The sequence below is a fragment of the Streptomyces sp. NPDC030814 genome, from assembly GCF_055572155.1.
Genome location: NZ_JBVIDX010000010.1, coordinates 232,516 through 289,668, shown reverse-complemented (window position 1 = coordinate 289,668; position 57,153 = coordinate 232,516). Strand labels below are relative to the sequence as shown.

The following is a 57,153-nucleotide window of genomic DNA, read 5'->3' as shown; positions in this document are numbered from 1 at the left end:
AGCTGACGCGCAGGCCACGGGCTCGCAGGGACGGGGCGGGCACCGGGCGAGGGGGAGGGGGTGCGGGTCGTGGGCGCGTGTCTTCGGCCGTGCGGGGCGTCCACCCGGGGCCGGTGTGCCCGGCCGCGGCCGCCGAGCCGTCGGGCCGGCCCACGCGGCCGGTCGGCTCAAGTGGTTCGGGGCCGTGGGGTGCCGGGCGGGCCGCCTCCGTGCGCGCTCTCACCGCTGTGGCCCCGCTGCCCGGTGCGGCGGTCCCCGGGCGCCGCTCGGCCGCCACCGTCCGGGCCCCGGCCCGCAGCCTGTCCCTGACGCGTGCCCCCAGCGCTGTCGGCGTGGGGCTCCGCTCCGGGCGCAGGCGGGCGAGGGCCTCGCGGGCCGCCTCGTACGGGCCGCCCGGGAAGCGGCCGATGAGGACGGCCAGCACGCCGACCACCGCCGCGGCGACGCCGCCCCGGGTGCCCGCGTCCAGCCCGACGAGCAGGGCGGCGGCCACGAGCGCGCCGAGGGCGCTGTCGGCGCCGAGGACGACGACCGCGGCGAACCAGAGGAGGCCTCGGACGGGGTCGTAGGCGGCGGGGTCGAAGGCGCGGACGCCCATGGCGAGCATGCCGCCGCCGAGTGCGGCCAGGGCGGCGCCCGTGACGAAGGCGGCCAGTTTGAGGGAGGGGACGGGGACGCCCGCCGCCGCGGCCCCGGCCTCGTCGTCCCGCATGGCGGCGAGGGCCCGGCCGGTGCGCCCCCGGCGCAGCGCGTGCGTGGCGAGGAGCGCGCAGGCCAGGAGGCCCAGCTCCAGGACGTAGTACGCGCGGTCGCCTTCGAGGCCCGCCGGGCGGTTCAGGGCCAGGCCGGACGTCGCGTACGGCTGGGCGAAGACGAAGCGGCTCACTCCGACACCGACCGCGAAGGTCGCCAGCGCCAGGGCCAGGCCGTGGCGGCCGATGGCGGGCCAGCCGGTGAGCAGGCCCAGCGGGGCCACCAGCAGGACGGCCACCAGCAGGGCGGCCGGCTCCGGCAGGGACGGCAGGAACGGGAAGCGGCCCGCCGCGAGCAACGCCGTGAACAGGGCGCCGAGGCCCGCGTACGCCGCCTGCCCGAGGGAGATCTGTCCGCCGCGGCCCGTCACCACGACGAGGGAGAGCAGGATCACGCCCAGTGCCGGGACCTGGACGGAGGTGTGCAGGTCACGGCCTGCGAAGCCGAGCGGGATCAGGAAGAGGAGCACCGCCACGATCCAGGCCCCGGCGGGGGTCCGGACCCGTGCGGTCGCCGGCCGCGGCAGGGCGTCGCGGGTACCGACGCCGGGCAGGACCAGGGCCGCGACCAGGAGGGCCACGACGAAGAGGTTGGCGCCCACCGCCTGGATCAGGGGCTCCGCCCGGCCCGACGGATGGAACCGGGTCAGCTGGCTCTGGGCGACGCCGATGCCCAGCGCCACCAGGACGGCCACCGGCAGGCTGCGCATCCGGGCGGCGACCGCCACGGCGAGCACCTCCATCACCAGCAGCGGCATGCCGTACGGGTCGAGGCGTACGTAGGGGGCGAGCAGGACGCCCGTCAGCCCTGCCGTGAACGAGCCGAAGGCCCAGCCCGCGGCGGCGACCCGGTCCGCGTCGATACCGGCCAGGACGGCCAGGGACCGGTCGTCCACCACCGCCCTCAGCTCCCGCCCGAAGCGCGTCCGGCGCCGCGAGGTCCGGGGGCGTCCCCGAGAGCGCAGTACCGCGCCCACCACCGCCGCGACCGCCACGGCCACCGCCAGCTGCCCCCACGGGTCCGCAGCCACCAGCGTCGGTGCGTCGGCCCGCGCCCCCTGCCCCCACAGCAGCACGGCCCCGCCGACGAGGAGCACGAACACGCCGATGGAGGCCACGAGGGTCTGCGCCGGGTCGCCGCCGAGCACCGCGAGCGGGCGGAAGACGAAACGCTCCAGGGCGAGACCGATCGCGGGGGCCACCACCAGGAGGGTCACCACGGCGGCCGGCCACAGGGGCCAGTGCCACTCGACGGTGAACTGGCGGAGCAGATACGCGCAGACCATGGCGATCGCCCCGTGCGCGAAGTTCAGCACACCGGTGGTCCGGTAGGTCACGACGAGACCGACGCCGGTCAGGGCGGCCGCGCTGCCGACCGACAGACCGGCCAGCGTGAGGTCGTACGTCAGCGACGCCATCAGGCCTCCGGGGGCACGGCCCGGTCTCCCCCGGGGGCCTCGCAGACGGGGCACGGCCGCAACCCGCCGTCGGACAGTGCCTCGGGGTCCACGGGCACCGCGTCCGCCTTGCCTGCGACCAACGGGCAGTCCGCACGGTGCCAGAGGGTGCCGCCGGGCACGCGGAGCAGTTCGTCGCTGGTGGCGAGGGGTGCGGCCGCCGCCCGCCCGGGCGCGTCGGCGTCGGCGGGTTCGGTGGCGACCAGGAGGCCGTACAACTCCTCGATCCGCGTCGCGGCGAGGGCGTTCCGGCCGTGGGCGAGCAGGACCGCGCCCGCGACGATCAGGGCGGCGCCGGGGACCGTGCAGGAGGCGAGGTAGGGCAGCTGACGTTCGGCGAAGCGCTCGCCGGAGACGCCGTACCAGCCGACGACACAGAGCACCGCGCCGCCGGCGAGCGCGGCCCAGCCGGCCCAGAGGACGGGGTGCGCGGTCGGTGGTCGGGGTGTCCGCATCCGGGGCTCCCACACGTCGTGTCTGACGGGTTCTCAGATCTGCCGATGGAGTTGCACTATGCCTTGTGCGAGCTGACCCTGAAAGAACCGGGCGCCTACCGCCCGGACCGACACCCGGTGGTGAGCCAGATGGTTCTCGGGAGCGACCTCAGGCGGGGGAACGTACGACGGGGCCGCGGCCTCCGAGTGAGGGGGAGGCCCACGGCGCTGGCAGCCGCGCTGGCCCTCTTCCTCGGGCCGGCCCTCGCGGCGTGCAGCGACGACAGCGGCGGGAGCGGCGAGGCGACACCGCCCACCCCCTCGGTGGAGAAGACCACGGGCGAGCCGGACGGCCCGAGCGCGAGCGGCCCCGCGGACGCGGCGGCGGCCGAGAAGGAGATCCGGCGGAACTGGGCGACGTTCTTCGACCCCACCAGCTCCAAGGCGGAACGGCAGGCCGTCCTGGAGAACGGCGAGCGGATGGGGCCGGTCCTGGACGCCTTCAGCGGCGACGAACGCGGACAGCAGGTCGAGGCGGAGGTCACCAAGGTCGAGTTCACCTCGGCGACCGACGCGGACGTGACGTACTCGCTCCTGATGAAGGGCGCCACGGTCCTGCCGGACTCCGCGGGCACGGCCGTCGAACAGGACGGCACCTGGAAGGTCTCCGTCAGGACACTGTGCGGGCTGGTGGGGCTGAGCGGTGCGTCGCCGGTCCCGGGCTGCTGAGACGGTCGCCGCGGCCCTGCTCCTGCTGCTGACCGCGGCCTGCGGCAGCCGCCTCCCGGAGAGCGACTTCGAGGACCGGCCCACCACGCCCCCGGCCACCGGGCGGGCCGGCGGCCCGATCCGCGTCGGCATCATCACCAGCGCCACCAGCCCCGTCGGCGGCGACGCCTTCACCGGGCCGCGGGACGGGGCGAAGGCCTGGTTCGACGCCCTGAACGCGCGCGGCGGCATCGACGGCCGCCGGGTCGAGGTGCGCGAGTGCGACGACGGCGGCAGCGGCGTCGGCAACAACGAGTGCGTCCACGAGCTCGTCGAGAAGGACCGGGTGGTCGCCCTGGTCGCCACCACCGCCCTCGACTACGCGGGCGCCCCGCGCGTCGCCCGCGCGCGCGTGCCCGACATCGGCGGCCAGCCCATCGGCCCGGCCTACGACACCTACCCGCACCTCTACGGCATCTACGGCAGCCTCGCACCCCGGAACGGGACCATCGGCTGGGACGGGAAGCAGTACGGCGGCACCGAGGTCTACCGCTACTTCACACGCGAACACGGCGCCCGTACCGCTGCCGTGGTGTCGTACAACCAGGCCGCATCGGCCGCGTACGCCCGGCTGATCGTCGACGGCCTGGAGGCCGAGGGGTACGAGGTCGTCACCGAGCAGGTCGACTTCGCGCTGCCCAACTTCCGTGCGGCCGCCGCCGACATCGAGGAGCGGGGCGTCGACCTGGTCTTCGACGCCATCGACAGCCATGGCAACGCCCGACTCTGCGCGGCGATGGACGACGTGGGTGCCGACGTGACGGCCAAGGTCACCAACGTGCAGAACTGGACCTCCACCATCGCCGAGGACTACGCCGACGCGCCGCGCTGCCGCAACGCCCTGTGGGCCACCGGCTCCAGCCGCAACTACGAGGACACCGGCCAGGCGGCCGTGCGGGAGTTCAGGGACGCCACCGAAGGGCTGAAGACGCACTCCCAGTGGCAGGTGGAGGGCTGGGCGGCCGCGATGTGGTTCACGGACGCGGCGCGCTCGTGCGCCGGCACCGAGGAGGGCGTCACGCGCGCGTGCGTCGACCGGTTCATGAACCGCGACGAGCCCTACACCGCCGACGGACTGCTTCTCCCCGTCCGCTTCGAGCGGCTCGCACAGCCGCCGAGCACCCGCAGGACCTGCCTGTCGGTCGCCCGCTGGCAGGACGCCCGGGGATGGGTGACTCAGGGGGACATGGACCAGAACTGCTTCCGGGTACCGCAGTTGCCCTACCGACCCTGATGGCATCCAGCCCCTAAGAGTTCCCTGATCCGGTTACCGATCGCGCAACCGTTCCATGACAAGTTGATGAGGAAGCCCAACCATCCCCAACGAAGCCGGGTCTAACGGTATGGCGGTGGACCAGCACTGCCAAACACTGTCTGACCAGGAAGAAAAGGGCTCCGGGGGACGCATGCACATCTCTTTCCTGATACACAACGCATACGGGATCGGGGGAACGATCCGCACGACGTACAACCTCGCGAACACCCTGGCCGAGCAACACGACGTCGAGATCGTCTCCGTCTTCCGCCACCGTGACGAACCGGTCTTCCGGCACGACCCGAGAGTCCGGCTGCGCGCCCTCGTCGACATCCGCGACGACGGCGCCGACAAGGGCCACGCCGATCTGGGGCGCCCCGCCAAGGTCTTCCCGCGCGCCGAGGGCCGCTACGAGCAGTACAGCGCCCTGACCGACCGCCGCATCGCCGAGCACCTCGGCTCGGCCGACGCCGACGTCGTCGTCGGCACCCGGCCGGGCCTGAACGTGCACGTGGCCCGTCAGACCCGCCGCGGCCCGGTCCGCGTCGGCCAGGAGCACCTCACCCTGGACAGCCACTCCCCGGCCCTGCGCGCCACCCTGCGCGGCGTCTACCCCCGGCTCGACGGGTTCACCACGACCACCGAGGCCGACGCGCGCGCGTACGGCACGAAGATGCGACTGCCCGGAGTCCGGCTGGAGGCCGTGCCCAACCCGGTGCCCGCGCCCGGCGTCGACCCGGCCGACGGCAGCGGCAAGTGGGTCGTCGCCGCCGGGCGGCTCGCGCCCGTCAAGCGCTACGACCTGCTGGTGAGGGCCTTCGACAAGGTGCGCGAGGAGCGGCCCGACTGGCGGCTGCGGATCTACGGCAGCGGCAGGCAGAAGGACGGACTCCGCTCCCTCATCGACCAGTTGGGCCTCTACAACCACGTCTATCTGATGGGCCCCGCCCACCCCATCGAGCCCGAGTGGGCCAAGGGCTCCATCGCCGCCGTCACCTCCAGCCTGGAGTCCTTCGGGATGACGATCGTGGAGGCCATGCGCTGCGGTCTGCCCGTGGTCTCCACCGACTGCCCGCACGGCCCCGGCGAGATCATCGAGGACGGTGTCGACGGCCGTCTGGTGAAGGTCGGCGACATCGATGCCATCGCCGACGGCCTTCTCGAACTCATCAACGACGACGCCAAGCGGCAGCAGATGGCGCACGCGGCACTCAAGGACTCCGAGCGCTTCGACCCGGCCCGGATCGCCGAACGCCACGAGGCGCTCTTCACCGGCCTGATGGCGCGTGGCGGGACCTCACGGGCGGCCCGGGTGCGCGGCTCACTGCACCGCACCCGTGGCGCGCTGCTCGGCGGTGCGTACGCCGTTCGCGATGCCGGACGGGCGGCTCTCAGGAAGGGGCGCGCCGCATGACGACGCCGGCCCGCCGCCCCACGAGCATCCGCGACGAGGAGGAGACCCCCGCGAACCCGCACACCGACTGCGTCGCCGACTTCGCGGGCGGCCTGACCTTCGACATCACCGACGAGGGCGGGCCCGACCCCGCCCAACTGCTCCTGCGGCGCCGGGGCGGCGAGGGGGAGGTGCGTCTGCCCCTCACCCCGGCCGGCGGCGATCGCCTCAGGGCGGCACTGCCCGGCAGCGTGGACCTGCCCGAGGGCCGCTGGGACGCCTACATACAGGTGACGGGCGCGAAACCGCGCCGGCTCGCCCCCGGCCTGAACGACCTGCGCTCCCTCCTCGACAGGGCCCCCACCACCACCGCCGAGCGGGTCGTGGTCCGCATCCCCTACGCCACCAAGAACGGCAACCTCTCCGTCCGCAGCTGGGAGCGCTCCCCGCACGCCGAGGCTGGCGCACTCCACATAGGCGACGGCGAGCTGACCGTGAACGCCAGGATCTACGGGACCGGGATCACCCCGGACGCGTACGTCGAAGTCGCCGACCGGCAAGGGACGTCACCGCCCGTCCGGGCCGAAGTCGCCCCGGCCGAAAGCGGCTTCGGGTGCACCGTGGCGTACGGCGCCCTGCGGCCGGGCATCTGGGACCTGTGGTTGCGCCCCGGGGGCGAGACCGGACCCCGGGTGCGGATCGCGCGACTGCTCGACGACGTCGTCGACAAGAAGCTGGTCTACGTGTACCCCACGGTCCGCGTCGAGTCCGAGCACGGCCCCGTGGAGGCCACCCCCTACTACACCGTCGACAACGATCTGTCGGTCACGGTCACCGCGGTGGACTGAGCGGCGCAGGGCCAGGAGGGGTCGAGGACAGTAGCTGTCCTCGACCCCTGGCACACTCGCCCCATGTTGGAGACATCGGCACGTCTGCTGCGGTTGCTCTCGCTCCTGCAGGCCCACCGCGAATGGTCCGGCTCGGAGCTGGCCGACCGCCTCGGGGTCACCCCCCGCACGGTCCGCCGGGACGTGGACCGGCTGCGCGAACTCGGCTACCCGGTCAACGCCAGCCCCGGCACCGGCGGCGGCTACCAGCTCGGCGCCGGCGCCCAACTGCCGCCGCTGCTGCTGGACGACGACGAGGCGGTCGCCGTCGCCGTCGGGCTGCGCACGGCCGCGGGCCAGGGCGTGGAGGGCATCGGCGAGTCCTCGGTCCGCGCCCTCGCCAAGCTCGAACAGGTGCTGCCGAGCCGGCTGCGCCGCCGGATCGGCGCCCTCAACGCCTTCACCGTGCCGCTGCTGCGCGGCCCCCAGCCCTCCGCCGTCGACCCGGCGGTCCTCACCGACCTCGCGAACGCCTGCCGGGACGCCGAGCGCCTGCGCTTCGAGTACCGCGACCACGGCGGCGCCACCACCCGCCGTACGGTCGAGCCGCATCGTCTCGTGTGCACCGAGCGCCGCTGGTACCTGGTCGCCTGGGACGTCGACCGCGCCGACTGGCGCACCTTCCGCGTCGACCGCGTCACGCCCAAGCCGCCGCACGGGCCCCGCTTCACCCCCCGCGAGGCCCCGGCCGCCGACCTCGCCGCGTACGTGTCCGAAGGGATCTCCCGGCGCGCCTACTCCGCCCACGCCGTCGTCCGGCTGCTCGCGCCCGCCGAGGAGGTCGCCGCACGGCTCTCGCCCGCCGCGGGCACCCTGGAGCCCTGCGACGACGACAGCTGTCTGCTGAGCACCGGGGCGGCGAATCTCGATGTGATGGCCATTCACGTGATGATGACCGGCATCGAGTTCGAGGTCGTGGAACCGGCGGAGCTGACCGAGACGATCAGGATCCTCCGCGACCGTCTGACGGCCGCTCTTGACCGAAGCGCGGATGCGGCGTCCGCTCCTGGCCCTTCCGGGTCTGGGGCGGCGTGATCGCGGCGAACCTCGGATGGTGCAGGTCGAACGCCGGGGCCTCGGAGCGGACCCGGGGCAGCGTCACGAAGTTGTGCCGAGGCGGCGGGCATGAGGTCGCCCACTCCAGTGACCGGCCGAAGCCCCACGGGTCGTCGACGTGGACCGGCACGCCGTACCGGGAGGTCTTCCAGACGTTGTAGAGGAACGGCAGTGTCGACAGGCCCAGCAGGAAGGCGCCGATGGTCGAGACCGTGTTGAGGGCGGTGAAGCCGTCGGCCGCCAGATAGTCCGCGTACCGGCGCGGCATGCCCTCCGCCCCCAGCCAGTGCTGCACCAGGAACGTGGTGTGGAACCCGACGAAGAGCGTCCAGAACTGGATCTTGCCGAGCCGCTCGTCCAGCATCTTGCCGGTGAACTTGGGCCACCAGAAGAACAGCCCGGCGAACGTCGCGAAGACGACCGTGCCGAACACCACGTAGTGGAAGTGCGCCACCACGAAGTAGGAGTCCGTGACATGGAAGTCCAGCGGCGGCGAGGCCAGGATCACCCCCGTCAGACCGCCGAAGAGGAACGACACCAGGAAGCCGGTCGCCCACAGCATCGGCGTCTCGAACGACAGTGAGCCCTTCAGCATCGTCCCCGTCCAGTTGAAGAACTTCACCCCCGTCGGCACGGCGATGAGGAAGCTCATGAACGAGAAGAACGGCAGCAGCACCGCGCCCGTGGCGAACATGTGGTGCGCCCACACCACCACCGACAGTCCGGTGATCGCCATCGTCGCGGCGACCAGGGTGAGATAGCCGAAGATCGGCTTCCGGCTGAAGACCGGGATGATCTCCGTGATGATCCCGAAGAACGGGAGCGCGATGATGTAGACCTCGGGATGCCCGAAGAACCAGAACAGGTGCTGCCACAGCAGCGCACCGCCGTTCGCCGAGTCGAAGATCTGCGCGCCGAACCGCCGGTCGGCCTCCAGACAGAGCAGCGCCGCCGCCAGCACCGGGAACGCCATCAGGATCAGGATCGACGTGAAGAGCGTGTTCCAGGTGAAGATCGGCATCCGGAACATCGTCATGCCGGGGGCGCGCATCCCGATGATCGTGGTCAGGAAGTTCACGGCGCCCAGGATGGTGCCGAACCCGGCAAGGGCCAGCCCCATGATCCACATGTCGGCCCCGATGCCCGGTGACCGCTCCAGACTGTTCAGCGGCGCGTAGGCGAACCAGCCGAACGCGGCGGGACCGGAGGGCACCAGCAGCGACGCCGTCACGATCAGCCCGCCGAAGAGGAACAGCCAGTACGACAGCATGTTCAGCCGGGGGAAGGCGACGTCGGGCGCGCCGATCTGCAGCGGCATGATCTCGTTGGCGAACCCCGCGAAGGTCGGGGTCGCGAAGAGCAGCAGCATGATCGTGCCGTGCAGCGTGAACAACTGGTTGAACTGGTAGTTGTCCACGATCTGCAGGCCCGGCCGGGCCAGCTCGGCCCGCATCACCAGGGCCATCAGACCGGCGGCCAGGAAGAACAGGAACGACGTGACCAGGTAGAGGTGGCCGATCTTCTTGTGGTCCGTGGTGGTCAGCCAGTCGACCACCAGCCGACCCGGCCGCTTGCCCTTCCGTACGGGTCGTGCCGACGCCGGTACGGTCTCGGTCCCCATCGCTCGCCCCTTCGCTGCCGCGTCCCGGGCCCGTGATGCACGCCATGATGCTCGCGCCCCGGGCGCTCCGACAGGGGGCGTACGGGGGAAGTGTGCGGGAACCGTGTATTTCCCATGAGGTCCCCGCTTCCCGGAGCCGTCCGGGAATCGGTGGGAAAAGGCCGGACATGCACCGGACACACGGCCCCGGACATGCTTTCCGACGGGCTATTCGAGATGGTGCCGAAGCGCTCGGGAATTGCGTCCGCCAGCGCGGGTAAGGCCGATGGAACCGCTCGTACGTGTGACGAAGTTGGGCCGAAACGCGTGTCGTGGTTCTGTGACAGAAGCGTGACTGCGGGAGGACAGCGCGCCCTTCGGCCGCCTAACGTGGCGGTCATGGCACCGATTCCGCACTCTCCCGAAGAGCCCCGGGACAACCCCGACGCCTACGTCGGACTGGAGGCGCCGAGCGCCGAGCGACGCGCTCTGGAACACGGCTGGTCCACCGTCAGAAAGCTGCCCCCGGGGGCGATCATCACCATGGAGTACCGCTTTGGCCGGCTCAATCTGGAGATCGAGGACGGCCGGGTGAAGCGCGCCTGGAAGGGCTGAGCCCGGTCGTGGCCGGAGGCAGGACGGGCGAAGGCCCGGCTCGTGGTGAGCCGGGCCTTCGCGGTGCGGGGCGTGGAGTGTGCGTACCGGCCCCGCTGTCTCGTGTCAGCCGCCCGCGACCGGCCGGGCCGGGGTGGTTCCCCGCGTCATACGGTCCCCGTGGGGTGGCCGGCGCTGGCCGATCGGGGTGACCGGCGTCCGCTCCGACCTGGTCAGGTGGGGTGAGGAGGGCAGGTGCAGCGGCACGATCGGGGCATGGGCGGCGCGGGCCGCGATCCCGGTGTCGTGGACGCTCGCGGGCTCCTCGCCGGGTGTCCGCAGCGTGCTCGTGCCCACGGGCGTCGGCGCCGGTACCGGTGCGGGAGCCGTCGTACGACGGTCGCGCCAGGTGTCCCGCAGCGAGAGGATCCAGGCCTCGGCGCGGGCGATCAGCGGCTCGAACCAGGGCAGCGCCAGCAGGATCAGCAGACCCGCGGCCCAGCCCAGCAGGACATCGCTGAGCCAGTGCGTGCCCAGGTAGACGGTGGTGAGGCCGACGCCGAGCGAGGTCACGGCGGACAGCGCGGACAGCCAGCGCCTGGCCCGCGGCGTCGACGCCAGATAGGCCAGGATGCCCCAGGTCACCACGGCGTTCGCGGTGTGGCCCGAAGGAAATATGTCGCCGCCCAGCCACATCTCGTTGGAGCCGATCTCGGTCGCGTAGTGCGGGCCGAGGCGGCCCATGCCGAGCTTGGCGGCGCCGACCGTGACGTTCAGCAGCAGCAGCGAGACGCCGAGCGCGAGCAGCGGCCGCAGGGTGTGCTGTCTCCAGGAGCGCCAGCCCAGCCAGGCCGCCACCATCACGGCGGTGGGGCCCCGCTGGCCCAGGACCACGTAGTAGTCGAGGAAGGCGTGGATCTCCGGCCACTGCTGGTAGGGCCGGAAGAACATGATCTGCCAGTCGAGCCGCACGAGCCACGAGGTGACGACCACGGCCCACACGATGGCCACGTAGAAGGCGAGGGTGGACGAGAACAGCACCACGCGGTGCCATGTCATCACCGGCACGTCGATGTGGGCCGGTCGTTCAGGCTCACGGTCCAGCCTGGAGAAGACCCGGTCCAGACGGGTCGGCTTTAGTTCGGTACGCACTCAATCGACGTTACAGCGAGTGAGCTCCGACGCGGCGTGAATCACCGGGTTTGTGATGACGCCGTGATGTGGGATTGCTCTCAGATTGATGCTTATTTCTGCTGAACGTTGAATGGATGGGCTGTTCAGCCTTCAATTCCATGGCCGAATGTGAAGCCGTCGTTTTGCGGCCCTTTTGAATTCGTTCACCGTGCGCTCGCGTCGTATTATCCGGCCGCTCCCCGCCGCACCGAGCCCGTCAGGGCGGACCGGAACCATTCAGCCAGAAGGCCCCGTAGACCGCCGACGCGGCCGCCACGCCCGCGAGTACCGCCGCCGACCTGGGTGTCCGCGCCCGGGCCAGGGCGAGGGCGAGTGGCAGGAGCAGCGGGAAGGCGGGCATCAACAGCCGCGGTTTCGAGCCGAAGTAACTCGACGCGCACAGGGCCAGTGCGGTCACGACCCCCGCGTAGACCAGCAGTGGCAGCGGCTGGCCCTGCCGGACGCAGATCACGTACAGCCAGACCGCCGCCGCCACCGCGGCGATCAGCCCGACCCCCGCCAGGGCAGAGGGGAACGACGTGAACTTTTCGGCGATGAACCGGGCGAAGGCGTAGCCCCCGTCGAACCCATTGCGCCAACCCGCCTGGACGTCGAGATACCCGAGCGGTCCCCTGCCGGTGTGCCGACCTACCCACAGAACGTAACCGGCGGCCCCCATGGGAGCGATGAGCATGCCGAGGGCGCGCGGCCACCGCTGAGCGCTCCCTGGCCCTTCCGTGCTCCTGCTCTCCACGAACGGGGGAGCGGGCTCCGGGGCGCCGGTGTGCGCGAGAGCGGTCGCCGGGTCGTGCCGCCGTTCCCGGACGTACGACGCGATCGCCCCCGCCCACACCGCCGCGGCCACCGCCAGCCCTACCGGCCGGGTGAGGCCCGCGAGGGAGGCCAGGACGCCCGCCACCACCCAGCGACCGGTCAGAACGGCGTACAGGGACCAGGCGGCCAGCGCCGTGAACAGCGCCTCCGTGTACGCCATCGACTGCACGATCCCCACCGGCAGCACCGCCCACAGCAGCACCGCGCACACCCCCGCCCGCCGACCGTGCACATGGTCGACCACGGCGAAGATCCCCCAGGCCGCGCCCAGCGAGGCCAGGGTGCCGACCGCCAGACCGGCGTGCGCGTACGACAGCGGCGTCATCGCAGACACCGCCCGCTCCAGCCACGGCAGCAGCGGGAAGAAGGCCAGGTTCGAGTGGACGTCGCCGTTCGGCAGGCGTACCTCGTAGCCGTAACCGAGCTCGGCCACCCTCGTGTACCAGAGCGCGTCCCAGCGGGCCGAGAGCAGCGTCAGCGCGCTCTTGTCGCGCCCCGCGCTCCACAGGGCGAGCACCAGGACCCCCAGAGAGCGCACGGCGGCGTACCCGAGGAGTGCGGGGGCAGCCCGCCGGAGGAGGGGCGGCGCCGGGCGCGTAGCAAGATCGGTCACGCGCTCGATTATCGGCGGAGCCCGGAACCGGCCGGGAGGCCCGGACGTGATGGTCGGTGATGGACCGTGACGGACGACCCACGGACGGGTGATGGAGGAGCCGTGGAGAACCCGTGGACGGCCGAAGGGGTGTCGTACGCCACACACCGCAGAGGCCCTCCATGAGACACCCACCACGCTTCACCGGCCGGAACTCGCGTACCCTGACGGCTCACTCGCCTTTCGTTGCGCGGGTCCGGGACGCCGCTCCCCGGGCCGTAGCCGCCGGGGAGTCCCCGCCCCGCGGTCCGCCGAACGCGAGAGCATCTGGGAGGTACGTACATGTCCGGGACGCCCACGGCCGCTGCGCGATGCCGTCGGGAGGCCGGGGCCGGTGCAAACCGATGGGTCGTCCTCGTCGTTCTCTGCGTCAGCCTGCTGCTCGTCGCGGTGGACGCCACCGTTCTGCACGTGGCGGTGCCCGCCGTCACCGAGGACATCAAGCCCGGCGCCATTGAACTGCTCTGGATCGTCGACGTCTACCCGCTCGTCTGCGCCTCGCTGCTGATCCTCTTCGGCACGCTCGGTGACCGCGTCGGCCGCAGACGGGTCCTCCTCCTCGGCTACGCCCTCTTCGGCGTCGCCTCCGCACTCGCCGCCTTCGCCGGCAACCCACAGGTCCTGATCGCGGCCCGCGCGCTGCTCGGCGTCGGCGGCGCGATGATCATGCCCGCGACGCTGTCGATCCTGCGCCAGGTGTTCCCCGACCGGCGGGAGCGGGCCCTCGCCATCGGCGTGTGGAGCGCCGTCGCCGCGGTCGGCGCTGCCGTCGGCCCGCTGCTCGGCGGGTTCCTGCTGGAGCACTTCTGGTGGGGCTCGGTCTTCCTGGTCAACATCCCGCTGATGCTGGTCAGCCTGCCCGTCGGGCGTCTGTTGCTGCCGGAGTCCACGGGCGACCGCGACGGGCCGTGGGACGTCGTGGGCGCGCTGATGGCCGCCGTCGGGCTCTTCGGCGTCGTCCTCGGCATCAAGCGGCTCGGCGGCGGGCACCCGCCGTTCGACCCGGGGACCGCCGTGGCGCTGCTGGTGGGCGGTGTGCTGCTGGCCGCGTTCGTGCGCAGGCAGCGGCGCCGGACGCATCCGCTGGTCGACCTGCGGATGTTCGCGCGGCCCGCGTTCAGCACGTCCGTCGGCTGCATCGTCCTTGCCATGCTCGCGCTGGTGGGCCTCGAACTGATCGCCGCGCAGTATCTGCAACTGGTCCTCGGGCTGTCCCCGTTGCAGACCGGGCTGCGGCTGCTGCCGCTGACCGTCGCCGCGATGGCGGCCGGGCTCGTCGGCTCCCATCTGCTGCACCGCTTCGGGCCGCGCCGCATGGTGTCCCTGGGCTTCTGCCTCACCGCCGTCGCGGTCGTGCTGCTCACGGCGATGGGCCGGCACGACAACGCGGCGCTGCTGCTCGCCGGGTTCGTCCTGCTGGGCTTCGGCCTGGAGACGACCCTCTTCGGCGCGTACGAGTCGATGCTGAGCGAGGCGCCCGCGTCGTCCGCCGGCGGGGCGGCCGCGATCGGTGAGACCTCCTACCAGCTGGGCGCGGGCATCGGCATCGCCCTTCTCGGCAGCGTGATGAACGCGGCGTACGCGCCCGGGTTGTCGTCGGTGGCGGGGGTGCCCTCGTCGGCGTCCGCCGCGGCGGGGCATTCACTGGGGGAGGCGTACGAGGTCGCCGGGCGGTTGGGCGGGCCTTCCGGGGAGGCGCTGCGGCATGCGGCCCGCGACTCGTTCGTGCACGGTCTGCATGTGACGTTGCTGGTGAGCGCGGGGCTGTTGATGCTGGGCGCGGTCATGGCGTTGCGTCTGCCGCGGGCGATGGAGTGCGGGGCGGAAATCCCTGGACCGAGAGAGGCCACGTCGGCGCCCGTGCGGGCGGAGTCGGTGCGCTGAGCCGTCGGCCTGCCCGCAGCCGGAGCATGTGGGTAATCTTAGCGTCGCTAGTTTTAGTGAGCCGGAGGTTGCTCCATGAGGTTCGATCCCGCTGATCCCCTCGGTATCGATGATCTGCTCGAGCCGGAAGATCTGGCCGTACGGGACACCGTGCGGAGCTGGGCCGCGGAGCGGGTGCTGCCGTACGTCGCCGACTGGTACGAGCGGGGTGAGCTGCCGGAGATCCGCGAGCTCGCCCGGGAGCTGGGGGCGATCGGGGCACTGGGCATGTCGCTCGACGGGTATGGGTGCGCCGGGGCGAGCGCCGTGCAGTACGGGCTGGCCTGTCTGGAGCTGGAGGCCGCGGACTCCGGGATCCGGTCGCTCGTCTCCGTGCAGGGCTCCCTCGCCATGTATGCCATCCATCGGTTCGGCAGCGCGGAGCAGAAGGAGACGTGGCTGCCGCGGATGGCGGCCGGCGAGGTCATCGGGTGCTTCGGTCTGACCGAGCCCGATCACGGGTCCGACCCGGCCTCCATGCGGTCGTACGCCAAGCGGGACGGCACGGACTGGGTCCTGAACGGGCGCAAGATGTGGATCACGAACGGGTCCGTCGCCGGCGTCGCCGTCGTGTGGGCGCAGACCGACGAGGGCGTCCGGGGGTTCGCCGTACCGACGGACGTCGCCGGGTTCTCGGCACCGGAGATCAAGCACAAGTGGTCCCTGCGGGCCTCCGTCACCAGTGAACTCGTTCTCGACGACGTCCGGTTGCCCGCGGATGCCGTACTGCCGGAGGTCAAGGGGCTCAAGGGGCCGCTCAGTTGTCTGTCCCACGCCCGCTACGGGATCGTGTGGGGCTCGATGGGGGCGGCGCGGGCCAGTTTCGAGGCCGCCCTCGACTACGCCAGGACACGCGAGCAGTTCGGGAAGCCGATCGGCGGCTTCCAGCTCACACAGGCCAAACTCGCCGACATGGCGGTCGAGTTGCACAAGGGGATTCTGCTCGCCCACCATCTCGGGCGGCGGATGGACGCGGGACGACTCCGTCCCGAGCAGATCAGTTTCGGCAAGCTGAACAACGTGCGCGAGGCGATCGAGATCTGCCGTACCGCCCGCACGATCCTCGGTGCGAACGGGATTTCGCTGGAGTACCCGGTGATGCGGCACGCGACGAACCTGGAGTCCGTGCTCACCTACGAGGGCACCGTCGAGATGCACCAGCTCGTGCTGGGCAAGGCGCTCACCGGACTCGACGCCTTCCGATGACGGGCACCGGAAGGCGGGGCGGTGAGCCGCCCTGCCTCAGCTCTGGTTGAAGAAGCCGTCGGCCGGACGACCGGCGGCCTCGCCGCTGACGATCTCCGTGTCGGCGGGGGTCAGCAGGAACACCCGGTTGGACACCCGCTCGATGGAGCCGCGCAGACCGAAGATCAGCCCGGCCGCGAAGTCGACGACACGCTTGGCGTCGGCGGGCTCCATGTTCGTGAGGTTCATGATGACCGGGACGCCGTCCCGGAAGAGCTCGCCGATGTGCCGGGCGTCGCGGAAGCTGTCCGGGGTGACCGTGCCGATCCGGCGGCCCTGCTCCTGGGCGGACTCGGATGCGACCTTCACCCGGGGGTCGGTGACCCATGCCTCGCCGGACCCGGACTCCCGCTCATCGGCGTAGTCGTCGTCGTAGTAACGCTCGTCATCGTTGTCGTCGACGAGGCCAAGCCAGGCACTCGCCTTGCGCACCGATCCCATGGACGCCTCCTCTCACAGCGGTCTTTTTCTCTTTCCGCATCCCTATCGTCGTCCATGATGCGGATGTCTCGCCAAGTGGATAGACGCCGCACGGGGGTTTCGTGACGGTACTGGTGCAGAACGAATTCGTCGAGAGTCCATGTGCCCCAAGGGCTTTGCGGTACACGTCTGCTGACGGAGAGTGAAATAATATTGTTCGCGGCGTTTGGGTGAGTGTCGGAGCGTCCGGGTGAACGATCGGCGGCTACGATGCGGCGCAGTTCAGGCACGAGCGCGTGGCCGTCGGGGCGCGCGACAGACGCGGGGGATGTCGTGTTCGGAATTGTGAGGCCCTGCAGCCACCGGCTCGGTGAGGGGCTGAAGACGCAGTGGATGGCACATCTGTGCGGGCTCTGTCTAGCGCTGCGCGGGGACCACGGGCAGTTCGCCCGGGTCGTGACGAACTACGACGGACTGCTGGTCTCCGTTCTGACGGAGGCTCAGGCCGAGCGGACCACCGACCGGCGGCGCACCGCCGGGCCCTGCCCGCTGCGCGGGATGCGTACCGCGTCCGTCGCGCAGGGTGAGGGTGCGCGGCTCGCCGCCGCCGTCTCGCTGGTGCTCGCCTCGGCGAAGGTGCGCGACCACGTGGCCGACGGTGACGGACTGCTCGCGCGGAGACCGGTCGCGTCGGCCGCGCGCCGGGTCGCGACGAGTTGGGGGCGCGCGGGCGCCCGTACGGGGTCCGACATCGGCTTCGACACGGCGGTGCTGGTCGACGCCGTGGACCGGCAACTCGGCATCGAGGCGCTCGCCGGGCCGGGCACACCGCTGCTGACGGTCACCGAGCCGACCGAGACGGCCACCGCCGCGGCCTTCGCGCACACCGCCGTGCTCGCCGGACGCCCGGACAACGTCGAGCCGCTCGCCGAGGCCGGCCGGCTCTTCGGGCGGCTCGCCCATCTGCTGGACGCGGTGGAGGACCGGGCCGCCGACGCCGCCTCGGGCGCGTGGAACCCGCTGACCGCGACCGGGACGTCCCTGCCCGAGGCGCGGCGGCTTGCCGAGGACGCCCTGCACGGCATCCGGCTCGCCCTGCGCGAGGTCGAGTTCGTCGACGGCAAGCTGGCCCATCTGCTGCTGGTGCACGAACTCCGGCGGTCCGTCGACCGGGCGTTCGGGACGGTGCCGGTGTGCGCGGCGCACCAGCACGGCGGGCCTCCGCAGTCCGGGAACCCGTACGGGGGCGGCGCCGGGAACCCGTACGGCGGGGCGGGCGGAAACCCCTACGGCGGCGCGGGCGGAAACCCGTACGGCGGTGGCGGCGGCTACGGCGGAAGCGGTGGCGGCGGCTACGGCGGGGTGCCGTCGCCGCAGCCGCCGAGGCGGCGGGGGTTCTGGGCCGGTTGCGGGATGTTCTGGTTGTTGTGCTGCACCTGCCAGTTGTGCTGTGCGAAGGAGTACGAAGGGCCGTGGTCCCGGAAGAAGCGGGAGGGGTGCTGCCGGGACTGCGATTGCTGCGACGCCTGCGACTGCTGCGACTGCTGACGGGGGACCGGGCCGCGGGTACTGCTCCGGCCGCGGGACGCGAGCGGGCCCCCTCCTGTTGTCGGGGCGCGTGGTGGGTCCCCTGCTCCGGCACCGCGGTCCGTTCCGCACTTCCGCACCTTCCGCACCGGCAGCACCCTCAGGGGGCACCTGCTCTCGCCCGGCCGGCCAACCGGTACGCGCGCAGGGCCGTGGCGGCCGTGTCCGAGGGGGCGTCATGAACGGGGAGTGGCGCGGACGGGCACACCGTTGACGAGGAGATGCCTCGAAGCCGGCCAACCCGCGGCGCCCGGGACCGAAGGCCGTACGGGAGCGGACTCCATCGGGTGGGCCGCCGCCGTACGCGCTCGCCGACTGCCTCAGCTGCCCGTTCCCGCCGCCGGAGAGCCTGCTCGCCGGTGGCGGGGAGGTCCGGGAGCGCACCTTGCGCCCCAGCGGTACCACGGCACCGTCCGGGATTCACACAGAATCCCCACATCTCTGCCGGTGAGATCAACTGTCGTGCTCACCAGGTCGGTTGGCGTTCGGTAGGCCGAAAGGCCCTCTTGCGGGGATCGGTGATGCGGCCGAATACTTCCCCGAGCGCCTTGTCAGGGGCACGGCATGTTCGAAATGCGAACACGTGTCCCTGATTCGCGCCTCACGGGCCCAAACCCCACGCAGGCCCCCGACTTCCCTTTAGGAGGGAACGAACAGTGAGGATCAAGCGCACCACTCCCCACAGCGGTATCGCGAGACGGACCCGGCTGATCGCCGTGACCACCGGACTCGTGGCTGCGGCCGCCGCCACTGTCCCCACCGCCAGTGCGGCAGACACCCGGACCTTCAGCGCCGCGGAGCTCCAGAGCGCCAGCGCGTCGGTTCTCAAGGCGGACATCCCCGGGACCGCCTGGGCGATCGACGAGAAGACCGACAAGCTCGTCGTCACCATCGACAGCACCGTCTCCCAGGCCGAGCTGCTGAAGATCAAGGAAGCGGCGGGCGACAAGGCCGGCGCTCTGACGATCAAGCGGACGCCGGGCAAGTTCAACAAGCTCATCAAGGGCGGCGACGCCATCTATGCGAGTAGCTGGCGCTGCTCCCTCGGGTTCAACGTCCGCAGCGGGAGCACCTACTACTTCCTGACCGCCGGTCACTGCACCGACGGCGCGGGCACCTGGTACTCCAACTCCGGCCGTACCACGGTCCTCGGTCCGACCACCGGGTCGAGCTTCCCGGTCAACGACTACGGCATCGTGCGCTACAGCAACACGTCCATCGCCAAGGACGGCACCGCGGGCAGCGTGGACATCACCAGCGCGGCCACCCCGAGCGTGGGCACCAACGTCATCCGTACCGGCTCCACCACCGGTACCCGTACCGGACGGGTGACCGCTCTCAACGCGACCGTCAACTACGGTGGCGGCGACATCGTCTACGGCATGATCCAGACCACGGTCTGTGCCGAGCCCGGCGACTCCGGCGGTCCGCTCTACGGCAGCAACGGCGTCGCGTACGGTCTCACCTCCGGCGGCAGCGGCAACTGCAGCTCCGGGGGCACGACCTTCTTCCAGCCGGTCACCGAGGCCCTGAGCGCCTACGGCGTCAGCGTCTACTAGGTCGACCGGATCGCTGGACGCCGACCGGCCGCCGTGCCGGTCCGGCGGGCCGACCCCGAGCGGGTGCTCTTCCCCCCGGCACCCGTGACCGGCCGTATCGCGGTCAGTAGTTCGAGCCCCCGCGCGTGATGACGTGCGGGGGCTCGCCCTGTTCCGGCGGCGGGGCTACCGTCGAGACAAGGTGCGCCGCGGCACGGACCGATGCGGTGCGGCGGATCGTGCGGAAGACGTGCACGACGGACCGTGCGGAAGACGTGCACGGCGGACGTGATGGGCGCGGTGCGGGTGGTGAAGCAGTACGAGCGGGGGTGGTGTTCCGGCTCGGCCGGCTCGGTCGACGGAGCGCGGGCCCGGGTTCGCGATGATCGTGCCGTTCGTCGACCGGCTGCGGAAGGTCAACACGCAGATCGTGACGATGCCGGCTCCCGCGCAGGAGGGCATCACACCGGACGACGTGACGGTACGGGTGGATGCGATCGTCCACTTCAAGGTGACCTCGGCGGCGGACGCGATCGTGCGGGTGGAGGACTACCGGTTCGCGGTCTCGCGGATGGCGCAGACCTCGCGCCGGTCCCTCATCGGCAAGAGCGGGCTGGGCGATCTGCTCCCCGACCGCGGGAAGCTCGACCAGGGGCTGGAGTTGATGATCGACAGCTCCGCGGTGGAGTGGGGCGCCGCCCTCGACCGGGTCGAGATCGATGGCGTCTCGCTGCCCGAGAGCATGAAGCGCTCGACGGCCACCCGGCAGGCGGAGGCCGGCCGTGTATGCCGGGCGCGGGTCATCAACGCCGTGGCCGAGCCCGATGCGTCGAAGAAGCCGGCCGAGGCCGCCGACGAGATGTCCGAGCAGCCTGCCGCGCTGCAACTGCGGCTGCTGTAGACCGTGGTGGCGGTGGCCGCGGAGAAGAACTCCACGCTCGTCCTGTCGTTCCCGGTGGAGCTGCTGCGGTTCCTGGAGAAGGCCCAGCACTCGGCTTCGGATGCCGTGCCGTCGGCTCCGCCGGCCCCGGACGCGGTGCGGGAATCGGTGCTCGAGCAACTTCCTTCGCCTGAGCCCCATTTGGATTCGGACCCCGCAGTGGTGACTTTCGGACAGGACTAGACCTCACTGGCTGCACAGGGGTTCGTTGTGTCCTGTGTTTGCAGTGCGAATTCGCATGGGGTGTTACCGGACGGTAATGGCATAGAGGGCGTGCATCCACGGTGTGTGCTCGTCCTGAAGTCGACCTTGTGCGTCCCCTGCGCGCCTCGGAATAGTTGGCGCCGCAGAGTTGGCATGGACGCGGCGTTTTTATTGTCCGTCGCCTCCATATCCGTATTCCTTACGGTCGAACGGGGTCCCCACAACCTCTTCGGCCGACCCCCCACAGGAGGACGTGAGTTGAAGCACCGACGCATACCCAGGCGCCGTCTCGTCGTGACAGGTGCGGGCATCGCTGCGCTGGTCGCCGCCGGAGTGACCTTCCAGACTGCGAACGCGAGCGAGACCGCGCCGACCGCCGGGCCGAAAGCGCTCTCCGTGCTGGCGGCCGGAAAGCTCGCCTCGACCCTCGGTGAGGATCTCGGCGCCGACGCGGCGGGAACGTATTACGACGCGAAGAGCAAGCTCCTCGTGGTGAACGTGCTCGACGAGGCCGCCGCCGAGACCGTCGAGGCGGCCGGCGCCAAGGCCCGGATCGTCGAGAACTCCCTCGCCGAACTGAAGAGCGCCCGTACGACCCTCAAGGACGACGCCACCATCCCCGGCACCTCCTGGGCCACCGATCCCACCACCAACAAGGTCGTCGTCACCGCGGACCGCACCGTCTCCAAGGCCGAGCTGGCGAGACTGACCGAGGTCGTGGACGGCCTCGGTGCCAAGGCGGAACTCAAGCGCACGAAGGGGGAGTTCAGGACCTTCGTCGCGGGCGGCGACGCCATCACCGGCGGCAGCGGGCGCTGCTCCCTCGGCTTCAACGTCGTCAAGGGCGGCGAGCCGTTCTTCCTGACGGCGGGTCACTGCACCGAGGGCATCTCCACCTGGTCGGCCGACGGCCGCGTCGTCGGCGAGAACGCGGACTCCAGCTTCCCGGACAACGACTACGGGCTGGTCAAGTACACCGCGGAGGTCGACCATCCCAGCGAGGTCAACCTCTACAACGGCTCGGCCCAGGCCATCAGCGGGGCCGCCGAGGCGACCGTCGGCATGAAGGTGACCCGCAGCGGTTCGACCACCCAGGTCCACAGCGGCACGGTCACCGGCCTCGACGCCACCGTGAACTACGGCAACGGCGACATCGTCAACGGCCTCATCCAGACCGACGTCTGCGCCGAGCCCGGCGACAGCGGTGGCTCCCTCTTCGCGGGTGACAAGGCCATCGGCCTCACCTCCGGTGGCAGTGGCGACTGCACCGCGGGCGGCGAAACGTTCTTCCAGCCGGTCACCGAGGCGTTGTCGGCGACGGGCACGCAGATCGGCTGACGGTCGAGAGTGTCGGAGGGCGGAGCGCCGCCGCGAGGCCGGGACCTGCGGTTCAGGCTTCGAAAGGCCGGCGTTCCGGTCTCCTCGGGGCCGCCATCACCACGGTGATGGCGGCCCCCGCCGTTGCCCAGGTGGCGAGCACCAGCAGGGCGGCGGTGATGTCGTTGCCCTCGAAGTACGCGATCGAGCGGGCCGCCCAGACCCCGGCGCCCGGCGGGAGCGCCGGACCGATCGCCGCCCAGAACGGGGGCAGCAGCGGCGCCGGCAGCGCGCCGCCCGCGCTCGGGTTGCCGGCGACCACCACCAGCAGGACGGCGACCCCGATACCGGCGATCCCGAAGACGCACTGGAGCGCCAGCGTGGCCGCGCCCACCGCGAAGACGGCCAGCGCCCCCAGTCCCCACAGCGCCGCCACGCTTCCGGGCAGCGCGCCCAGAACCGGTCCGGCGATGACCGCGCCGCCGAGTCCGCCGAGGATCGCGAACAGCGCCAGGGCGGCGAGCCGGATCACCCCGCGCCGAGGATTGGCGGGCCGTGCTCCCGCGCTCAGCGCCAGCGCCGACGCGCACAGATAGCCGCCCACGCACCAGCCCACGACCAGATAGAAGGACGTGAGCCCGTTGGCGTCCCCGAGATGGGCCGGGGCGACGTCCACCGTCCGCAGCGTGCGCCCCTGGGACCGCTCCAGCTCGCCGACGAGGGCGGTCAGCGCGTTGGCGAGGGAGCGGCCGCCGCCGGAGGCGACCAGCAGGGTGTCGGTGGTGCGGGCCGGGTCGACCAGCAGGGCGCCATCGATCTCCCGTTCGAGGATCAGTTCGCGCGCCGCCGCCTCTTCGGCCACCGTGCGGGGGGCCAGCGGCGTGCCCGGCAGCCGCTCCAGCCGGTTCACCGACTGCTCGGCGGCTGCCCGTGGCCCGACCACGCCGAACGGCGCGTCCCGGAGTTTCGGGTCGTGCAGCGCTCCCACGTACGAGGCGATGAAGAGCAGCGTGAGCGCGAGGACGCCGACGACGAGCAGGGCGGCACGTGGGGTGACCCCGTCCCTCAGTTCGTCGAGGAAGGACCGCGGGGAGGCGGGGGCCGGTTCGGGGGACTCGTGGTGGTTGCCGGCCGTCTGCGTCATGTCCTCACGGTCCGAGCCGTCGCGTGTTTGCGCAGGTGGGACGGGGCCGAACGGATGTCGTACAGAGGTTCGAAAAGTGGTCTATGGTGGAGGTGAGCGGGCTGTGAACTGATGTTCGATTGATCGAGGGCGCGGGAGGTGTGGTGCCGGGCTTCACGCATTTGCACACCGCCTCCGGGTTCTCCCTGCGGTACGGCGCCTCGCACCCGGAGCGGCTGGCTGAGCGCGCCTCCGAACGCGGCATGGATGCCCTCGCGCTCACTGACCGGGACACCCTCGCGGGCGCGGTCCGGTTCGCCAAGGCCTGTGCGGCGGCAGGCATCCGTCCGCTGTTCGGGGCGGAGCTGGCAGTGGGGGCACCCGCGCCCTCCGCGCGGCAGGCACGGAGGCGGGCTCCCGTCCGGGGCGGTGCCTTTGTCGATGAGTCGACTCCCCGGGTGACGTTCCTCGCCCGCGAGGGGGCCAAAGGGTGGGCCGAGCTGTGCAGAATCGTTTCGTCGGCGCATGGGGGGAGCGATGAGGACGGCGAACCGGGAGTGGCCGGTGGCCGGGGGGAGGGTCCGCCCCTGCTGCCCTGGGCGGAGTGTGCCGGTGAGGGCCTGACCGTGCTGCTCGGGCCCGCCTCCGATGTGGGTGGCGCGCTCGCGGCCGGGCGCCCCGACCGTGCCGCGAAGCTCCTCGGGCCCTGGCGGGAGCGGTTCGGCGATGCCCTGCGGCTGGAGGCGGTGTGGCACGGCCGTACGGGCACCGGCCCCGGCTCGCTGCGGCTGGCCGCCCGGACCGTGGGCTTCGCCGCCGAGCAGCGGATCCGCCCCGTGCTCAGCAACGCCGTCCGGTACGCCGACCCCGGCATGGGGCCCGTCGCCGATGTGCTGGACGCGGCCCGTCGGCTGGTCCCCGTCGACCCCCGGGGCGAGCTGGACTCCGGTGAGGCCTGGCTCAAGGACGCCGCTGCCATGCTGGCCGCCGCCGAACGGATCGTCGAGGCCGCGGGCTACCGCCGCGACACCGCGTACCGCCTGCTGGAGCAGACCCGCGCCACGGCCGCCGAGTGCCTGGTCGACCCGGAGGACGACCTCGGCCTCGGCACCGTCCACTTCCCGGAGCCGCACCTCGTCGGCGCCGGCCGTCGCACCGCCCAGCGCGTCCTCGCCTCGCGTGCGGCGGCGGGCATGCTGCGGCTCGGCTACGACGCCCGGCGCGACTACTGGGAGCGCATGCACCAGGAACTGGACGTCATCGCCCACCACGGCTTCGCCTCCTACTTCCTCACCGTCGCCCAAGTCGTCGACGACGTACGGAGGATGGGCATCCGGGTCGCCGCGCGGGGCTCCGGTGCGGGCTCCCTCGTCAACCATCTCCTCGGTATCGCGCACGCCGACCCCGTCGAGCACGGGCTGCTGATGGAGCGGTTCCTGTCCAAGCGCCGGGTCGTGCTGCCCGACATCGACATCGACGTGGAGTCCGCGCGCCGGCTGGAGGTCTACCGCGCGATCATCGGCCGCTTCGGCGCCGAGCGGGTCGCGACGGTGGCGATGCCGGAGACGTACCGGGTCCGCCACGCCGTCCGCGACGTGGGCGCGGCCCTGTCCATGGACCCCGCCGACATCGACCGGATCGCCAAGTCCTTCCCGCACATCCGGGCCCGTGACGCCCGCGCGGCGCTGGAGGAGCTGCCCGAGCTCAGGAAACTGGCGGGGGAGAAGGAGAAGTACGGCAGGCTGTGGGAGCTGGTCGAGTCCCTCGACGCCCTCCCGCGCGGGGTCGCCATGCACCCCTGCGGGGTCCTCCTCTCCGACTCCTCCCTCCTCGCCCGTACGCCGGTCATGCCGACCAGCGGCGAGGGGTTCCCCATGTCGCAGTTCGACAAGGACGACGTGGAGGACCTCGGGCTGCTCAAGCTCGATGTGCTGGGCGTGCGGATGCAGTCGGCGATGGCGCACGCGGTGGCCGAGGTGGAGCGGGCGACGGGGGAACGGGTCGACCTGGACGCGCTCGACTTCGAGCGCGGTGAGGGCGACCCGGCCACGTACCGGCTGATCCGGTCCACCGAGACGCTGGGCTGCTTCCAGATCGAGTCGCCCGGCCAGCGGGACCTGGTGGGGCGGCTCCAGCCGTCCACCTTCCACGATCTCGTGGTCGACATCTCCCTGTTCCGGCCCGGTCCGGTCGCCGCCGACATGGTGCGGCCGTTCATCGCGGCCCGGCACGGGCGGGCGCCGGTCCGCTATCCGCACGCCGATCTGGAGGGTCCGCTGCGGGAGACGTACGGCGTCGTCGTCTTCCACGAGCAGGTCATCGACATCGTGCACCTCATGACCGGCTGCGGCCGGGACGAGGCGGACCGGGTGCGGCGCGGACTCTCCGACCCCGACTCGCAGGGGCGGATCCGGGTGTGGTTCGCGCAGCACGCCGCCGCGAAGGGGTACGACGCCGAGACGATCGCCCGGACCTGGGAGATCGTCGAGGCCTTCGGGTCGTACGGCTTCTGCAAGGCGCACGCGGTGGCCTTCGCGGTGCCGACGTACCAGTCGGCGTGGCTGAAGACGCACCATCCGGCGGCGTTCTACGCGGGGTTGCTCACGCACGACCCCGGGATGTACCCGAAGCGGCTGCTGCTGGCGGACGCGCGGCGGCGGGGGGTACCGATCCTCCCGGTGGACGTGAACCGTTCGGCGGTCGCCCACCGTATCGAACTGGTGTCTGAATCAAGGGGGTCGGAGGGGCCGGAGGGGCTTTCCCCGGACGGGCCGGGGCCGACGGGACCCGGTTCGGCGAGGCCGGGCGAACCCGGGGTGTGGGGGCTGCGGTTGGCCCTGTCCGACGTGCACGGCATCAGCGAGGCCGAGGCGGCGCGGATCGCGGACGGACAGCCGTACGCCTCGCTGCTGGACTTCTGGGAGCGGGCCCGGCCGAGCCGCCCGCTCGCACAGCGGCTGGCCCAGGTGGGGGCGTTGGACGCCTTCGGCGCCAACCGGCGCGATCTGCAACTGCACCTCACCGAACTGCACCGGGGCGCCCGGGGCATGGGCGGCGGCGGGGGACAGCTCCCGCTGTCCGGGGGCCGCAGGACCGCCTCGGCCGGGCTGCCCGACCTCTCCTCGGCGGAGCGGCTCAGCGCCGAGCTGGGCGTGCTGTCGATGGACGTCTCCCGCAATCTGATGGACGACCACCGGACGTTCCTCGACGAGCTGGGCGTGGTGTCGGCACGGCGGCTGCGCGAGGCGCGCCACGGGGAGACGGTGCTGGTCGCGGGCGCCAAGGCGGCAACCCAGACGCCGCCCATCCGCTCCGGCAAGCGGGTCGTCTTCACCACCCTCGACGACGGCACCGGCCTGGTCGACCTCGCCTTCTTCGACGACTCCCACGACGCGTGCGCCCACACCGTCTTCCACTCCTGGCTGCTGCTGGTGCGCGGAGTGGTGCAGCGGCGCGGCCCGCGCAGCCTGAGCGTGGTGGGCTCGGCCGCCTGGAACCTCGCCGAGCTGGTGGAGCTGCGGCGCGAGGGCGGCCTCGACGCGGTCGCGCCGCGGCTGGCTGAGCCGGTGCCCACGAGCGGCGGCGACCCGACGCACGGCCGCCGCATCCAGCTGCCCACCGGCTACGAGATGCACCCGTGGGCCGATCTGCGGCCCGCGGGCGAAGAGCCCTCGAGAGTGCGGAAGTTGTGGCACCAGAGCCCAGGGAGTGCGGGATGACCATCCTCTGCGTACGTTTCCAGCTGCCGCCGAAGTACGAGGCAGCCCTGCCCGGGCTGCTCGGTCTGCTCGAGGACTTCACTCCCGTCGTTCAGGCGCTGCCGCCCGACGGCGCGCTGGCCGATCTGCGCGGCGCCGAACGGTACTTCGGCCGGGGGGCCGAGGAACTGGCCCAGCTGATCCGCGTCCGTGCCCTCGCGCTGTACGGGATCGACTGTGTGATCGGCGCCGGGCCCGGGCCGATGCTCGCCCGGATGGCTCTGGGGCAGGCCGAGCCCGGCGAACCGTGCGCGGTCCCCGAGGGCCTGGTCGTGGACTTCCTCGCCGAGCGGCCCGTCGCCGCGCTGCCCGGCGTCGGCACCGCGACCGCCCGCACGCTGTGCGACTACGGTCTCGACACCCTCGGCCGGGTCGCCGCCGCCCCTCTGTCCACGCTCCAGCGCCTGGTCGGCGCGCGAACCGGCCGCGAACTGCACGAGAAGGCGAACGGCATCGACCGGGGCCGGGTCGTCCCCAACGCGGTCGCCCGCTCCCTGGCCGCCGAACGCCCCTTCCCGCACGACGAGCTGGACCCGGACCGGCATCGCCGTGCCCTGCTCTCCGCCGCCGGGGAACTGGGCTCCCGGCTGCGCGCCCTGGACAAGGTGTGCCGCGCCCTCACCCTCACCGTCCGCTACGCCGACCGGTCCTCGACGACCCGCACCCGCACCCTCGCGGAGCCGACCGCCCACTCGCCCGAACTCACCCGCACCGCCTACGGCATGTACGGCGTCCTCGGCCTCCAGCGCGCCCGGGTCCGTGCGATCGCCCTGCGCGCCGAGGGGCTCACCCCCGCGGACGAGGCCTCCCACCAGCTCGCCTTCGACCCTGCCGACGACAAGCTCCGCCGTATCGAGGAGGTCGCGGACCGGGCGCGGGCGAAGTTCGGCCCGCACGCGGTCCTGCCGGGCACGCTGGCGGCGTGACATCCGCGGAGGCGGCGTCAGTTGGCCCACGGCGGCACGAGCCGTGTGCCGTCGGCCAGCTCGGCCTCCAGGCCCAGCGAGGTGGTGACCCAGGTGACGGCGGTCTCCGCCGTCGGGTTCTCGACGGTGAGGGTCGCCCCCGCGTTGATGATCAGTGTGTCGCCCGCGCCGACGCGCTCGGTGCGCCCGTCGAGCGTGATCAGCAGTTCGCCGCCGAGCAGATGGAGGATCTCCTCCTTGGTGACGGTGTGGGCGGGCGCCTTGGTGCCGGCGGGGATCTCCCCCCGCCAGGCAGCCAGTTCCCTGCTGCCGGTGCGGGGTGTGGCGTACGAGACGAAGCGGGCCCCGTGGATCTCGTGGGTGACGGCTTCGGACGAACGGACTACGGGCATACGGGCCTCCTGCGAAGATGGTCAAGCTGCTTGACTATATGCATCGATGGTCAAGCAGCTTGACCAATTCGTCAAGGGTGTTTCAATGCGGGCATGCAGAACTCCGAGGCACTCGGGCTGACAGCCGCCCTGCTCGCCGTGGCGGGCGACCTGACGCAGCGCATTCATGACGGGGTCGTCGCCCGCGGCTTCGAGGGGCGGCCCGCGTACGGCTTCGCGTTCACCCGGCTCGCCCCGGACGGCGCGACGGTCACCGAACTCGCCCGCCACCTCGGAGTGACCAAGCAGGCGGCCAGTCAGCTCGTCGAGGAGATGGCGCGCAAGGGGTACGTCGAGCGCCGGCCGCACCCCGGGGATGCCCGCGCCCGGCTGGTCGTGCTGACCGAGCGGGGGTGGGCCTGCACCCGGGCCGCGGAAGAGGCGGCGGCCGAGGCCGTGCGGGAGTGGAGTGACGCGCTCGGCGGGGAGGCGGAAGTGCGGGCACTGCGCGACCGGTTGGCGCGTATCGCCCCCTATGGACCCATCAGGCCTGCGTGGTGACGGTTTGTCGCCCTCATATCAGCATCCACAGGCATCGCTTGAAGTTTTTACTGACGCGTAACTTCCCAGTTTTACTACCCGACCGTAACTTGGCGGGATAAGAACAGCATCCTCGTGATCCGGATCACAGGGCGAACGCCGTCGCACGTCCCTTGAGCCGCAAGGAGATCACCCGATGCTGCCCTGGAAGCGCCTGATCAGACCGCTGGCCGCCCTGCTCCTCGCCGCCGCGGCGACCACCGTCCCCGCCACCTCCGCCACGGCCGCCGACACGGCCGCCGCACCCAGCCGTGGCTGGAACGACTACTCCTGCAAGCCCTCCAGCGCCCACCCCCGCCCCGTCGTCCTCGTCCACGGAACGTTCGGCAACTCCGTCGACAACTGGCTGGGCCTCGCCCCGTACCTGGTGAACCGCGGGTACTGCGTCTACTCCCTCGACTACGGGCAGCTCCCCGGCGTCCCCTTCTTCAACGGCCTCGGCCCGATCGACAAGTCGGCACAGCAACTCGACGCCTTCGTCGACCGGGTGCTCGACTCGACCGGCGCCGCCGAGGCCGACCTCGTCGGTCACTCGCAGGGCGGCATGATGCCCCGCTACTACCTCAAGTTCCTCGGAGGGGCGGCGGAGGTGAACGCCCTCATCGGCATAGCCCCCTCCAGCCACGGCACCACCCTGGGCGGCCTCACCCAACTCCTCGACCACTTCCCCGGCGCCGGCGACCTGCTGTCCACCGCCACCCCCGCCCTCGCCGACCAGGTCGTCGGCTCCCCGTTCCTGACCAAGCTCAACGCGGGCGGCGACACCGTCCCCGGCGTCACCTACACGGTCCTCGCCACCAAGTACGACGAGGTCGTCACGCCCTACCGGTCCCAGTTCCTCGACGGTCCGAACGTACGCAACATCGTGATCCAGGACCTGTGCGCGGCCGACCTCTCCGAGCACGTCGCGATCGGGCTCCTCGACCGCATCGCCTTCCACGAGGTCACCAACGCCCTCGACCCCACCCACGCCACGCCGACGACCTGTCTCTCGGTCATCGGCTGACACGTGCACCCACGCCGGGTCGCCCGCACCAGGGGTGACCCGGACGTATGTCACCGGGGCCTGTCCGACCTGAGCCGCCGGGCAGGCCCCGGAAGTCCGTCAGCCGCCCTGCCGGCCACCGCTCGCCGCACGGCGGCGGGCCGCGGCGAACAGCAGCGAGGACCCCACCGCCAGGACCGCAGCGCCACCGATCGCCACATACGGGGTCACGCCGTCCCCACCCGTCTCGGCGAGGTTCTCCCGGGCGCCCGCGGGCTCCGCATCCCCCCGGGCGGCACCACCGTGGACCGGCCCGTCGGCCGACTCGGCCGCCGCCGCGTCATCGGCGTCGCTCCCGGCGGGGGACTTCGCGGACCTGGTCGGCGTCGGGTCCGTCGTCGTGACCGCGTCGTCGTCACCGTGCCCGCCGTGCTCGACACTCGACCTGCCCGCGCCGTCCGCGATCTGCTCGTCGGAGGGCGCGCTCGGCGGCGCGGACGTCTCGCCCCCGGAGCCCGAGCCGGAGCCGCTGCCCGGGCCCGCGCCGCCGAAGGTGACGTCCGAACAGGAGTAGAACGCCTCCGGACTGTCCGAGCGCTGCCAGACCGTGTACAGCAGATGCCTGCCGGAGCGCTGCGGAAGGGTGCCGGAGAACGTGTAGAAGCCGCCCGACGCGGCCGGGTCGGTGGACGTCGCGACCGGGTGCGCGAGATCCAGGTCGTCCCAGGCGAGCGGCCGGGAGGGCGTGTAACCGGGCTTGGTGACGTACACCTTGAACGTCCCCTTGTGCGGCGCCGTCACCCGGTACCTGAACGTGTACGAGCCGCGGCGCACGCTCGTCGCCGGCCAGTCGGCGCGGGCCAGGTCGAGGCCTTTGAACGCCTCGTCCCCGCCGCTGCACAACTCGCCGTCCGGTACGCGCTCCTGATGGCGGCCCGCGACATCGCCGATCCGCACACCGTTCCAGTCGTACAGCGCCTGTGTGCCCCCGGCCGCCACCGCCGCCCGGCACGCCGCCGACCTCGGATTCTCCGGGCCCTCCGCGTAGCACTGCGCCACCCGGCTCACCGGATCGCCCAGCGAACCGTGCGCCGCGGCGGACCCGGCGGCGGACACGGCCAGGGCGAACGGGGCGGCGCCGACGACACCGGCGGTGACGAACGCGGCAGCGGCCTTGCGGCGGGCAGCGGGCATGGCGGTACTCCTCGAAGCGGTTCCGGGTTTCCGGGTTTCCGGGTTTCCGGGTTTCCGGGTTTTCCGGGGCGGGCCGGGTTTCCGGTCGATCAGCAAGCTAGCCCCAGGGGACCGCGACATCGCCTGCTGAAGGCGGGTGCGGGAGATCCTTATGGTCGCGTTAAGGATGGGCTAACCGGGGGCTCAGGAACACCGGCCGCCGAGCCGTCGATGATCCCGTTCTTACCCGGACACGGAACAATGTGATCGTCCACGACAGTTGATGACCGGTTGACGACTGTTCGGAGTGAGGAAGAGGAGCATCCATGACCGACGTACGGGGAACGACCGTGGACATCACCACCCAGGACGGCACCGCCGACGCCTACTTCGTCCGCCCCGACGACGACGCCCCGCACCCGGCGGTGCTGTTCTACATGGACGCGTTCGGACTGCGGCCGCACCTGAGGGCGATGGCCGACCGGCTGGCCGGGGCCGGCTACGCGGTCCTTCTGCCCAATGCCTTCCACCGCAGTGGACGCGCCCCGGTCTTCGACCTGCCCGACTTCATCGACCCCGGTGCGCGCCCGGAGCTGTGGGATCGGATCCTCCCGGTGATGCTGGCGCTGACACCGGACCTGGCGGTGCGGGACGCGGAGACCTACCTCGCGTGGCTGGCGGACAGTCCGCACACGACGGACGGGCCCGTCGGTATCACCGGCTACTGCATGGGCGCCGGCCTTGCCCTGCGCTCCGCGGGCGCCTTCCCTGAGCGGGTCGCGGCCGTGGCCGGGTTCCACGGGGGCCGACTGGCGACCGACGCCCCGGACAGCCCACACCTGACGGCGGACCGGATCACCGGCGAGGTGTACCTCGGACACGCCGACAACGACCCGTCCATGCCGCCGGAGCAGATCGAACTGCTCGACAAGACCCTCACCGAGGCGGGCGTCACCCACCGCACCGAGGTGTACACGGGCGCCCCCCACGGCTACACCCAGGCCGACACCGCCGCCTACGACGCCGAGGCGGCGGAACGTCACTGGACGGCTCTGCTCGACCTGCTCGGCCGTACCCTCTCGCGCCCCCGCTCATGACGGACGGGACGGTCGGCGAGGGCATCAGAAGGGCGGTGCTCGCGGACGTCGACGCCGTGCGGGCGGTCACGGACGCCGCGTTCAGCCCCTACATCGAACGCATCGGGGTCGTACCGCAGCCCATGGAGGCGGACCACGCGGCGAACGTGGCCGCGGGCCGCGTCTTCGTGACCGGCGCCCCCGTGACCGGCCTGGTGGTCGTCGAGGTACACGACGACCACCTGTTCCTCGACGTCATCGCCGTCCACCCCGACGCCCACGGACGGGGCGTCGGGCGACGGCTCCTGGACTTCGTGGACACGCACGCGCGTGCCCTCGGTCTGCCCGAGATCAGGCTCTACACGAACGCGATGATGTGGGAGAACCGGAAGATCTATCCGAAGTTCGGATACGAGGTCGTGGAGCGGCAGGTGGAGGGGCCCTACGACAGGATCCACTACCGCAAGCGGCTCGGCTGACGGGCCGGGGGCGGGGTCAGCCGTCCGGCCACCAGGTGCGCGCGATGTCCTTTCGCACTTCCCGGCGCTCGACGGGGCGCTCGTCGGCTTCTTCCCGCACCCGGCGGGAGTCGGACTTCCTCAGGGGCTTCTGCACGGTCGTACGGCGCATGGCTGCCTCCTTGCGTCTACCGTGTTCCGCGATTTCACGGAGGTAGACCTCTTCCGGGAGCGTTACTCATCGGTCGTGCTCTGTCAGTGGCGGCTGTCACCCTCTGGACTGTCAGTGGCAGGTGTCACTCTGGCGGCATGACCAACATCGACGACGGTGAAACCTCCCGGAGCCCCGAAACCACGAAGAACCCCGCGCCGAACGACCCGCCCCCGCCCGTCGACTGGGACGCGCAGGCGGCTGTTTTCGACGACGAACCGGATCACGGCCTGCGGGATCCTGTCGTACGGGAGGCCTGGGCGGCCCGGTTGCGGGACTGGCTGCCCCGCCCCTCCGTCGATGTTCTCGACCTCGGCTGCGGCACCGGCAGCCTGTCACTCCTCGCGGCCGAGCAGGGGCACCGGGTGACCGGTGTGGACTCCTCCCCGGCCATGGTCGCCCGTGCCCGCGCCAAACTCGCCGGGCGGCCCGCCGTGTTCCTCGCCGGCGACGCCGCGGCGCCGCCCCTGGGGGAGGAGCGTTTCGACGTCGTCCTCGTCCGGCACGTCCTGTGGGCCCTGCCCGACCCGGCCCGTGCCCTGCGCCGCTGGTGCGGGCTGCTGCGGCCCGGGGGACGCCTCGTGCTCGTCGAGGGGGTGTGGGGGACGGTCAGCCCGGTCGGCATACCCGCCGAGCGGCTGTACGGGCTCGTCGCCCCGCTCGTCTCCGACGCGGTGGTGGCCTGGCTGGGGGACGACTCGCTGCTGTGGGGGAAGCAGGTCGAGGACGAGCGGTACGCGGTGCTGGCGGACCTCTGACTCACCGGGCACAACAGCGTGGGCGGCCTCCCCCCCCCGGGGCCGCCGTCGCGTGTCCCGGTCAGCTCAGCAGGGCCGTGAAGTCGGCGCCATCGCCCTCCTTCGCGAGGAGTTCCAGCTCGTCCAGTGCGGCCAGGGCAGCCGCCGCGGCCTCCGGGTCGGTCGTCGAAAGCCCGCTCTGCGCGAACTCGTCCTCGTCCAGCCGCAGTACGGCCGTGCCGTCCGCGGAGCGCCACAGGTCCAGGTCGAGGTCCTCGACGACGAGTTCCCCGCCGGACCGTACGGCGGGACGGGTGATGTCGCAGTACCAGCCCTTCAGGGCGCCCCGCGCGTCGCGGACCTCCTTCACGGCGTACCACCGGTCGCGCCAGTAGTACTCGGTGAAGACGTCACCGGGCTCGAACCGCACGAAGCCGAAGTCCCGCACGCCACCGCTCGCCCAGTCGGCGCGGACGACGACCCGGACGCCGTCGTCGCTCAGCAGCCGCGCGGGATAACGGATCTTCGTACGGCCCGCCTTCAGCAGGACGACGTCCAACTCCTCGATCGGCTCAGCCGAGTTCCCGGACATAGCGCACCTCCGTCGCGCACACTTCATAACCGAACCACTTGTTGATCGCGATCATCGGCCCGTTGCCGGCGTCATTGCCGGTGAACGCCTCCCGGTAGCCGGCGGCACGGGCGCGGTGCAGGGAGTCGTTCTTGGCGAGCTTCGCCAGGCCCCGGCCGCGGAAGGCACGGGCCGTACCCGTCATGCCGGTGGCATAGCGGGTCCGGCCGTCCGTGCGGGCCGCGGTGAACGCGGCCGGTGTGCCGTCCACCACGACCACCGTGCTCAGCGCGTGGTCGAGCAGCGGGTGGCGGAAGGTCTCGTCGAGCCACTGCCCGTAGTCGTCCAACTCGGCGCCGACGTCGCCCGGTTCGTCCGCCGTGGTCTCCGCGTCCAGCTCGAACAGGGGGCGCGGGTCGCCGGCGAAGTCGGCGACCGTCCGCAGTTCGACGCCGTCCGGCGGTTCCTGGAGTGGTGGGAGGGTGCCGGTCGCGAGGTCCAGCCGCAGGAAGTGGGCGGACCTGCTGCCCGTGTAGCCGCGTCGCTCGGCGAACGCGCGGTTGCCCGGGGTGTCCAGCACCCATGCGAGCAGCCGCTTCGCCCCCACGGCCGCGAGCCGCTCCTCGGCGGCGCGCACCAGGAGGGCGCCCGCGCCCCGGCGTACCCGCTCAGGATGCACGTACACGTTGAGGTGGCCCTGGCCCGGTACGGGGCTGTCGTGGGCGAGGCCCAGCTGTACGGTCCCGATCACCTCGCCGTCCGCCTCGGCCACCAGATGCCCGCGGTGGGCCTCGGGGGCGGCGTGCGTGGCCTCGTGGAGGAGGGCCTCGGGGGTGCTGACCAGGAAGGGGAGGGCGCGTCCGCGTACGTCGGCGAAGGCCTCGGTGTCCGCGGGGTCCGCGGTGCGGAGGTCGCGCACGATCAGTGTCATGTGGTCGCACGCTACGTGGACCGGGTCGCCGGACGCCTTCGAATTTCCGGTGGACGTGCCAGGACGGTGGCCGGTGCGTACGGGACAATCGCCGCGTGACCTTGAACATTCGCATCGTGGAGGGGGGCGCGCCCTACGAGCAGGTGCGCGCCCAGATCTCGGAGCAGGCCCGGTCCGGGGCGCTGCCCGTGGGGTACCGGCTGCCGACCGTGCGGGGGCTCGCCGAGCAGCTCGGGCTCGCGGCCAACACCGTCGCCAAGGCCTATCGCGCGCTGGAGACGGACGGGGTGATCGAGACGCGGGGGCGCAACGGCACGTTCGTCGCCGCCGCGGGCTCGGCCGCGGAGAAGGAGGCGGCGACGGCGGCGGCGGGGTACGCGGAGCGGGCGCGACGCCTCGGCCTCGGCGAGGAGGAGGCCCTGGCAGCGGTACGGGACGCCCTGCGGGCGGTGTACGGGCAGTAGGGCGCCGGTCGGGTGACTCCGGCCGGCGGCCAGGTCGACGGGGGCCGGAGGGCGGTCAACGGGCAAGCCGCTCCGGGGTCCTCGTCACCGTCAGGCCTGTCCTGCGGGCCGCTCGGGCGAAGGTCATGGCGTCCACCACGGCTGCCGCGTGGGGGTCGTTGTTGAAGTAGGCGTGGACGTCGGCGCTGTCGGGCCAGGTCGCGGCGATGCGGTGGGCCCAGGTGGTGAGGGCCTGGCGCCCGTAGTGGGGCCAGGTGTGGGCGCGGCCGACGTGGAAGCGGACATAGCCCCAGTCGGTGGTGCGCCACAGCGGTGTCGCGGGGCGGGAGCGGACGTCGGCCCAGCACAGGGCGGCGGAGCGGGCCTCCAGGACCCGGCGTACCTCTTCGGTCCACCAGGACTCGTGGCGGGGCTCCACGGCGACCCGCGTGCCGGTGGGGAAGCGGGCCAGGCAGGCGTCGAGGAGGGGCGGGTCGGCGCGGAGGGTGGGGGGCAGCTGGAGGAGGATCGGGCCCAGCCGGTCGCCGAGGCCCTCGGCGCGGCTCATCAGGCGCTCCACGGGCTCCTCGGGGTCCTTGAGCCGTTTGATGTGGGTCAGGAAGCGGCTCGCCTTCACCGCGACGACGAAGCCCGGCGGGGTCCGGTCGTGCCAGGCCTCGAAGGTCTCGCGGGACGGCAGCCGGTAGAACGCGTTGTTGTTCTCCACCGTGGCGAAGTGCGCCGCGTACTCCTCCAGCCAGAGGCGGGTGGGGCAGCCCTCCGGGTAGAGGGCGCCCCGCCAGTCCTTGTACTGCCACCCCGACGTGCCGACGAACAGGGTCATACCTCCATCAAAACACCCGGGCGCCGGACCGACACCCAAAGCCCCGCGGCACCGGGCAGCCGGCGTGATCCAGACGGCAGACCCTAGAGGTACAGGCCCGCGTCCGCCCCGGCCCGTGGTTCGGGCAGGGACGTGGGCGAGGTGCCCCGGCGCAGGGCGTACAGCTCGGCCAGGGTGGCGCCGTCGCGGCCGACGCCTTCGTCCGTGCCGAGCCAGTTCACCGCCTCCTGGCGGGTCAGGGGGCCGACCTCGATCCGGGCGAGACAGCGGCCGGGGCGGACGACAGCGGGGTGCAGGCGCTCCAGGTCCTCGTTGGTGGTGACGCCGACCAGGACGTTGCGGCCCTGGCCGAGGAGGCCGTCGGTGAGGTTCAGCAGACGTGACAGCGCCTGGCCGGCCGTGTGCTTGGCCTCGCCGCGGATCAGTTCGTCGCAGTCCTCCAGCAGGAGCAGCCGCCAGCGGCCCTTGCCGGTGGCGTCCTCCTCGCCGATCGCGATGTCCATCAGATAGCCGACGTCGGAGAAGAGCCGCTCGGGGTCCAGGACGCAGTCGACCTGGCACCAGTCCCGCCAGGAGCGGGCCAGCGTCCGCAGGGCGGAGGTCTTGCCCGTGCCGGGCGGGCCGTGCAGCAGCAGGAGCCGGCCCGCGATGTCCTCGGGGGTCGTCTTCATCAGGCGGTCCATCGCGTCCGCCACCGGGGCGGTGTAGTTGGGCCGTACCTCTTCCCAGGTGCCCGCCGAGATCTGGCGCGTCGTACGGTGCGGGCCCCGGCGCGGCGAGACGTACCAGAAGCCCATCGTCACGTTGTCCGGCTGCGGTTCGGGCTCGTCGGCCGCGCCGTCCGTGGCCTGGCCCAGCACCTTCTCCGCGAGTTCGGCGGTGGTCGCCGTCACGGTGACGTCCGCGCCCCGGTTCCAGCGGGAGACCAGCAGCGTCCAGCCGTCTCCCTCGGCGAGGGTCGCGCTGCGGTCGTCGTCCCGCGCGACGCGCAGGACGCGGGCGCCCGGCGGCAGCAGGGTCGCGCCGGTCCGCACCCGGTCGATGTTCGCCGCGTGCGCGTACGGCTGCTCGCCCGTCGCGAAGCGGCCGAGGAACAGCGCGTCGACGACATCGGACGGGGAGTCGCTGTCGTCGACGTTGAGCCGGATCGGCAGAGCGTCGTGTGGGTTCGCAGACATGCCGCCATGATCCGTCACGGAGGGCTTCCCGTGCATCCGCTTTCCGTAGTGAGTCGGTGGTGTCCGTCCCGGCCCCGGTCCGCGAGTGCGCCGCGCGCCCGCCCCGTGCTCGCGCTCCGGCGGGCACGAGGTCGGCCCGTCCGCCGGGGAGTTCGGTGACGGAAGCTCCCCCACCGCCGCCACGCGCCGTTACTGTTGCCCATGATGCGACGGCATGGGTGGAATTCGGGGGACCGGCGGTGGCGGCTCACCGCGCTCCTCGGCGTGGGGGCGGCCGTTCTGGCCCTGATCGTGACCCTGGTCAGCACGCTTCCCGGCGAGGGCAGTACCGCCGGTACCTCCCCCGACGGCGACAAGGTGCACGGCACGCCCGCCGTCCCGCCGGACGACATCGGCCCCGAGGTCGGCTGGGGCTTCACCCACACCCAGTTCAGCGCGGACCAGGGCAGCGGGGCCGCCGTCGCACGGGTCGAGAAGCGCCTCGGCGAGCGGCCCCAGCCGCAGATCCAGCACATCATGGGCTGGGGCGCCGGCAACCCCGAACCGGTCGAGGGACGTTACGACTTCGAGGAGATGGACCGGCGCATCGACTTCGTCCGCGCCACCGGCGGCACGCCCGTCGTCACCCTGTGCTGCGCCCCCGACTGGATGAAGGGCGGCGAGTCCGGCGCGGACAACACGGACTGGAGCCAGTCCGCCCTGGAGACCGCCCCGGAGCCCGAGCACTTCCAGGACTACGCCGACCTCGCGGCGACCGTCGCCAGGCGCTACCCGGACGTACGGCACTTCATCGTCTGGAACGAGTTCAAGGGCTTCTGGAACAACAGCGAGGCCCGCTGGGACTACGAGGGCTACACCCGGCTGTACAACCTCGTCTACAGGGCTCTGAAAAAGGTCGACAAGGACATCATGGTCGGGGGGCCGTACCTCGTCATGGACAGCCTCGACCCGCGTCAGAAGCAGGACGCGTCGACAGCCCTGAAGGGTCCCTGGGGCGCCATGGACCAGCGGATCCTCGACGCCTTCGACTACTGGAACAAGAACAGGGCGGGCGCGGACTTCGTGGTCGTCGACGGGTCCAGCTACACCCAGGACGACGAGCTGCTGCCGGACGAGTTCGCGGCCACGGAGAAGTTCACGGCGGTGGGCGAGTGGGTGCGGGAGCGTGCCCCGGGCCTGCCGTTGTGGTGGGCCGAGTACTACGTGGAGCCCGCCGACGCGAACGACGACCGCCGCGGCTGGTCCGAGACCCGGCGGGTCGCCGTCCAGGCCGCCGGGCTGATCGGCATGGCGAAGGGCGGTGCGACCTCCGGGTTCTACTGGAATCCGGAGGAGCGGAGCGGGGAGTGCCCCGGATGCCTGTGGACGCCGACCGACACGGGCGACGGCGGCAGGGCGCTGCCCATGTACGACGTGTTGTCCCGGTTCGGTGCGGAGTTCCCGCCGGGCACGACGTACGAGACGGTGTCGGTGGCCGCGGATGACAGGCCGAACGTGCGGGTGCTGGCCGATGACGACGCCGTGCTCGTGGTGAACACCCTCGATCGGGGGATCAGCGCGAAGATCGACGGGCGGCGGTTCGAGATGGGGGCCTACGAGGTGAGGTGGCTCAAGAGGTGACCCCGCCCGACGTCCCTACGGGGAGCTTCCCATCGTCAGGAACCTCTGCACCAGGGATGCCAGCAGCAGCGCCAGCAGCGGCAGGCTGAACCAGAAGCTGCCCTGGAGCCGGCGGAGCTGGCGGACGCTCGGGCGGGTCGCGACGCGTACGACCTCGCGGGCGGTCAGCAGCACGATCAGGGCGACCGCCGCCAGACCGCCGACCACCGACCACGGGGTCCAGGTCACCTGCGGGCCGATCGGGCCCGGATCGGGCGCGGGGGCCTTACCGGACTTGCCGCGCAGGGCGAAGATCGTCGCGTCGTCGTTGGCGAAGACCTCCTTGAGTTCCCTGCGTTGGTCGAGGCCGCGGATGAGACGGGACTCCCAGTTCGCGGGGTAGCCGGAGTCCAGCCGGAGGGACGTGACCTGGCCGCGGTTGACGATGAGGTACGAGTTGGGGCCCGCGTCCTTGAGCGACTTGACCAGGCCCGACACCAGGACCGGGTCGACCGGTGCGAGCGTCGGCACGTACTCGACCTTCTCCATGTCCCGGGCGCCCCATGGCAGGGCGGGCGTCACGGAGTTGACCGGGTCGTCGCTGAGCCAGAGCAGCCGTACGGTGGGGTCGTCGTGGGCGTACACGTACTCCATGGCCGCGACCTCGCCGGTGCGGACGCGCTCGAAGGGTTCGTTGCCCCAGCGGGCCACCAGGAAGCCGCCGATGAGGACGAGGCCCGCCAGGAGGGCGGCCGGCGGGGCGAGGCTCCGCCGGTCCTTGCCGCGTTCCTCGCCGGTGGCCCCGGAGCGCGGGAACAGGGCGAGGGCGGCGAGCAGGGCGGCGCCCGGCAGGGCGAACATGAAGACCCGCAGGGCCATCTCGCCGCCGTACGACTGCATGCCGAAGCCGAGGAACGGCACGAAGGTCAGGACGAGCAGGGAGCGTTCGCGGTACCTGTTCGAGTGGCGGCGCCAGAAGCCGAAGCAGGCCAGGAGCATGACCAGGCCGGCGAGGGCCACGCGCGCGTACAGCACGAGTTTGTGCGTGGAGCTTCCCTCGCCGATACGGCCGGAGACCGAGGACGTGACGTTTCCGCCCACGCCGCCGACGCCGCCGAAGAGCTCGTCGAAGTGGCCCGACCAGTACGGCTCGGCGAGGAAGCCCACCCAGACGGCGACCAGGACGGCGAACAGGATGGGCAGGCCGCGCAGTTCGCAGCGGCCGATCAGGACGAGTACGGCGAGGACGCCCAGCATCACGAACGGGGTGAGCTGGTGGGCCGGGACGGTCGCCGCGTACAGCGCGATGAGGACCACCAGCAGGACCGCGCGCTGCCGGCGGTCGGTCGGTTCCACCTCGGCCTCGCCCGGCCGCACCCTGGCCCACAGCATGCGTGGGGCGCGGAACCAGACGAGGAGGATCGCCACGAAGGCCAGATAGAGGAGGTAGGTGAAGCCCTGGGGGGAGAAGTAGTCCTGGCCCACCCAGCCGCTCAGCACGAAGATCCACACGCCCGTCCACCTGGCGCGCCAGCCCGCGCGCACATGGCGGGCGAGGAGGAACATCGGGGCCAGGTACAGCAACTGCATGGTGGGGGGCCACCAGCGGATGATCTCCGTGAAGTCGCTGACCCCGCAGGCCTTCGCCACGAACGCGGCCGCCGCGAAGAAGCCCGGCCAGCTCCAGCGGGCGTCCAGGTCGGGGACCGCCGAGCCGGTGCGGTCGATGTGGTCGATGAAGCCGAGGTGCTGCCAGGCCGTCGCGAAACGGGGCTCGGCCTCGATCACGGCGGGCAGCGCGTGCAGGGACACCACCGTGGCCAGCAGGGTGACCAGCAGCAGACCCCGGTGCTCGCGGCGGAGCCACAGCAGCGAGGCGAACACGGTGGCCAGCAGCGCCGTCCCGGCCAGCGTCGGCAGGGGCAGCACGGAGATCAGGCCGAGCCCGTCCATGTCGTCCAGGGCGGAGTCGTCCAGCGTCGAAGCGGGCACCCAGTACAGCAGCAGTGCCGCGATCAGGAGGCAGCCGAGGACCACACCGGCGAGGGTGGGGCGCGGCAGCCGTTCCCGGAGGGGCTCGGACGGTGCCGGGGACAGGGCGGACGGCGACGCGGCCGCTTCCCGTACGGCGCCCTCGGTCTCCTCGAACGGGAGGAGCCCTCTGTCCACGGGCAGTCCGAGCACCGGTGGCCGGTTGAGGTTGAGCGGTCGGGTGGGCCGGTCCTGGGCCCAGGCAGGCCGGTGGTCCCTGCGGGCACGGGGGGTTCCGGTGGGCGGGGTTCCCGGGCCGGGGCGTACGTCGGGTCGGCGTTCCATGTGGTCGAAGTCGAGGTGGAGGCCGAGGGCGAGGGTGTCGGAGTCGGGCCGCCGGGACCGGGCGCCGTTCTGCCTCTTGGCGATGGACGCCACCCGGCCCAGGTCGGCGAGGTCGCCGTCCGGTGCCGCGTCCTCGGGGACCGCGGCGGGCGGCGCCGTCCGGACGATCCGGTGGAGCCTGGGCGCGGCGATCAGCACGATCACCGCGAGGCTGGATATCTCGGCGACGCCCGCGCCGGTCAGGCCCATGCGGGGGAGCAGCAGCAGCGTCAGTCCGAGGACCAGGGCGCACAGCAGGCCCTGGAGCCAGGCGAGTCCGGCGGTACGGCTCTGGGCGCGCAGCACCGCGAAGTACGTCTCCATCACGACCCGCAGCACGGCGCCGACCGCGAACCAGCGCAGCAGCCCGGTCGCCGCGTCCGCGTAGCCCTGGCCGAACACGGCGAGGATCCACGGCGCCCCGAGGAACAGCACCGCGCACACCGGCAGCATGATCCGGGCCATCCGCCGCAGCGCGGCCCGGGTGTTCGCGGCCAGCCGCGCCGGATCGTGCGCGCCCTCGACGGTCAGTGAGGCACCCATGTTGATGGCGAGGAGGTTGACCGTGCCGCCGATGGTGGTGGTGATGTAGAAGTACGCGTTGTCGGCGGCGCCGACCTGGGCGGCGACGATCACCGGCACCAGGTAGACCACCGCGAGGGAGAACAGCGAGCCGGTGTAGTCGCCGGCGAGGAAGCGGCCGATCTCCCGCAGCGACGGCGGGCGGGCCTGGCCCCCGGTCGACTTCACATGCCGGGGGACGAGCCGCCGGAACACCAGCCAGCCCAGCGGCAGCACGGACACCGCGATCGCCGCGACCCAGGACACGAACACGCCCATGGTCGGGATCGCCGCGGCGAACACCACCAGCAGCACCAGCTTCACCGCGGAGAACACGGTGTTGCCGACGGGCACCCACAGGGCGCTGCGCAGCCCGGTCAGCACCCCGTCCTGAAGGGTCAGCAGCGACCAGGCGACCACCGCGAGCACGAAGAACACGGCGTTCACCGGGTCGTGCAGGAAGCGGTACGAGGACCCCCACAGTCCGAGCGTCAGCAGGAAGGCCCCGGCCGCGAGCGCCACGACCACCGAACTGCCCGCGTACGTACGCAGGACCAGCCGTCCCGTGCCGGGTCCCGCGACCGGGATGAACCGGGCCAGGGCACCCGTCAGCGTCAGCGCGGTCAGCCCCGCCAGGAGCTTCATCGCGGCGATCGCCGCGGAGCCCTGGCCGACCGCCGCCTCGGTGTAGTAGCGGGCGGCGGCCAGCCAGAAGCCGAGGCCGAGTACGGCCGAGATACCGGTGTTCAGCATCAGGGCGTAGGCGTTGCGGAAGAGCTGGTTGTCACCCGCCGCCCCGGCGAGGCCGGGCAGCCGCAGCCGGCGGCCGGAGCCGGACCGCTGCCCGGTGGTCTCCGTCGTGCCGGTGGCGGCCTGCCCGGCCGTGGTGGTCGTCGTGTCAGACACGGGAACGGATGGCCTTTCCCACCTGTCGTGCTCTTCGGACCATGGCGTACCCCTTGGTGAGGGCGCGGTCGCGGGCGAAGCCGCGGGCGATGGCGCGGCCCTCGACCAGCCGTTCGAACTCCGCGGCCCCGGTGGAGCGCCGCACGGTGACCCGCCGCAGCGCGTACGGGCCCTGCCGGCGCCGGGCGAGCGCGTTGCCGACGGCGAGCGCCTGGGCGAAGCCCGTCTCCCGCACCGCGACCCGCACCCGGCGGCTGGAGTAGCCGTACGGGTAGGCGAACGAAACGGGCGGGGCGCCCAGTTCGTCGGCGACGATGCCCCGGCAGCGCCGCAGCTCGGACCGGAGCCGGTGCTCGTCCAGCATGTCGAGCTGGGGATGGGTGTGGCTGTGTCCGCCGATCTCCACGCCGTGGTCGGCGAGTTCGCGCACCTGGGCCCAGTCGAGCATGGTGTCGAGGGCGCCGCCGTCGGCGTACGGGCCCTTGATCCAGGCCGTGGAGACGAACAGGGAGGCCGGGTAGCCGTGCTCGGCGAGGACGGGCAGGGCATGGCGGTGCACGCCCTCGTAGCCGTCGTCGAAGGTGATCAGCACGGGCCGGGCGGGCAGCGGGCGACCTGAACGCCAACCGGCCGCCAGGGTGGCCGTGTCGACGGGGGTGAGACCCAGGGCCCCGATCACCGCCATCTGTTCCGCGAACGCCTCCGGGGTCACGGACAGCGCGCGGGTGGCGTCGTTGGGCGCGGTGGCGACCGCGTGGTACATCAGGACCGGTACGGCGTCCTCCGTCATGACGAATCCCCCTCGCCCCCTCTGCCGCCCGGGATCTCACCGACGGAGAACGTGACGTCGCCCCTGCGGGCCCGGACGTTCCCGACGACGTACCCACCGGCCGCCGCCGCGACTCCCGCGACGATGGCACCGGCACGGTACGCGCCTCCCTGGCGGCCGAGCAGCGCGTCGCGCAGTCCGCGGGCCACCCCGGCGGGCAGGACGCGCGTGGTGTAGCGGCGCTCCGACTCCAGGCCCTTTCCGGCGCCGACGCTCCGGGCGACCAGTGCCTTCGACAGGCCCTCGGCGTAGGTGCGGGTGCGGAAGTACCCGAAGCGCTCGCGCGCGTCGGGCACCCGGTGGTGGATCACCGCCCGGTCGTCCAGCAGCAGGACCGCGTCCGGCCTGGCGCGGGTGAGCCGGATGCACAGCTCCGTCTCCTCGCAGCCGAGGGGGCGTTTGTCCCCGTCGCGGCCGATCCCGGTGGCAAAGCCCCCGGCCGCGTCGAAGGCGCCGCGACGGAACGAGGCGTTGCCGCCGAGCACATTGCGCACCCGGGCGACACCGCCGGGCAGCCCCTTGTAGGCGCAGCCGACGACCCAGTCGAACTCCTCCGGGAACCAGGCCGGGCGGCGGCCGGAGGCCCAGACGGGCACCGTACGGCCGCCGACCGCCATGACGTGGGGGTCGGCGTAGCCCTCGACGAAGTAGCGCAGCCAGTCGCGCTCGGCGACGGCGTCGTCGTCGAGGAAGGCGATGATCTCGCCGTACGAGGCGGCGATGCCCGTGTTGCGGCCGGCGGACAGCCCGCGGGGGCCCGCGTTGGCGAGTGCCCGGACGTCGCCGGTCTCCTTGTACTCCCTGGTCAGACGCTCCAGCAGGGCCTCGTTGTGGTCCACCACCAGGAGCGTCTCCAGGGCCGGCCGGGACTGCGCGCGGACCGAGGCGACCGCCGCGAGGATGTCCTCCCAGCGGTCCTCGGTGTACGCACAGATCACGACCGAGACGGCCGGTCCGTTCAAGACGCCTCTCCTCGGCCCGGGACGAGCATCGTCGTGTGCGTACGGCGGCGCAGCACACGCCGGTTGGAACGCTCGCTGAGGATCACCCTCAGCACCCGCAGCCCGTCGCGAACGGCCCGCAGATTGCTCGCCCCGTGGATGCGCAGGTACTCGTGGCTCGGTATCTCCTGGACTTTCAGACCGGCCTTGACGACCCGGATGTTCATCAGGGTCTCGACCTCGAAACCGGTGCAGTCAAGGTCGATCTTGTCCAGGCAGTGCCGCCAGAACGCGTTGTAGCCGTAGCAGAGGTCGGTGTAGCGGGCGCCGAACTTGCGGTTGACGACGGTGCACAGCACCCAGTTGCCGAACTTGCGGATCAGCGTCATGTCGTCGGTGCCGCCGCCGTTGGCGAAGCGCGACCCCTTGGCGAAGTCCGCGCCCGAGACCAGGGCGGAGACGTATGACAGGATCTCGTGGCCGTCGGCCGAGCCGTCCGCGTCGACCATCACGATGATGTCGCCGGTGCACGCCTCGAACCCGGTGATCAGGGCGTCTCCCTTGCCCTTGCCCTGCTGCGGCACGACCTTGACGTCGGGCCACACGTCGCGGGCCACCTCGACGGTGTTGTCGGTGGAGTTGCCGTCGACGAGGACCACTTCGTGGATCCAGCCCGGCAGTGTCTTGAAGACGTACGGGAGGTTCTCCGCCTCGTTCATGGCGGGGATCACCACGCTCACCGGCGGTGCGATGGCCAGGTGGGTGGAGACCGGCCGGTACTTGCCGGGGGCGACCGCGAGGGTCGGATCCGGGTCGTCGGCCGTGTCGGTATCGGATATCCGCGGGCGCAGAACTGAGCTCATGAGTCTGGTCCCTCTCGTCCGGCGGACCGCCCGCCCCTGGGCGGTCCGGCTATGTGTCCGGTTCGAAAGGGGGGTTCTCACCCATGGCACGCGACATCGATCTCCGTATCGACCCCTTGGTGCATGACAGGGTGAGCTGGCAAAGCTGGCCGACTGTCGCGACTCGGCAGTCGGTCGCGCGGCACGACTCGGCGACCGGTGCGGTCACCGAGCACGGCACCCCCCTACCGCGCCCCGCGCCGGGACCGTCTCGCCCCTCGAGCCCTCCCCTTGGAGCGACCACCGACGGACCGATGCGGGTGGATGTACGACGGTATTGATGATTGAGCCCGTATGGCAAGACCTACTGCGAGGCCTCACATTTTTGTTGTTGTGTCCGTTACTTACAGTCCTGACCGGATTTTGCCCATCCGTTTCAACAGTCTGTCCGCTGATTCGAACAGCTCCGGACGGGCCAACACGGCGTTCCGCAGCGCCCGGACGGGGGCGCGACGGGCCCGGTGCCCGAGCGCCACGGGGTGGCGCCGGGTGACCCACCCCTCGGACACGGAGATCTCCCGTGTTTTCAGGGAGTCCTTGTACTGCTTCTGGCCCCGGCCGAGATCCAGGTACGCGATCCCGTCGGCGGCGGCCTCCTCCGCCATGTGCAGGTGCAGCAGCAGCCCAGGCGAGAACCTCGCGAACGCCGGGTCGTACGCCGGGAACCAGCAGGTCAGCACCCGTTCGGAGCGGAGCCCGAAATGGGCCGCGACCGGTTTGCCGTCCGCGTACAGCACGGACAGCTGGCCGGCGAAGGAGTCGGAGCGGGTGTGGAACAGCTGCTGGACGAGCCGGATGATCCACGGGTGCGCGAAGCGGTCGCTGCGACCGGTCCTGCGGTACTGGGCGGACTTCCAGGCCATCAGGGTGCGCAGAACCTCGGGGTCCCGCTCGTCGTGCACATAGCGGACCTCGCTCACCGCGCGGCCGAGCCTGCGCTCCTTGGCGAGCGTCGAGCGGAGGAACTTCGGTGAGCCGGCGCGCAGTCGGCCCAGATAGGCCTCGTAACCCTGTTCGAGATCCATGACCGGCGACGGGAAGGTCCCGGTGATGTGGTCCGCGAACGGTGTCTGGCCCTCCGCCAGGTGGTCGAACTCCCAGACGGCGAGCCCGCAGGACCGCAGCAGCGCCTCGGCGTCCCAGGTGAATCCGGGGCGGTGGACGACGCCCTGGCAGTCGGACAGGCCGAGGCCCACGGCCCGGCCCACTCCCACGGCGGTTCTCTGGAACGGGAAGAAGGCCGCCGGTTCCCCGCCCTCGCGCATCACCGCGATCCGCACTCCGCGCCGGCACCGGCCGACCGCGAGGGCGAACTCGGGGGACAAAAACGGGTTCGCCAGCTCGGGCGCGCCGTGGAGGTGTGCCTTCGACTGCAGGGCGGTCCAGGCCGCCCGGTCGGCGGCGCTCAGTTCGCCTGGGCGGTACACACTGATGTCCACGTCTCAGGTCCGTCTTCTCTCCGTACGGCCGCGCGCGCGCCGTACCAGGCTCAGCAGGAGAACGAGCGAGCTGATCACGGTCACGGCCGTGATCCCGCCGGGTACCGACCAGGAGTGGGTGGCGATCATGCCTTGCGCGACGAGGAGGTTCACCGCGACCGCGCCCGCGACGGACGCCGCGGTGCGGCCGAAAGGGTCCAGGCCGCGCAGCGCGGCCCCGATGGCGGCCCCGGGTGCGACGAGGAGGAAGAACAGCGTGAACGGGCCGCGCAGGACCGAGTCCGTGTCGGCGAACGCGAGCACCGCGCCCACCCCCGCCACGGCCGCGGCCACGCCCGCGAGCAGTGGCCCGCCACTACCGGACAGGGATGGCTTGGTACCCAAGGTCTGCATTGGCGACTTTGCCCCCCGAAGCGCCGGATGCCGGGCTTCAATGTCGCCCAGCGGGCGCGGGGCAGTCAAGATGCGGAACTCGACGGTACGCGTTCGCGTGAGGGGCGGGCAGGGAAACGACGGGCGAGGGCGTCGCCGGGGTCGGGGACGGGGTCGGGGTCGGGGTCGGGGACGAGGATTCCCCGGAGGCGGTGTGTGCCTCCGGGGAACTCGTGTGCGGGCGGCCCCCTCCGTGTCCGGGGATCACGGACGGGCCGCCCGGTGTCACGGGACGATCTGGAGCAGGCGGTTCGGGGAACCGGTGCCGGGGCTGGTGACCTTGCCGGTGACGGCACCGCCGGTCAGCGCCGTGGCGACCTGGGCCGGGGTGGCCGAGGTGTGGCCGGCCAGGTAGATCGCCGCCGCGCCCGCGACGTGCGGGGTGGCCATCGAGGTGCCCGAGATGGTGTTGGTGGCGGTGTCGCTGGTGTACCAGCCGGCCGTGATCGAGGAACCCGGCGCGAAGATGTCAAGGACCGAGCCGTAGTTGGAGTAGCTGGCCCTGGCGTCGGTGCTGGTGGTCGCGCCGACGGTGATCGCCTCGGTGACCCGGGCGGGGGAGTACGAGGAGGCGTTGGCGCTGCTGTTGCCGGCCGCGACGGCGTAGGTCACGCCGCTTGCTATGGAGTTGCGGACGGCTGTGTCGAGGGCGGTGGACGCGCCGCCGCCGAGCGACATGTTGGCGACCGAGGGGCCGCTGTGGTTCGCGGTCACCCAGTCGATGCCCGCGACGACGCCGGCCGTGGTGCCCGAGCCGGAGTTGTTCAGTACACGTACCGCCACGATCTTCGCCTGCTTGGCGATGCCGTAGGTGGAGCCCGCGATGGTGGTCGCGACATGGGTGCCGTGACCGTTGCCGTCCTGCGCCACGTCGTCGCCGTCGACGGCGTCGTAGCCGTTGACCGCCCGGCCGCTGATCTGGGAGTGGGAGATGCGGACGCCGGTGTCGATGACGTATGCCGTCACGCCGCCGCCCGCGGAGTCCGGGTAGGTGTACGTGCCGGAGAGCGGAAGGGACGCCTGGTCGGAGCGGTCCAGGCCCCAGGGGGCGTCGGACTGGGTGGCGTCGGCGGTGAAGACCTGGTTCGCCTCGACGGAGGCGACCGCAGGGTCGGCGGCAAGTCTCCTCGCCTCGGCCGCCGAGAGCTCGGCCGAGTAGCCGTTGAGCGCTGACCGGTAGATCCGCTTGACCGTGCCGCCGTACTCCTTGATCAGGCTCTTGCCCTCGCTGGAGGCGGCCTTGAGACCGGCGCTCTTCTTGAGCGTGACGATGTAGCTGTCCTTGACCGCGGTGGGGGAGTCGGCCGCGAGCACCTTGCCCTGGGCGGGGGCTGCCTGGGCGGGCAGTGCCGTGAGGCCGCCGAGCAGGGCGGCCGTCGCCAGCGTGGTGACGGCGGTGACGCGGATCCTCTTGCTACGCAGGTGTGCCATTACGAGGGAGTCCTCCTCATAGGCGGCGCACGCCAGGGTGGGGGGCGTGCGTCTGTGGGGGGTGTGTACGGGATCGCACTCACGACCGGGAGCGTCGCGTTCCGCTCACGGCTCCCAGCAGACTGGGGGATCCACGAGGGCAGCTCAAGGGAGTTGAGGGCTTGTCATGTTTCTGTCACACGCGCGTAATCGAACGGGAGTTGAACGAGGTGAGTACGTTCCGGTTGGGATCCAAAACTATTGACATGGACACTTCCGATCAACACGCGTAGTTGCTACGACGGTTGAGGCAGAGATCCTGCTAAAGGGAGGTTCCATGAGACGTTCCCGATTTGCGGTATTCACGACCTCACTCCTCCTCGCCGTCACCGCCACCCTGACCGGGACCGCGGCGGCGCAGGCGTCCGAACGGGCCGCGGCCACCGGCTATGTGGCCCTCGGCGACTCCTACTCCTCCGGTGTCGGCGCCGGGAGCTACATCTCCTCCAGCGGCGACTGCAAGCGCAGCACGAAGGCCTACCCGCACCTCTGGGCGGCCGCCCACACCCCCTCGTCCTTCCACTTCACGGCCTGCTCCGGCGCCCGAACGGGTGATGTTCTGGCCGGTCAACTCGGGCCGCTGGACGCGGGCACCGGCCTCGTGTCCCTCACCATCGGCGGCAACGACGCCGGTTTCGCCGATGTGATGACCACCTGCGTGCTCCAGTCCGACAGCTCCTGCGTCTCCCGGATCAACACGGCGAAGGCGTACGTCGACTCCACACTGCCCGGCCGGCTCGACAAGGTGTACTCGGCCATCAGGGCGAAGGCACCGGCCGCCCGTGTAGTGGTGCTCGGCTACCCCCGCTTCTACCAACTGGGCGGCACCTGCGCCGGGCTGTCCCAGACCAAGCGGTCCGCCATCAACAACGCGGCCGACTACCTGAACACCGCGATCGCCAAACGCGCCGCCGACCACGGCTTCACCTTCGGCGACGTCCGTCCCGCCTTCACCGGGCACGAACTGTGTTCCGGCAGCGCCTGGCTGCACAGTCTCAACCTGCTGAACATCGGCGACTCGTACCACCCGAAGGCCGCGGGGCAGTCGGGCGGGTATCTGCCGGTGCTCACCAGCGCGGCGTGAGACCGGCCACGGTTCTCACGAGCGCGTTCTGACCGAGCCCGTCTCCACGTCCGGGCCCGGCCGGCTCGCGTCCGGGCCTACGCCCGTGGCCCGACCACGCCGTTGTAGGCCCCGGCCTCGCCGTCGGAGCCGTCGGGGTTCTCAGAGTCCGAGGGGGTGCCGCCCGTGGTCGGGGGCTCCCCCTCGCACGTCACGGAGAACGCGACGGAGTTGGACGTCGTCTCGACCGGACCGCGCACCTCGACGCTGATCTCGTCCTCATAGGTGGTGTCCGGCGCGTGCGTCGTGACGGCGATGCGGTCCTGCTTGCTCTTCCCGCCGCCCGCGGCGAACGACAGCGTCTTCCACTCGGTGTCGGGCGCCTTGCTGCTCGCGGTCACCCAGCGGTACTCGACCTCCACGGGCACCTGGCCCACGGTGAACGTCGCCGTGAAGCGCGGCGCGTCCTGCTCGGACGGCGGACAGGTCCCCGAGTAGTGGGTGGCCTCGCCCGCGACCACCACCTTCACGGACTGGGCCGGCGGCTTGTCGGTCGTCGGATCGTCGTCCGGGGTGTCGGAGGGCCGGTCGCTGTCGTCGGAGGTGGGGTCGTCGCTCGGCTCCTCGGTCGTACCGCCGCCGCTCGTCCGCCCCCCGCTGCCGCCCGACGTGCCCGCCCCGTTGGTGGTGTTCCCGTCGGCGCCGCCGCCGTCCTTGTTGACCAGGGAGTACGTCAGGCCCGCGATGGCGAGGGCGATCGCGGTGATACCCGCGATGAGGAAGACCAGGGCACGCCGGTTGCGGTCCGGCTCACCGGCGGGCCCCGTCGAGGGCCCCGTCGCGGCGGCGGGGCCGGGATACGGCGGCGTCGGGGGCCCGACCCCGGTCGTGGCCCGCCGGGTCTGCCCGCTCGCCGCCGGGGACGTGGTCACCGTCGGGGCGTACGGGGCCGCACCGGCCGTGTCGGCGCCCCCGGAGGGGATGCCCCCGGCGCCGATGATCCGCAGGTCCCGCTCGGCCTGTCCGGCCGGGACCCGCTCCGCCGGGTCCTTGCGCAGCAGCCCCTCGATCACCGGGGCCAGCGGGCCCGCCCGGCGCGGCGGCGGCAGCTCCTCGTCGACGACCGCCCGCAGTGTGCTCAGCGGAGTGTTCTGCCGGAAAGGCGAGTTCCCCTCCACCGCGGCGTAGAGCAGCACGCCCAGCGACCAGAGGTCCGACTCCGGTCCGGGCGTACGGCCGAGCGCGCGCTCGGGGGCGAGGAACTCGGGCGAGCCGATCACCTCGCCGGTCATCGTCAGCGCGGAGCTGCCCTCCACCGTGGCGATGCCGAAGTCGGTGAGGACCACACGACCGTCGTTGGACATGAGCACGTTGGCCGGTTTCACGTCCCGGTGCAGAACCCCCGCCTCGTGCGCGGCGCGCAGCGCGGCCAGCACCTCGGCGCCGATCTGCGCGGTGCGCTGCGGGGACAGCGGGCCCTCGGCGTCCAGGAGGTCGGCGAGGGACAGGCCGCGCACCAGCTCCATCACGATCCAGGGGCGGCCGTCCTCCAGGGCCACGTCGTACACCGTGACCACATTGCGGTTGGCGACCCGCGCGGCCGCCCACGCCTCGCGCTCCAGGCGGGCGTACATCCGCTCGACGTCGGACGTCGGGATACCGGCCGGGGCCCGCACCTCCTTGACGGCGACCTCACGGTGCAGGACCTCGTCACGGGCCCGCCACACCGTCCCCATGCCGCCCTGCCCGAGCGGGGTCAACAGGCGGTACCGGCCCGCGATCACACGTTCACTGCCCGGTTCTTCGGACACGGACATCCCCCATCATTCGCATCCGCGCGACGTCTCCACTCCGTGCGATTTCTCCCCAAAAGTAGCTCAGAGGAACGCGGATGCCGCCCCCCTGAACACCAAACCAGCCCCCAGGGCGACGACCAGCAGCGCCGAGGCCAGCGGCACGGTGCGGCGGACCAGCGCCGCGGTGGGACCGCCGAGCCGGCCCTGGCCCTTGTCCAGCACCCGCGCCGCCCAGCCGCCCGCCTTCACCACGGCGTACCCGGCCGCGGTCAGCGTGAGCGCCAGACCGATGCCGTACGCCAGCACCAGCAGCAACCCGAACCACGCCTTGCCCATCGCCGCCGCGCCGACCAGCACGACCACCGCCGAGGGGCTCGGCACCATGCCGCCCGCGAAACCGAGCAGGATCGTGCCGCGCAGGGTGGGCGCGGTGGGGTGGGTGTGGGTGAAACCGCCGTGGGTGTGGGTCAGACCGCCGCCGAGCAGCGAGCGCTTGGGGGCGGGGGTGTGGTCGTGCTCGTGGCTGTGGCCGGAGTCGTGGGTGTGCCCGTGACTGTGCCCGTGGCCGTGGGCAGCGTCATGGCTGTGGCTGTGGGCGTGCGCCTCGGCCGGGGCCGTTGCCGGCTCGTGGGTGTGGGGCCGTGGCGGGGCGAGTGCGTGGGCATGTGCCTCGCCGTGAGCGTGCGCGTGCGCGTGGGCGAGTACGAGCTGCTTCTCGGGCTCGGGCTCGGGCTCGGGCTCGGGTTCGGGTTCGGGTTTGGACATGGCTTCGGGCTGGGGCGCGTGGTCGTGCGCATGCCCGTGCCCGTGCGCATGCCCGTGCCCGTGCCCGTGCGCATGCCCGTGGCTGTGGTCGTGCTCATGCTCGTGGCCGTGTTCGTGGTCATGATCATGCGTGTGGCTGTGACCGTGGCCGTGCCCCAGCGCGAGTTTGCGGTTCAGCCAGGCGCGGCGGGCCAGGGTCACACCCGCCGTCATCACGAAGAGGCCGCTCGCGATGCCGAGCCAGGTGATGACGGACGGGGCGGCGGCGGAGCCGGCGAGGACCAGCAGGCCGAGGGCGACCACGCCCAGGGTGTGGGTGATCGTCACCGACGCCGCCATGGGGAGGACGTCACGCATCCGGGCCCGGTCGCGGGCGGCGGCGGTGGCGGCCATGAGCGTCTTGCCGTGGCCCGGGGCGAGCGCGTGCATCGCGCCGAGGAACAGGGCGATGCCGAAGGCCAGCGCGCCGAAGCCGAGGGTGAGGTCATGGCTGGAGACCAGGTCGTCCAGGGCCCGGGTCCAGCGGTCCGCGCCGCGCGGGAGGATCGAGGCGCCCGGTGTGTCGCTCTCGCGCTCTGCCAGCGCGGGACCGCCGGGCCGCACCTGGAGGGCGGCGGCCGCGGTGTCCTCGGGGGACTGGAGCAGCTCCTGGGGGTAGTCGGTGAGCCGGTCCGACACCGACTCCTCCGGTACGTCCGACCCGGTCAGCGTCATCCGGTCGCCCTGCGCGGTGACCTCGCGCCAGCCGGGCCCGGAGTCCACGGCGGCGTGGAAGCGTACGTCGACGGCCCGGTCCGGCAGGGGGGCTGTCAGCCGGCACTCCACGCGGAGGGTCGTCAGCCCGGCCTGGCCCGGCCGCTCCTTTGCCCGGCTCGACGCGACGGACACCTCGACGGCCCGGCCGTCGACCGTCACCTCGGTGTCCGCGGCGGCCGTCGCGCATCGCTCGCGGGCCCATCCCGTCATGCCCCGGCGCTCGATGGCGGGCCCGGCCTGAGTGGCCGGGATCTCCGCCAGATCCTCCACGTGGAGGACCTTGAGCTGACCGGGGGCGGCGACCAGTCCGTCGTACCGGTTGACGGTGAAGTTGCCGAGCGGGTGCGCGCTCGCGGTCCCGCTGGGGACCAGCACGAGGGTGCAGGCGGCCGTCAGAACCGCCGCGCAGGAGGCGAACAGGCGCCGGGGGGACGTCACTTGGCCTCCAGAGCCTTCAGGGTCGTACGGGCTTCGGCGGCGCCGTGCGGTGCGAAGCCGGGGTTCAGATCCAGTGCCGCCTCGAGGGAGGCCTTCGCGGCCTTCTTCTCGCCGGCGGCGTACTCGACCATCCCCCGGTGGTACAGGAACGTCGCGTCCTTGTAGCCGGGCCCGGTGGCCCGCCGGGCGTACGGAAGGGCCTCCTCGTCGCGGCCGTTGACGTGCAGCGCCCAGGCGAGGGCGTCCGCCGTGTGGACCGTCTCGCGGCGCTTCCACTCGGCCTCGGCCGCGCGCAGGGCGGCCTTCTCGTCGCCGTGGTCGGCGGCGGCGAGCGCGGTGTCGAGGTCGGCGTTGACGCCGTTGGCGCGGGCGATCGCGGTGTAGGCGTTCACCAGCGCGTACTGCTCGCGGGCCGCCGACTTGTCGCCTTTCGCGTCGTACAGCTCGCCGAGGAGAACCAGCGGGCCCGGCAACGGGTAGGCGGACACGACCTGTTCGAGCCCGCGGACGGCTTCGGCGGTGTCGCCGCTCGCGGCTTGGGCGCGGGCGCGGCCCTCCAGCGCCGGGAGGTAGGTGTCGTCGGCGCCGAGGGCGCGCGCGTAAAGGTCGAGCGCCGTCTTGAGATCGCCCTGCTTCCAGGCCAGTTGGCCGAGCTGGGTGGCCACGTAGGCGATGTCGCCCCGGGTCACCGCCGAGTCGAGCGCCTGCCGCAGCACACGGCGGGCGGTCTTCACGTCGCCGCGCAGCTCGTACACATAGGCGTAGCGGGTGAACACGGGGATGCCGGGGCGGCGGGTGTCGGCGAGCTGTGCCGCCTTCAACGCCTCCTTGTAGCGGCCGAGTTCGACGAGGGCGTCGATCCGGCTGCACAACGCCCGTTCGCTGTAGGGGTTCTCCTTGAGCGCCCGGTCCGCGTAGCGCAGCGCGTCCTCGAACTCGTGCCGGGCGGCGGCGAGTGCGGCGAGGCCGGCGAGCGCCGGGTCGTTGTCCGGCCGCAGCTTCAGCGAACGCTTCAGGGCCTTCTCCGCCTGCGGGTAGCGGGAGGGGTCGCCCTTCGTGCGGGCCTGTTCCACGTAGGCGAGGCCGAGCGTCGACCAGGACCCGAAGTCCCGTGGCTGCTCCTTGAGATGGGACTGCAATGCCTTGACGGAGGTGTCGAGGTCCCCGCTCGCGAGCTGTGCCGCCGGGAGCCCCGGGGAGGAGGAGAGAGCAACCGTGCGGTCGTCGTCACGGGCGCCGAGCGCGATCGCGAACCCGGTGAACGCGACGGCCAGCGCGGTGGCACACGCGGTGAGGCGCACCAGCTGCCGCCGGACGGGCTCGGCGGCCCGTTCCGGCAGCGGAACGGGCGCGTCGTCGGAGCCGGCACGGGGCGCCTCGTCGGCCTCGGCAACGGGTTCCTCGTCGGCCTCGGCAACGGGCGCGTCGTCGGACCCGGTGACGGCCTCGGGCGCGTCCTCGGCCTCGGCGGCGGCCTCGGCGGCCTCGGCGGCCTCGCGCCCGTCGGTCTCGGGAGCCCCCTCGTCGGGGCGCGGACGTCCGTCCTGCGACGCGCTGTAGTTCGTACGCGGGGACATGCCCTCTCCTCAAAATCCTTGCCGAGAACCGGTGGTGACGTCGGTGAGGCGCGGCCCGCACCGTGGGGGATGGATACGAGCGGACCGCGCCGGTCGGTGGGCCGGGCCCCGCGGGGCCCGGCCGGGGTGGGCCCAGGGTCTTTCGTCTGGATCATGCCGACTTCGGGAGGGGGTGCCTCGACCCGCGGCCCAGGCGTGATCCAGACGACAGGTCCTAGTAGTAGGCCCGGTCGTTCCGGCGGCGCCACCACAGCAGGCCCGAGCCGATGAGCAGCACACCGGCCGCGCCGGCACCGGCGGAGGCCGCGATCAGCGAGGTGTCGTCCATGCCGGTCTCGACGCCACCGCCCAGCGCGCTGCGCACGTTGTTCGTGGTGTTGCCCTTGACCGTCTTGCCACGCGAACCGGCCGTCGGCAGACCGACGTACGGGAAGGACTTGCCGAACTTCTTGTCGTTCTTGTCGACCGCGTCGCCCAGGTCGTTCTTGGCGCCGACCAGTTCGCCCTCGACCACCTGGAGCGCGATGTCGATCACGTCGTCGGTGAGCCGGCGCCCGTTCGGGAAGCCCTGGTTGTCACCGTCGAGGACACCGAGCCGCTTCGGCTTCGCGGTGGGCTTGATGGAGGTGTTGAGGCGCAGCTGCTCCGACGGGGTCACGTGCGGCGGCTGGTTGAGGCCCTCGACACCCTTCAGGAAGACGTCGACGAGGTCGTTGCGCGGCGTCTTCGGGGCGGGGATCTTGTAGATCGCCTCGATCAGCTTCGGCAGCTCGGGCTCGGTGACGTTCTTCAGGAACTGCGCGTCCTCCGTGGGCGAGGACGCGTTGAACCTGTCCTTGTCCTTCAGCGGGTTGACGACCTCGTTCACCAGCGGCATGCCGAGGCGCGACACCTGGTGGAAGCGGCCGTTGGCACCCTTGCGCTGGGTCGTCGACCAGATGCCGACGATCGGCTGGTCCTTGGAGTAGGCGAGCGCCTCGCTCGGCACCTGGAGCGCGATCGAGTTGACGTTGTAGCCCTTGAGGGTGTCCCGCCCGACCTCGGAGAGGTCACCGCCGTACAGCAGGTCGAAGACCCGCAGGTCCAGGAAGAACGGGTCGTCGGCCTGGCCGGCGAACGTCGTCACACCGCTCGCGGTCTTGTAGACGGCGTCGTCGCGCAGCTTCCTGAAGTTCGGCATCGACGCCTTGCCGACGTTGGAGGGCGCCACCCACACGTCGTCGGCGAGCTTCGTCCGGGACACCGGGCGGCGGTCCCGCAGCTTGATCAGCTCGATGTCGTACGTCTGCGTGATGTTGAGGTCCGGGTCGTCCAGGCTCTCCACGACACCCGTGTTGTACAGGAACGTCCTGTCGTTCTTCGTCTTGGTGTCGAACGTGTAGCGGAAGATCAGGTCTTCCTTCGCGTCGCCGTCCTGGTCGACGCGGATGTCGTACTGGGCGTCCTCGGAGAACGGGAAGAAGTTCGGTCCGCCCGCCGGCTCCTCGAAGGGGATCCAGTTCGCGACGATGGTCGTCGTGTCCGGCCTGTCCGGGCTGACGAACGCGTACACGTCGGTGTTGTCGAACTGCGGCTCCCCCGAGATCAGGGGGGCCTCGCGGTGGCTGGAGGCGGAGGCCGTCCCCGGCTCCAGCACGGTGACGCCGGCGGCTGCGAGCCCTCCGGCGGCCAGCGAAGCACAGATGAGGGCCGCGATGCTCCGCCGCCCCGCGCCGCTCTTGGAAGTAGGTGTCGTCATGCCGTCCGTCCTCTGTCCCAACTTGCCTGACGAACGCCATTCGGAGCGCTCGGCAGGGTGGATTGGTCGAATCCCAAACGTTCTTACGGCGCGTTTGAAAGGTTGTCTCAGCGGAGAACGCGATTCCTCGATCGAGATCGGATCCGGAGCCCGTCAGGACCCGATCCGGTGC

The 57,153-nt window shown here is 71.9% G+C and carries 46 protein-coding genes and 1 pseudogene (1 of these 47 only partly in view); 22 read left to right on the top strand and 25 right to left on the bottom strand.

All coding sequences use genetic code 11. The features are described from left to right. Positions 1-2,170: the 5' portion of an ABC transporter permease subunit gene (locus ACZ43N_RS22910; protein WP_468099888.1), read on the bottom strand. The gene continues 668 nt to the left of window position 1, outside the view; the window shows 2,170 of its 2,838 coding nt (coding positions 1-2,170); the start codon lies at positions 2,168-2,170; the stop codon falls past the left edge of the window. Then, positions 2,170-2,664, bottom strand: coding sequence for a hypothetical protein (locus ACZ43N_RS22905; protein WP_468099886.1), 495 nt, complete (start codon positions 2,662-2,664; stop codon positions 2,170-2,172). Before ACZ43N_RS22905 ends, ACZ43N_RS22910 begins: the two co-directional genes overlap by 1 nt. A 129-nt stretch (positions 2,665-2,793) precedes the next feature. Here ACZ43N_RS22905 and ACZ43N_RS22900 point away from each other — a divergent pair, with 129 nt between their 5' ends. The 5 genes from ACZ43N_RS22900 (at position 2,794) to ACZ43N_RS22880 (ending at position 7,981) form a co-directional block, all read left to right on the top strand. Next, positions 2,794-3,372: an MTB12 C-terminal domain-containing protein gene (locus ACZ43N_RS22900; protein ID WP_468099957.1), complete on the top strand. Its 579-nt coding sequence runs from the start codon at positions 2,794-2,796 to the stop codon at positions 3,370-3,372. After that, positions 3,347-4,645 (top strand): ABC transporter substrate-binding protein, encoded by a 1,299-nt coding sequence (locus tag ACZ43N_RS22895; protein ID WP_468099884.1) that lies wholly within the window; start codon positions 3,347-3,349, stop codon positions 4,643-4,645. Before ACZ43N_RS22900 ends, ACZ43N_RS22895 begins: the two co-directional genes overlap by 26 nt. Positions 4,646-4,817: 172 nt before the next feature. Further along, the gene (locus tag ACZ43N_RS22890) at positions 4,818-6,080 is read left to right on the top strand and encodes a glycosyltransferase family 4 protein (protein ID WP_468099883.1); all 1,263 of its coding nucleotides are present in this window, start codon (positions 4,818-4,820) and stop codon (positions 6,078-6,080) included. Next, positions 6,077-6,907, top strand: a complete 831-nt coding sequence (locus ACZ43N_RS22885; protein ID WP_468099882.1) for a hypothetical protein — start codon at positions 6,077-6,079, stop codon at positions 6,905-6,907. The genes ACZ43N_RS22890 and ACZ43N_RS22885 overlap by 4 nt, the downstream gene beginning before the upstream one ends. Before the next feature lie 63 nt (positions 6,908-6,970). Then, the gene (locus ACZ43N_RS22880; protein WP_468099881.1) at positions 6,971-7,981 is read left to right on the top strand and encodes a helix-turn-helix transcriptional regulator; all 1,011 of its coding nucleotides are present in this window, start codon (positions 6,971-6,973) and stop codon (positions 7,979-7,981) included. Here ACZ43N_RS22880 and ctaD read toward each other — a convergent pair. Further along, positions 7,890-9,623: an aa3-type cytochrome oxidase subunit I gene (gene ctaD, locus ACZ43N_RS22875; RefSeq protein ID WP_468099879.1), complete on the bottom strand. Its 1,734-nt coding sequence runs from the start codon at positions 9,621-9,623 to the stop codon at positions 7,890-7,892. The genes ACZ43N_RS22880 and ctaD overlap by 92 nt on opposite strands. Before the next feature lie 378 nt (positions 9,624-10,001). Between ctaD and ACZ43N_RS22870 the strand changes: the two genes are divergently transcribed. Next, the gene (locus tag ACZ43N_RS22870; RefSeq protein WP_468099878.1) at positions 10,002-10,217 is read left to right on the top strand and encodes an I78 family peptidase inhibitor; all 216 of its coding nucleotides are present in this window, start codon (positions 10,002-10,004) and stop codon (positions 10,215-10,217) included. A 105-nt stretch (positions 10,218-10,322) separates the two neighbouring features. Here ACZ43N_RS22870 and ACZ43N_RS22865 read toward each other — a convergent pair whose 3' ends face one another. Further along, on the bottom strand, positions 10,323-11,348 hold the full coding sequence (locus tag ACZ43N_RS22865) for a phosphatase PAP2 family protein (RefSeq protein ID WP_468099877.1): 1,026 nt from the start codon (positions 11,346-11,348) through the stop codon (positions 10,323-10,325). Positions 11,349-11,586: 238 nt separating this feature from the next. Next, on the bottom strand, positions 11,587-12,816 hold the full coding sequence (locus tag ACZ43N_RS22860; RefSeq protein ID WP_468099876.1) for a hypothetical protein: 1,230 nt from the start codon (positions 12,814-12,816) through the stop codon (positions 11,587-11,589). A 321-nt stretch (positions 12,817-13,137) separates the two neighbouring features. Between ACZ43N_RS22860 and ACZ43N_RS22855 the strand changes: the two genes are divergently transcribed. After that, positions 13,138-14,739: an MFS transporter gene (locus ACZ43N_RS22855; protein WP_468099874.1), complete on the top strand. Its 1,602-nt coding sequence runs from the start codon at positions 13,138-13,140 to the stop codon at positions 14,737-14,739. A 75-nt stretch (positions 14,740-14,814) separates the two neighbouring features. After that, the gene (locus ACZ43N_RS22850) at positions 14,815-15,984 is read left to right on the top strand and encodes an acyl-CoA dehydrogenase family protein (protein ID WP_468099872.1); all 1,170 of its coding nucleotides are present in this window, start codon (positions 14,815-14,817) and stop codon (positions 15,982-15,984) included. A 36-nt stretch (positions 15,985-16,020) separates the two neighbouring features. Here ACZ43N_RS22850 and ACZ43N_RS22845 read toward each other — a convergent pair whose 3' ends face one another. Then, positions 16,021-16,464, bottom strand: a complete 444-nt coding sequence (locus ACZ43N_RS22845; protein WP_468099870.1) for a cell division protein SepF — start codon at positions 16,462-16,464, stop codon at positions 16,021-16,023. A gap of 312 nt (positions 16,465-16,776) precedes the next feature. Between ACZ43N_RS22845 and ACZ43N_RS22840 the strand changes: the two genes are divergently transcribed. The 4 genes and pseudogenes from ACZ43N_RS22840 (at position 16,777) to ACZ43N_RS22825 (ending at position 22,050) form a co-directional block, all read left to right on the top strand. Then, positions 16,777-17,991 (top strand): DUF5685 family protein, encoded by a 1,215-nt coding sequence (locus tag ACZ43N_RS22840; protein ID WP_468099869.1) that lies wholly within the window; start codon positions 16,777-16,779, stop codon positions 17,989-17,991. A 695-nt stretch (positions 17,992-18,686) separates the two neighbouring features. Beyond that, positions 18,687-19,589 (top strand): S1 family peptidase, encoded by a 903-nt coding sequence (locus tag ACZ43N_RS22835; RefSeq protein ID WP_468099868.1) that lies wholly within the window; start codon positions 18,687-18,689, stop codon positions 19,587-19,589. Between the two features lie 270 nt (positions 19,590-19,859). Continuing rightward, positions 19,860-20,691: pseudogene (locus ACZ43N_RS22830) on the top strand (SPFH domain-containing protein). A gap of 279 nt (positions 20,692-20,970) precedes the next feature. Then, positions 20,971-22,050 carry a S1 family peptidase gene (locus tag ACZ43N_RS22825; protein ID WP_468099866.1) on the top strand — a complete coding sequence of 360 codons (1,080 nt, stop codon included), beginning with the start codon at positions 20,971-20,973 and terminating at the stop codon, positions 22,048-22,050. Between the two features lie 52 nt (positions 22,051-22,102). Here ACZ43N_RS22825 and ACZ43N_RS22820 read toward each other — a convergent pair whose 3' ends face one another. Then, positions 22,103-23,173: a DUF3533 domain-containing protein gene (locus tag ACZ43N_RS22820; protein ID WP_468099864.1), complete on the bottom strand. Its 1,071-nt coding sequence runs from the start codon at positions 23,171-23,173 to the stop codon at positions 22,103-22,105. 143 nt (positions 23,174-23,316) lie between these two features. Between ACZ43N_RS22820 and ACZ43N_RS22815 the strand changes: the two genes are divergently transcribed. Further along, positions 23,317-26,871 (top strand): DNA polymerase III subunit alpha, encoded by a 3,555-nt coding sequence (locus ACZ43N_RS22815; protein ID WP_468099863.1) that lies wholly within the window; start codon positions 23,317-23,319, stop codon positions 26,869-26,871. Beyond that, a complete protein-coding gene (locus ACZ43N_RS22810) occupies positions 26,868-27,836 on the top strand; it encodes a DNA polymerase Y family protein (RefSeq protein WP_468099861.1) in 969 nt (322 codons plus the stop codon). The genes ACZ43N_RS22815 and ACZ43N_RS22810 overlap by 4 nt, the downstream gene beginning before the upstream one ends. 17 nt (positions 27,837-27,853) lie before the next feature. Here ACZ43N_RS22810 and ACZ43N_RS22805 read toward each other — a convergent pair whose 3' ends face one another. Next, a complete protein-coding gene (locus ACZ43N_RS22805; RefSeq protein WP_468099859.1) occupies positions 27,854-28,228 on the bottom strand; it encodes a cupin domain-containing protein in 375 nt (124 codons plus the stop codon). A 93-nt stretch (positions 28,229-28,321) separates the two neighbouring features. On the opposite strand from ACZ43N_RS22805, the gene ACZ43N_RS22800 reads away from it, so the two are divergent. Then, positions 28,322-28,768, top strand: a complete 447-nt coding sequence (locus tag ACZ43N_RS22800; protein ID WP_468099857.1) for a MarR family winged helix-turn-helix transcriptional regulator — start codon at positions 28,322-28,324, stop codon at positions 28,766-28,768. 175 nt (positions 28,769-28,943) lie between these two features. Next, complete coding sequence (locus tag ACZ43N_RS22795; RefSeq protein ID WP_468099855.1) at positions 28,944-29,813, top strand: esterase/lipase family protein; 870 nt, start codon at positions 28,944-28,946, stop codon at positions 29,811-29,813. Positions 29,814-29,912: 99 nt separating this feature from the next. On the opposite strand, the gene ACZ43N_RS22790 is transcribed toward ACZ43N_RS22795, so the two are convergent. After that, complete coding sequence (locus ACZ43N_RS22790) at positions 29,913-30,986, bottom strand: lytic polysaccharide monooxygenase (protein ID WP_468099853.1); 1,074 nt, start codon at positions 30,984-30,986, stop codon at positions 29,913-29,915. Positions 30,987-31,291: 305 nt separating this feature from the next. On the opposite strand from ACZ43N_RS22790, the gene ACZ43N_RS22785 reads away from it, so the two are divergent. Together ACZ43N_RS22785 and ACZ43N_RS22780 are read left to right on the top strand one after the other, a co-directional pair. Then, positions 31,292-32,062 (top strand): dienelactone hydrolase family protein, encoded by a 771-nt coding sequence (locus tag ACZ43N_RS22785; protein WP_468099851.1) that lies wholly within the window; start codon positions 31,292-31,294, stop codon positions 32,060-32,062. Then, positions 32,059-32,520 (top strand): GNAT family N-acetyltransferase, encoded by a 462-nt coding sequence (locus ACZ43N_RS22780; RefSeq protein ID WP_468099849.1) that lies wholly within the window; start codon positions 32,059-32,061, stop codon positions 32,518-32,520. The genes ACZ43N_RS22785 and ACZ43N_RS22780 overlap by 4 nt, the downstream gene beginning before the upstream one ends. A 16-nt stretch (positions 32,521-32,536) precedes the next feature. Here ACZ43N_RS22780 and ACZ43N_RS22775 read toward each other — a convergent pair whose 3' ends face one another. Then, positions 32,537-32,671 carry a hypothetical protein gene (locus tag ACZ43N_RS22775; RefSeq protein WP_258193464.1) on the bottom strand — a complete coding sequence of 45 codons (135 nt, stop codon included), beginning with the start codon at positions 32,669-32,671 and terminating at the stop codon, positions 32,537-32,539. A 137-nt stretch (positions 32,672-32,808) separates the two neighbouring features. Here ACZ43N_RS22775 and ACZ43N_RS22770 point away from each other — a divergent pair, with 137 nt between their 5' ends. Further along, entirely contained in the window at positions 32,809-33,468 is a 660-nt protein-coding gene (locus ACZ43N_RS22770; protein ID WP_468099847.1) for a class I SAM-dependent methyltransferase, read from the top strand. Positions 33,469-33,529: 61 nt separating this feature from the next. Here ACZ43N_RS22770 and ACZ43N_RS22765 read toward each other — a convergent pair whose 3' ends face one another. Together ACZ43N_RS22765 and ACZ43N_RS22760 are read right to left on the bottom strand one after the other, a co-directional pair. Further along, positions 33,530-34,039, bottom strand: coding sequence for a ribonuclease FAU-1 family protein (locus ACZ43N_RS22765; RefSeq protein WP_468099845.1), 510 nt, complete (start codon positions 34,037-34,039; stop codon positions 33,530-33,532). After that, positions 34,020-34,949, bottom strand: a complete 930-nt coding sequence (locus ACZ43N_RS22760) for a GNAT family N-acetyltransferase (protein WP_468099843.1) — start codon at positions 34,947-34,949, stop codon at positions 34,020-34,022. Before ACZ43N_RS22760 ends, ACZ43N_RS22765 begins: the two co-directional genes overlap by 20 nt. Positions 34,950-35,044: 95 nt before the next feature. Between ACZ43N_RS22760 and ACZ43N_RS22755 the strand changes: the two genes are divergently transcribed. Beyond that, on the top strand, positions 35,045-35,413 hold the full coding sequence (locus ACZ43N_RS22755; RefSeq protein ID WP_468099841.1) for a GntR family transcriptional regulator: 369 nt from the start codon (positions 35,045-35,047) through the stop codon (positions 35,411-35,413). Between the two features lie 55 nt (positions 35,414-35,468). Here ACZ43N_RS22755 and ACZ43N_RS22750 read toward each other — a convergent pair whose 3' ends face one another. Then, positions 35,469-36,236: a DUF72 domain-containing protein gene (locus ACZ43N_RS22750; RefSeq protein WP_468099839.1), complete on the bottom strand. Its 768-nt coding sequence runs from the start codon at positions 36,234-36,236 to the stop codon at positions 35,469-35,471. 83 nt (positions 36,237-36,319) lie between these two features. Beyond that, positions 36,320-37,414, bottom strand: a complete 1,095-nt coding sequence (locus tag ACZ43N_RS22745) for a DUF5925 domain-containing protein (protein ID WP_468099837.1) — start codon at positions 37,412-37,414, stop codon at positions 36,320-36,322. Positions 37,415-37,618: 204 nt separating this feature from the next. Here ACZ43N_RS22745 and ACZ43N_RS22740 point away from each other — a divergent pair, with 204 nt between their 5' ends. After that, positions 37,619-39,034 (top strand): GH39 family glycosyl hydrolase, encoded by a 1,416-nt coding sequence (locus ACZ43N_RS22740; RefSeq protein WP_468099956.1) that lies wholly within the window; start codon positions 37,619-37,621, stop codon positions 39,032-39,034. Between the two features lie 15 nt (positions 39,035-39,049). Here ACZ43N_RS22740 and ACZ43N_RS22735 read toward each other — a convergent pair whose 3' ends face one another. The 7 genes from ACZ43N_RS22735 to ACZ43N_RS22705 form a co-directional block, all read right to left on the bottom strand. Continuing rightward, on the bottom strand, positions 39,050-42,835 hold the full coding sequence (locus ACZ43N_RS22735) for a lipopolysaccharide biosynthesis protein (RefSeq protein WP_468099835.1): 3,786 nt from the start codon (positions 42,833-42,835) through the stop codon (positions 39,050-39,052). Then, a complete protein-coding gene (locus ACZ43N_RS22730) occupies positions 42,828-43,625 on the bottom strand; it encodes a polysaccharide deacetylase family protein (protein ID WP_468099834.1) in 798 nt (265 codons plus the stop codon). The genes ACZ43N_RS22735 and ACZ43N_RS22730 overlap by 8 nt, the downstream gene beginning before the upstream one ends. Next, on the bottom strand, positions 43,622-44,626 hold the full coding sequence (locus tag ACZ43N_RS22725) for a glycosyltransferase family 2 protein (protein WP_468099832.1): 1,005 nt from the start codon (positions 44,624-44,626) through the stop codon (positions 43,622-43,624). The genes ACZ43N_RS22730 and ACZ43N_RS22725 overlap by 4 nt, the downstream gene beginning before the upstream one ends. After that, positions 44,623-45,468 carry a glycosyltransferase family 2 protein gene (locus tag ACZ43N_RS22720; RefSeq protein WP_468099830.1) on the bottom strand — a complete coding sequence of 282 codons (846 nt, stop codon included), beginning with the start codon at positions 45,466-45,468 and terminating at the stop codon, positions 44,623-44,625. Before ACZ43N_RS22720 ends, ACZ43N_RS22725 begins: the two co-directional genes overlap by 4 nt. 383 nt (positions 45,469-45,851) lie before the next feature. Beyond that, positions 45,852-46,946, bottom strand: a complete 1,095-nt coding sequence (locus ACZ43N_RS22715) for a GNAT family N-acetyltransferase (RefSeq protein ID WP_468099828.1) — start codon at positions 46,944-46,946, stop codon at positions 45,852-45,854. Positions 46,947-46,949: 3 nt separating this feature from the next. After that, on the bottom strand, positions 46,950-47,339 hold the full coding sequence (locus tag ACZ43N_RS22710; protein ID WP_468099826.1) for a hypothetical protein: 390 nt from the start codon (positions 47,337-47,339) through the stop codon (positions 46,950-46,952). 264 nt (positions 47,340-47,603) lie between these two features. Next, positions 47,604-48,809, bottom strand: a complete 1,206-nt coding sequence (locus ACZ43N_RS22705) for a S8 family peptidase (RefSeq protein WP_468099824.1) — start codon at positions 48,807-48,809, stop codon at positions 47,604-47,606. A gap of 316 nt (positions 48,810-49,125) precedes the next feature. Here ACZ43N_RS22705 and ACZ43N_RS22700 point away from each other — a divergent pair, with 316 nt between their 5' ends. Then, complete coding sequence (locus ACZ43N_RS22700) at positions 49,126-49,932, top strand: SGNH/GDSL hydrolase family protein (protein ID WP_468099823.1); 807 nt, start codon at positions 49,126-49,128, stop codon at positions 49,930-49,932. A gap of 77 nt (positions 49,933-50,009) precedes the next feature. On the opposite strand, the gene ACZ43N_RS22695 is transcribed toward ACZ43N_RS22700, so the two are convergent. The 4 genes from ACZ43N_RS22695 to ACZ43N_RS22680 all read right to left on the bottom strand — a co-directional run bounded on the left by ACZ43N_RS22695 (position 50,010) and on the right by ACZ43N_RS22680 (position 56,981). Beyond that, positions 50,010-51,728, bottom strand: coding sequence for a serine/threonine-protein kinase (locus tag ACZ43N_RS22695; RefSeq protein WP_468099822.1), 1,719 nt, complete (start codon positions 51,726-51,728; stop codon positions 50,010-50,012). A 60-nt stretch (positions 51,729-51,788) separates the two neighbouring features. Continuing rightward, a complete protein-coding gene (locus ACZ43N_RS22690; RefSeq protein WP_468099821.1) occupies positions 51,789-53,666 on the bottom strand; it encodes a nickel transporter in 1,878 nt (625 codons plus the stop codon). Then, a complete protein-coding gene (locus ACZ43N_RS22685) occupies positions 53,663-55,243 on the bottom strand; it encodes a tetratricopeptide repeat protein (protein WP_468099819.1) in 1,581 nt (526 codons plus the stop codon). The genes ACZ43N_RS22690 and ACZ43N_RS22685 overlap by 4 nt, the downstream gene beginning before the upstream one ends. Before the next feature lie 214 nt (positions 55,244-55,457). Then, the gene (locus tag ACZ43N_RS22680; protein WP_468099818.1) at positions 55,458-56,981 is read right to left on the bottom strand and encodes a DUF4331 domain-containing protein; all 1,524 of its coding nucleotides are present in this window, start codon (positions 56,979-56,981) and stop codon (positions 55,458-55,460) included. Positions 56,982-57,153 lie beyond the last annotated feature (172 nt).

Excerpts from the sequence above, each read along its gene's own strand:
- ACZ43N_RS22905 (WP_468099886.1), bottom strand. The coding sequence starts at position 2,664 with ATGCGGACACCCCGACCACCGACCGCGCACCCCGTCCTCTGGGCCGGC.
- ACZ43N_RS22900 (WP_468099957.1), top strand. The coding sequence starts at position 2,794 with ATGGTTCTCGGGAGCGACCTCAGGCGGGGGAACGTACGACGGGGCCGC.
- ACZ43N_RS22890 (WP_468099883.1), top strand. The coding sequence starts at position 4,818 with ATGCACATCTCTTTCCTGATACACAACGCATACGGGATCGGGGGAACG.
- ACZ43N_RS22885 (WP_468099882.1), top strand. The coding sequence starts at position 6,077 with ATGACGACGCCGGCCCGCCGCCCCACGAGCATCCGCGACGAGGAGGAG.
- ACZ43N_RS22880 (WP_468099881.1), top strand. The coding sequence starts at position 6,971 with ATGTTGGAGACATCGGCACGTCTGCTGCGGTTGCTCTCGCTCCTGCAG.
- ctaD (WP_468099879.1), bottom strand. The coding sequence starts at position 9,623 with ATGGGGACCGAGACCGTACCGGCGTCGGCACGACCCGTACGGAAGGGC.
- ACZ43N_RS22870 (WP_468099878.1), top strand. The coding sequence starts at position 10,002 with ATGGCACCGATTCCGCACTCTCCCGAAGAGCCCCGGGACAACCCCGAC.
- ACZ43N_RS22855 (WP_468099874.1), top strand. The coding sequence starts at position 13,138 with ATGTCCGGGACGCCCACGGCCGCTGCGCGATGCCGTCGGGAGGCCGGG.
- ACZ43N_RS22850 (WP_468099872.1), top strand. The coding sequence starts at position 14,815 with ATGAGGTTCGATCCCGCTGATCCCCTCGGTATCGATGATCTGCTCGAG.
- ACZ43N_RS22845 (WP_468099870.1), bottom strand. The coding sequence starts at position 16,464 with ATGGGATCGGTGCGCAAGGCGAGTGCCTGGCTTGGCCTCGTCGACGAC.
- ACZ43N_RS22820 (WP_468099864.1), bottom strand. The coding sequence starts at position 23,173 with ATGACGCAGACGGCCGGCAACCACCACGAGTCCCCCGAACCGGCCCCC.
- ACZ43N_RS22810 (WP_468099861.1), top strand. The coding sequence starts at position 26,868 with ATGACCATCCTCTGCGTACGTTTCCAGCTGCCGCCGAAGTACGAGGCA.
- ACZ43N_RS22805 (WP_468099859.1), bottom strand. The coding sequence starts at position 28,228 with ATGCCCGTAGTCCGTTCGTCCGAAGCCGTCACCCACGAGATCCACGGG.
- ACZ43N_RS22800 (WP_468099857.1), top strand. The coding sequence starts at position 28,322 with ATGCAGAACTCCGAGGCACTCGGGCTGACAGCCGCCCTGCTCGCCGTG.
- ACZ43N_RS22795 (WP_468099855.1), top strand. The coding sequence starts at position 28,944 with ATGCTGCCCTGGAAGCGCCTGATCAGACCGCTGGCCGCCCTGCTCCTC.
- ACZ43N_RS22790 (WP_468099853.1), bottom strand. The coding sequence starts at position 30,986 with ATGCCCGCTGCCCGCCGCAAGGCCGCTGCCGCGTTCGTCACCGCCGGT.
- ACZ43N_RS22785 (WP_468099851.1), top strand. The coding sequence starts at position 31,292 with ATGACCGACGTACGGGGAACGACCGTGGACATCACCACCCAGGACGGC.
- ACZ43N_RS22780 (WP_468099849.1), top strand. The coding sequence starts at position 32,059 with ATGACGGACGGGACGGTCGGCGAGGGCATCAGAAGGGCGGTGCTCGCG.
- ACZ43N_RS22775 (WP_258193464.1), bottom strand. The coding sequence starts at position 32,671 with ATGCGCCGTACGACCGTGCAGAAGCCCCTGAGGAAGTCCGACTCCCGC.
- ACZ43N_RS22770 (WP_468099847.1), top strand. The coding sequence starts at position 32,809 with ATGACCAACATCGACGACGGTGAAACCTCCCGGAGCCCCGAAACCACG.
- ACZ43N_RS22765 (WP_468099845.1), bottom strand. The coding sequence starts at position 34,039 with ATGTCCGGGAACTCGGCTGAGCCGATCGAGGAGTTGGACGTCGTCCTG.
- ACZ43N_RS22760 (WP_468099843.1), bottom strand. The coding sequence starts at position 34,949 with ATGACACTGATCGTGCGCGACCTCCGCACCGCGGACCCCGCGGACACC.
- ACZ43N_RS22750 (WP_468099839.1), bottom strand. The coding sequence starts at position 36,236 with ATGACCCTGTTCGTCGGCACGTCGGGGTGGCAGTACAAGGACTGGCGG.
- ACZ43N_RS22745 (WP_468099837.1), bottom strand. The coding sequence starts at position 37,414 with ATGTCTGCGAACCCACACGACGCTCTGCCGATCCGGCTCAACGTCGAC.
- ACZ43N_RS22740 (WP_468099956.1), top strand. The coding sequence starts at position 37,619 with ATGCGACGGCATGGGTGGAATTCGGGGGACCGGCGGTGGCGGCTCACC.
- ACZ43N_RS22730 (WP_468099834.1), bottom strand. The coding sequence starts at position 43,625 with ATGACGGAGGACGCCGTACCGGTCCTGATGTACCACGCGGTCGCCACC.
- ACZ43N_RS22720 (WP_468099830.1), bottom strand. The coding sequence starts at position 45,468 with ATGAGCTCAGTTCTGCGCCCGCGGATATCCGATACCGACACGGCCGAC.
- ACZ43N_RS22710 (WP_468099826.1), bottom strand. The coding sequence starts at position 47,339 with ATGCAGACCTTGGGTACCAAGCCATCCCTGTCCGGTAGTGGCGGGCCA.
- ACZ43N_RS22705 (WP_468099824.1), bottom strand. The coding sequence starts at position 48,809 with ATGGCACACCTGCGTAGCAAGAGGATCCGCGTCACCGCCGTCACCACG.
- ACZ43N_RS22700 (WP_468099823.1), top strand. The coding sequence starts at position 49,126 with ATGAGACGTTCCCGATTTGCGGTATTCACGACCTCACTCCTCCTCGCC.
- ACZ43N_RS22695 (WP_468099822.1), bottom strand. The coding sequence starts at position 51,728 with ATGTCCGTGTCCGAAGAACCGGGCAGTGAACGTGTGATCGCGGGCCGG.
- ACZ43N_RS22685 (WP_468099819.1), bottom strand. The coding sequence starts at position 55,243 with ATGTCCCCGCGTACGAACTACAGCGCGTCGCAGGACGGACGTCCGCGC.
- ACZ43N_RS22680 (WP_468099818.1), bottom strand. The coding sequence starts at position 56,981 with ATGACGACACCTACTTCCAAGAGCGGCGCGGGGCGGCGGAGCATCGCG.